Consider the following 44,490-nt stretch of genomic DNA (forward strand, 5'->3'; position numbering starts at 1 on the left):
GGTGCGGGCCGTCTTCGACGGCATCAACGACTACCGGCAGGCGCAGGTGCCGCCCTTGCCGCGACTGCGCTTCGCGCCCGACCTCTTCGCGCTCGCGCAGAGCTGGACCGACCAGATGGCCGCCACCGGCAGCTTCGTGCACCGCCAGGAGCACTGGACGCTCTACCCGCCGGGCCTCACGGGCGGCGGCGAGATCATCGCCGCCCGCACGGGCGACAACGCCGCCGGGCTGGTGCAGCAGTGGATCGACTCCCCGCCGCACCGGTCGATGATGCTGGGGCGGAACCACTCCGTGATGGGCGTCGGCATCGCCTTCGGGCGCTATCTCTACGGCACGACGAACTTCGGCACCACACCCGAGGGCAGCACGACGCCCACCTTCGCCTCGATCGACGACTGGCTCGCGAGCGGCGGCGAGGTCTCGCGCGAAGACGTCGTGGGCGCGCTCCGCGACGTCGGCGCATCCGCCCCCGACACCATCCGCGTCTCCGGCTGGGCGTTCGACTTCACCCGGCGCGACCTGGCCTCGAGCGTGACCGTGACCGTCGACGGCACCCGGTCGGTGACGGTGGATGCGAGCGCTCGCCTCTGGCCGTGGGGTGCGGGGGAGTGGCGCGAGGGCCACGACTTCGAGGTGCCCGTGCCGGGCACGCCCGGCGCCGTGCACCGCGTCTGCGTGCGCGCCGAGGACTCGTTCGGGGCGGGCCAGTCGGAGTCGCTCGGCTGCCGCACGGTCGAGATGCCGATCGAGGCCGCGCGGCTCGCCGGCGCCAACCGCTACGAGACGGCCGTCGAGGTCTCGCGCGCCTACAACGACCCCGCGGCGGTCGACACCGTCTACCTCGCCACCGGCGAGCGCTATCCCGACGCACTCGCGCTCGCGCCGGCAGCCGCCCAGGAGGGCAGCGCGCTGCTGCTGACGCCGCAGTCGGCGCTGCTGGACGTCGTGGCCGATGAGTTGCAGCGGCTGACGCCGGATGCGGTGGTCATCGTGGGTGCACAGGACTCGGTCTCGGCCGAGGTCGAGGCGCAGGTCGCCGCCGCCCTGCCGGGCGCGACGCTCGAGCGGCTGGCCGGAGCGAACCGCTACGAGACGGCGGTCATGATCGCGCGCGAGGTGTTCCCGCACGCGACGACCGCCTACGTCGCATCCGGCCGCCTCTTCCCCGACGCGCTCTCGGCAGCTCCGGTGGCCGCCGCTGCGGATGCGCCGGTGCTGCTGACGCCGGCGGGGAGCCTGCCGGAGAGCGTGCGCGCCTACCTCGAGGAGAGCGGCATCGCGTCGACCGTCGTCGCGGGCGGCGAGCCCAGCGTGTCGGCCGACGTCGAGGCGCAGCTGCGCGAGGTGGTCGGGGTGGCGCCGCAGCGGATCGCCGGCAGCGACCGCTACGAGACCAACCGGCTGCTCGCCGCATCCGCCGGTGTCGCGGGCTCGCCGAACGTGCTGCTCGCGTCGGGGCAGAACTTCCCCGACGCGCTCGCGGGCGCGGCGATCGCCGCGGGCGCGGGCCCGCTGCTGCTGGCCGGACGGCTCTGCGTGCCCGACGGCACGGTCGCGATGATCCGCGAGCAGTACCGGCCGGAGCAGCTCGTGGTGCTCGGCGGCGAGCCGACGCTCTCCGCCGCCTCGGCGGCGCTGACGCGCTGCGGCTGAGGCCCGCGGCGGCCGGCGCCGGGGGCCCTCTGCGAGATTTCTCAGCAGCGGAACGCGATGACCGCTACGCTTGCCGTGGCGCAGGACGATTCTTGTTCTGCGCTTTTCGCGCGGCTCAGGCCGCACAGCATGATTGAAGGAAATATGGCAACCGGCACCGTCAAGTGGTTCGACTCCGGCAAGGGCTTCGGCTTCATCGCTCCGGACGACGGCGGCAAGGATCTGTTCGCTCACTACAGCCAGATCCAGTCCAACGGCTTCAAGACCCTCGAAGAGGCTCAGGCAGTCGAGTTCGAGATCGTTGAGGGCAACAAGGGCCCCCAGGCTGCGAACATCCGCCCCCTGTGAGCCTGGGCGCGTCCATGACGCGCCTCGATTCGCGTCGACGGCCAGTGATCGGGTAGTCTGATCGCTGGCCGTTCGGCCAAGCGCCCGTAGCTCAACGGATAGAGCATCTGACTACGGATCAGAAGGTTGGGGGTTCGAGTCCCTCCGGGCGCGCACTGTGTTGAGACAGTAGTGAAGGCCACCTGCGAGAGCAGGTGGCCTTCGTGGTCTCTCGGCGCCAAGCGCGCGCCGACGACTCAGGCGCTCGGCGGGGCCACGTGATCGGCGAGGATCCGCAGCGCGTCCGCGCCGGCCAGATCGCCGGGCAGCAGCGGGACCTCCACGAGGGGGAGCCCTGCGAGCGCCGAGCGGAGCCGCGCCAGCTGCTGCTCCTCCTGCTCGCGCCGCGCTGCCAGGAGTGCGCCCTCGTCGGCCGGCGAGCGGCGGTTCACGATGATCGCGGCGGGATCGATGCCGAGCGCCGCGAGCTGCTCGACGACGTCGACCGATTCGGCGACGGGCAGCCGCTCCGCGACCGTGACGACGACGAACGACGTCTGCGTCGCATCCGTCACGACGCTGCGCATGTGCGCGAAGCGATCGCGGCGAGCGACGAGCGTGCGTCGCAGCTCGGCATCGGCGGTCGGCTCCTCGTCCTTGACGCCCACGATGCCTTGCGCGGCGGCGGCGAAGCGGTCGGACCGATCGCGACTGGCGAGCAGCGTGGCGGTCCAGCTGCCGAGCTGCTCGGGGAGCGCGAGCAGGCGCAGGGTGTGACCCGACGGCGCCGTGTCGAAGATGACCAGGTCGTGCGTCTCCTGGCTGCTCGAGACGAGCTCCGCGACGCGCTCGAGCACGGCCGACTCGTGGCTCCCGGGCGCTGACCTCGCCTGGTCGAGGTGCTGCTGGGCCGAGGCGTGCAGGCGCTCGGGCAGCAGGCGTCGCATGGTGGCCCCGACCGCGGCGAAGTGCCGGTCGATGGTCGACTGCGGATCGATCTCGAGCGCATCCACCCATCCGTCGTCGGTCGTGAGCACGCGCACCGGCTCGTCCGAGAGCTCGCGATCCCAGATGTGCCCGAGGTTGTGGGCCGGATCGGTGGAGACGAGCAGCACACGACCGCCGTCGCGGGCGCGCGCCACCGCGAGCGCGGCCGAGACCGAGGTCTTGCCGACACCGCCCTTGCCGCCGACGAAGAGGATGCGTCGGGAGCGCGCGATCGCTAGCAGCATGCGATGTGGTCCAACGGGGATCGGGGGATGCCGACGCGCCGGTGCCAGGCGTGGAAGTCGTCCCAGACGGCCGGCAGCAGCTCGGCGGAGTAGTAGGCGGCCGGGTCGGGCACGCCGAGCGCCTCGCCGAGGACGACGATCATGAACAGGTCGTCCTCGTCGCGCTGCTCGCGGAGGAAGGTGCGGCGGTAGGGGCCGACGTAGAACTCGTGCAGGCCGTCGCGCAGCGCGGCCCAGCGCCGAGGGCGATGCTCCCGGCGCTGGGCCCCGCGGCGTGCGGGGATCACGTGCTCAGACGCGCTCTCGCTCGGCGACGAGCTGGGCGTCCTCGTGCTCGTGCTCCGGCGGCTCCTTCATCGCGCGGCGCATCGCGAGCACGGCTTCGATGCCGACCCAGACGCTCGCGACGATGATGACGACGTCGAGCGCGAACAGCAGCCAGTCGGCGTTGCCCGGTGCCGCGAAGCTCGTGAGCTGCTCGATCGCCGCCCAGAACGACAGCACGAAGACGAGCGTGAGCGGGATGAGCGCCGGCCACGGGTTGCGCCGCTTGCGGATGAGCATGACCGCGATGATCGACAGGGTGAGGGATGCGAGGAGCTGGTTCGTCGTGCCGAAGAGCGGCCAGATGCGCAGACCGCCCTCGCCGCCGAGCCCCTGCGAGAAGGTGAGGCCGAGACCCACCACGACGACGACGAGCGTCGCCGGGACCTTCGTGATCCGGACCTTGAACGCATCCCCGATCTCCTGCACGACGAAGCGCAGCAGGCGCATGCCCGTGTCCATCGTGGTCGCGGCGAAGAGCACCGCCATGGTGGCGAGCACGGTCGCGCTCAGCGACGCGGGCAGGCCGAGGCCGTTCTCCATGAGGGCGCCGCCGCCCTGCACGAAGGCCGTGACGCCGCCGGCGCCGAACTCGCTGTAGATCGACTCCCACTCGGCGGCCGACTGGAAGCCGCCGATCACGGCCAGGATCGTGCCCAGCGACAGCATGCCCTCGCCGACGGCGCCGAAGTAGCCGACGAAGCGAGCATCCGTCTCCTTGTCGATCTGCTTCGACGTCGTGCCCGAGGAAACCATGCCGTGGAAGCCCGAGATGGCGCCGCACGCGATGGTGACGAAGAGCAAGGGCACCATGCTCGGGGTGCCCTCCGGCAGGGCGGTGTTGATCATCGGGGCGACGATGTCGGGCGGGTTCGCCGAGAACAGCGCGCCGATCAGCACCGCGCCGAAGAGCAGGATGAGCCCGACGAAGAGCTGCACGCCGTTGATGTAGTCGCGCGGCTGCAGCAGCACCCAGACCGGCAGCAGCGAGGCGATCGCGCCGTAGACGAACAGCGCGAGGATCCAGAAGGTGGCGGGTGTCATGCCGAGGAACGACTCGGGCAGCACGACCGGGACGCTGTCGCCGACGACGATGAGCGCATACAGGGCGACGACGCCGACGATCGTGACGGGGATGAGCGGCCAGCGCATGCGGTAGACAGCGACGCCGACGAGCAGGGCGACGACGATCGCGCCCCACGTGGGGATGACGGCCGTGGGGGTGCTGATGAGCAGGTTCTTGATGACGACCGCGAAGGCGGCGATCACCATGAGCAGCAGCAGGAAGATCACGACGAGGAACAGGTTGGCGCCGCGCTTGCCGATGTAGCGGCCGGAGAGCGCGCCGATCGACTTGCCCTTGTTGCGCAGCGACGCCCACAGCGCGCCGAGGTCGTGCATGCCGGCGAAGAAGACGGTGCCGAGCGTGACCCACAGGAGGGCGGGCAGCCAGCCCCAGATGACGGCGATCGCCGGACCGACGATCGGCGCGGCACCTGCGACCGAGGTGAAGTGGTGGCCCCACAGGATGAACTTGCTCGTCGGCACGTAGTCGACGCCGTCGTTGAGGTCGTGGGCCGGGGTCTTGAACCCGGAGTCGAGCTGGAAGACCCGTCTCGCGAGGTACTTGGAGTAGATGAGGTAGCCGCCGGCGAACATCGCCAGGCCGATCACCATGAGCACAAGGGAACCCATCGGGTCTGTCCTTCCGTCGCGCGCCGTTGCGGGATGACGTCCGGCGCACTGGACGCCGCACGCTCACGACCTTAGTGGAATCCAGGGGTTCGCCCAGGATCTGCGCATCACGTCGAGTCCCGGGCGCAACGCACCGCGGCCGCGGACCGACCCGGAGGTCGGCCCGCGGCCGCGGTGTGGGAGGGCTGCCTAGAGGCTGCCGCCGCCCATGATGATGAAGTCGTCGTCGCCCATGATGATGAAGTCGTCATCGCCGCCGCGAAGCGTCACGAGCAGGTGGGTGGGAAGCTGCTTGAAGTACACAGACGCTCCTTGCTTCTGTTGGTTGACCCCGTCACCTCTAGTTGTAGCCGGTGCGCGGGAGAGTTGCTACTGCTGAATGTAGGGCATTCCGAGGGATTCTCGGAAGATTCGTTCCCTAGCTCTGCAGGGTGGCGGACTCCAGCTGGATCTCGACGCCGGCGAGCGCCTGCGAGACGGGGCAGCTCGACTTCGCCTCCTCGGCGATGCGGGCGAACTCCTCCTGGTCGATGCCGGGCACCACGCCGGTCACCGACAGCACGCTCGTGGTGATGCCCTTGCCGGGCTCGAACGACACCTTCGCGCTCGTCTGCAGCGACTCCGGGGCGTGGCCGGCCTCGTCGAGCGCGTGCGAGAACGCCATGGCGTAGCAGCTCGCGTGGGCCGCCGCGATGAACTCCTCCGGCGTCGTCGCGCCGCCCTCCTCGGCCCGCGCCTTCCAGGTCACGTCGAAGGTCGACCCGGTGCCGAGCGTGGTCGTGCCCGACCCGCTGCTCAGGGCGCCGCTCCAGCTGGTGCTCGCGTTCGAGGTGATGGCCATGGGATGTCCTCCTTGCGTTCGCGTGCCCGCGGTGCGCGGGCCGACGCCCTCAGGCTACGCACCGCATCCGACCGTCCACTGCGCGCGTGCTTGGATGGAGCCATGACTGAGAAGCCCGAGATCGAGGCCCCCGAGGGCCCTGCACCCACTGAGCTCGAGATCACCGACATCACCGTCGGCGACGGCGAGGAGGCGGCGGCCGGCAAGCAGGTCAGCGTCCACTACGTCGGCGTCACCCACTCCGGCGGCGAGGAGTTCGACGCCTCCTACAACCGCGGCGCGCCGCTCGAGTTCCCGCTCGGCGTCGGCATGGTCATCAAGGGCTGGGAGCAGGGCATCGAGGGCATGCGCGTCGGCGGACGCCGCCGCCTCGTCATCCCGCCGCACCTGGCCTACGGCGAGCGCGGCGCCGGCGGCGTCATCGGCCCGAACGAGACGCTGATCTTCGTCTGCGACCTCGTCGCCGTCAAGTAACGACCCCGCACTGACGCAGGAGGAGGCCCCGAGCGGGCCTCCTCCTTCGTCGTCTGCGTGGGCAGCGCCGGCTCAGACCGCCTTGCCCGGGTTCAGGATGCCCGCCGGGTCGAACGCCGCCTTCACCGCGCGCTGCAGCGCCAGCTGCCGCTCGCCCAGCTCGTCGACGAGCCAGCGGCGCTTCAGGATGCCGACGCCGTGCTCGCCCGTGAGCGTGCCGCCCATCGCGATCGCCGCCTCGAAGACCTCGTCGGCGCACGCCCAGATGGCGGGCGACGGCTCGGGGCCGTCGAAGACGAAGGTCGGGTGCAGGTTGCCGTCGCCCGCGTGGGCGGTGGTCGCGAGCCGCACGCCGTGCCGCGCGGCCGCCTCGTCGCACGCGCGGAACATGTCGGCGAGCCGCGACCGGGGCACCGAGACGTCCTCGACGAGCACGGTGCCGAACGACTCGAGCGCCCAGTGCACCTGCCTGCGCACCTGCACCAGCACATCCGCCCGGCCCGGGTCGTCGGTGCGCTCGACGCGCCCGCCGTGGGCGGCGAGGATCTGCGCGACCGTCTCGGAGCTCGCCTCGGCGCCCAGGTCGTCGGTCTGCACGAGCACGAACGCGCCGTGCATGGGCTGCCCGGAGTAGGCGGCGAGCATCGTCACCGCGTCGCGGCCGACGAGCTCCATGATGGCGGGGCGGATGCGCGCGGCCGTGACCGCGGTGCACGCGGCGGCTGCGATGGCCTCGTCCTCGAAGAACGCACCCACCGTCCAGATGCCGCCCTCGACGAGCGGCCGCAGCTTGAGCGTCGCGCCGACGATGATGCCGAGCGTGCCCTCGGAGCCGATGAGCAGCGCCGTCAGGTCGAGGCCGGTGACGCCCTTCACCGTGCGGTGGCCGGTCGTGATGAGGCTGCCGTCGGCGAGCACGACGTCGAGCGCGAGCACCCACTCGCGCGTGACGCCGTACTTGGCGCACAGCAGGCCCCCGGCGTTGGTGGCGATGTTGCCGCCGACGGTCGAGATGGCGCGGCTGGCCGGGTCGGGCGGCCACCACAGGCCGTGGGCGGCGAGCAGGTCGTTGAGCTCGGCGTTGCGGATGCCCGGTTCGACCACGCAGGACTGGTCGACGAGGGAGACGTGCAGCAGGCTGCGCATCCGGTCGACCGAGACGACCAGCTCGCCCGAGCCGGCGATCGCGCCGCCCGCGAGCCCGGTGCCGGCCGCGCGCGGCACGACCGCGACGAGGTGCTCGCTCGCCCAGCGCATCGCGGCCTGCACGTGCTCGACCGACTCCGCCTCGACGATCGCGAGCGGCGCGGCCGCCGAGCGATGACCCGACTTGTCGGCGCGCGCGACGTCGAGCGCTGCCGGGTCGGTGACCAGCACGTGGTCGGGCAGCGCCGCCCGCAGGGCCTCGAGGCTCACTTGCGCACCAGGCCGTCGACGAGCTCCCACGCGCCGGGCGTGCCTGCGAAGCGCACCGAGTGGGCGTTGTCGGGCGTGCGGGTCTCGAGGCCGGTGACGTGGTCGGCGAACGCGCGGATGAACGTGCCGTGCGTGACGACCACGAGCGCCTCGACCGGGTTGGCGGCCGCGACCTCGTCGATCGCGGCGACGGCGCGCCGCTGCAGGTCGTCGAAGTCCTCCTCGCCGGGCCAGTCGGTGCCGAAGCGCTCGACCGCCTGCTCCTTCGTGAGGCCCTCCGCCTGGCCGTACGCGCGCTCGACGAGGCTCGGGTAGCGGCCGCACACCTCGAGCCCGAGCGCGGCGGCGATGATGTCGGCGGTGACGGCCGCGCGCTCGAGCGGCGACGAGACGACGGCATCCCAGTGCTCGCCGGCGAGCAGGCGCGCGGCGGTGTGCGCCTGGGCGATGCCCGTCTCGTTGAGCGGGATGTCGCTCGAGCCCTGCAGGCGCCCGTCGCGGTTGAAGTCGGTCTGGCCGTGGCGGACGAGGGCGATCTGCATGCTCCGAGCCTACGGCGGCGCCGATCCGCCCCATCCACAGCCTCACATTCCCGCCGCCTCGCGCGTTGGCAGGGTATGAGAGGAATGCGGCCATGACCCACACCATCATCGACAGCCCCATCGGCAGCCTCACGCTCGTGCGCGGCGACGAGGGGCTCACCGGCATCTTCATGCCCGACCACCGGCCGGTGCCCGACGAGACGGCCTTCGGCGACCGCGACGACGCGGCCTTCGCCGACGCGGCGCAGCAGCTCGCCGAGTACTGGGCGGGGGAGCGCACCGCCTTCGATCTGCCGCTCGCGCCGGTCGGCACGCCGTTCCAGCAGCGCGTCTGGCAGGCGCTGCGCGAGATCCCGTACGGCGAGACCCGCACGTACGGCTGGATCGCCGAGCGCATCGGGCAGCCCACCGCCGTGCGGGCGGTCGGCCTCGCGAACGGCCGCAACCCGTGCTCGATCGTCGTGCCGTGCCACCGGGTCGTCGGCTCGAGCGGGGCGCTCACCGGCTACGCGGGCGGGGTCGAGCGCAAGCGGTTCCTGCTCGACCTCGAGCGCGGCGACGGGCTCGCGGGCGCCGGGCTAGATTCGGTCGCGTGACCCGTGCGCCGTTCGAGACGATCGTCGCCGCGCACGGCGCACGGGTGTGGCGGGTGTGCCGGGCGCTGCTCGACGAGCCCGACGCCGACGACGCCTGGAGCGACACGTTCCTCGCGGCGCTCGAGGCCTACCCTCGGCTGCGGCACGACACGAGCATCGAGGGCTGGCTCGTGACCATCGCGCACCGCAAGGCGATCGACGTGCTGCGCCGGCGCGCGCGGCTCGTCGTCGGCGACGTGCCCGAGCGGCCCGCGCCGCCCGAGGGCCGCGACCTCGACCTGGCCCGCGCGCTCTCGCGGCTGCCCACCCGGCAGCGCGAGGCGGTCGTGCTGCACCACCTCGGCGGGCTGCCGTTCGCCGAGGTGGCGGCCGTGCTCGAGTCGTCGACGGATGCGGTGCGTCGCGCCTCGTCCGACGGCGTGCGGCGCCTGCGTGCACTGATGGGCGGCGACCATGGCTGACCTGCCCGGCGCGCTCCCCGCGCCCCCGCTCGACGCGCTGCGCGCGCGGCTCGCCGAGCGCGCAGCGGCGGCGGGGCTCCTCGACGTCGCCTACCGCTCCCTCGACACCGCGCTCGGCACGCTGCTCGTCGCCGCGACGCCCGCGGGGCTCGTGTCGGTCACCTTCGACGGCGCCCATCCCGAGCAGACCCTCGACCGGCTCGCGGTCGAGCTCAGCCCGCGCCTGCTCGAGGCCCCCGCCCGGCTCGACGACGCGGCTCGCCGGCTCGAGCGGCTCATCGCCGGCCGCGCGCGGGCCTTCGACGGCCCGCTCGACCTCTCGCTCGCGCGCGGCTTCGGGCGCGAGGTCGTCGAGCGGCTGCGCGAGATCCCCTACGGCGAGACCCGCTCGTACGCCGAGGTCGCCGCGGCCGTCGGCTCGCCGCGAGCGGTGCGCGCGGTCGGCACGGCCTGCCGGCGCAACCCGCTGCCGATCGCCATCCCGTGCCACCGGGTGGTGCGCAGCGACGGCTCGCTCGGCCAGTACGCGGGCGGCACCGAGGCCAAGCGCCTGCTGCTGGGCGTCGAGGCCGCCCGGCGCGGGTAGCGTGAATCCATGCCTGCCACCGAGCTCCTCGCCGTCATCGAGCGCGACGGCTTCGTCGAATCCGAGCACCGCGGGGTCGCCGTGCTCGTCGACCCCGACGGCCGCGTCCTCGAGGCCCACGGTCCCGTCGACCGCCCGTTCCTCGCCCGCAGCGCGCTCAAGCCGCTCTTCGCGTCCGCGCTCCTCGACGCCGGCCTGATCGAGCTCGAGCCCGCGCACGCGGCGCTCGCGAGCGCGAGCCACTGGGCCGACGACGAGCACGTGACGACCGCCCAGGCGATGGCGGCCGCGCACGGCGTCGACGAGGATGCGCTCCGCTGCCCGCCGATGAAGGCACCCGATGGCACGCAGCGGCGCTTCGCCCACATGTGCGTCGGCAAGCACATCGCGATGGCGGCCTCGGCCCGCGCGATGGGTGCGCCCGAGGAGTACTGGGCCGACGACCACCCGATCGAGGCCGTGCTGCGGTCGAGCCTCGCCGAGGCGACGGGCGAGCCGATGAGCGGCTTCGCGCACGACGGGTGCGGCGCGCTCGTCTTCCCGACGACCCCCGTCGGCCTCGCGCGGGCGTTCCGCCGCCTCGCGCCCGACGGCACCGGCGGGCACCGCGCGGTCGGCGACGCGATGCGCGCGCATCCGACCCTCATCGACGGCGCGGGCCGCCCCGACGCGGTCGTGATCGCGGCGACCGGATGCGCGACGAAGTTCGGCGCGGAGGGCACGCAGGCGATCGTCGCCCCCGACGGCACCACGGCGGTCGTGAAGTCGGCCGACGGCGCGCGCCGCCCCGGCGCCCCGGTGGCGCTCGCGCTGCTCGAGCGCGCGGGAGCGATCCCGGCGGGCACCCTCGAGTCGCTCGCGGAGCCGCTCGGCCTGATCCAGAAGAGCGCCGACGAGCCGGTCGGGCGCCTCAGCGTCGTGGTCTGACCGCGGCCGTCGGCCGCGCGCGCGGCGCGCCGCCCAGCAGCACGGCCGCTTCGAGCGAGAGGGCGATGAGCGGGCCGTGCGGGTAGTAGCCGGTGGCGAGCACCCCTGCGACGAGCACCACGAGCGTGACCGCCAGCAGCGCCCTGACCCACCGTCGCCAGCGCCGGGCGCTCACCGCGGCGAGCACGCCGGCCAGGCCGATGACGACCAGCAGCGGCCCCTCCGCGCCCCAGAGCACGTGGAGCGGCGCCGTGGGGGGAGTGCTGAGATAGCTGACGGGGGTGATGATCGCGCCGAGCAGGACGGTGACGGCGAACACCGTGCCGCCCCAGCGGGCGCGCCGCAGATCGGGCAGCAGCGCAGCGCCGATCGCGAGGAACGACACGCCCGTGAGCGCGCCGAAGACGACGTAGGGGTCGTCCACGGCACCCCGCAGCGCCCGCCACGGCTCGAGGCGGCTGAGCGCCGCGACCCAGGGGGCGCCCCAGTCGGCCGCGGTCAGCGGCAGCAGCAGCAGCGCCCACAGCCCACCAGCGAGGGAGAGCGCGATGCGCCCGCGCCGGACGGGGTCGGCGAGCTCGGGCGGCGGCGTCGGCGCGGCCCGCGTCCGGGTGGTCACGCGCCATGCCTAGCAGGGCACGCCGCGCGCGGGAAGAGGTGACCGCGGCGCCGCTCCGTCCCTAGGCGACGAGCGCCGGCGCCTCCGCGTCCATCCTCGCCGCGCACGCCGCGGCGAACGCGCCGAAGCCGCGCTCGACGACGCCGAGCAGCGTCGGTTCGGTCGCGAGGTGGCGGCGCCACCCGGCCACCGCATCCGGGCTCCGCAACTGCGAGAGCGTCGGCGAGGCCACGGAGTCCCACAGGCGCATGACGCGGTCGTCGGCCTCGAGGTGGAACTGCATGCCGACGGCCGAGCCGCAGCGGAACGCCTCGTTCTCGACGGTCGCGCTGCGGGCGAGGAGCGTCGCGCCTGGAGGCAGCGACACCACGTCGCTGTTCCAGCGCATCGCGCCGAGCCGGCCGACGTGGCCGCCCAGCCACGGCTCCGGCTCGAGCACGTCGATGTCGATGATGCCCACCTCGTCGACCGCGCCCTCGCGGTGCTCGCCGCCGAGCGCCCGGCCGAGGATCTGGTGGCCGAGGCACAGGCCGAGCACCGGGATCTCGGCGTCGATCGCTCGGAGCGCCAGGTCGGCCGTCAGCTGCAGCGAGGGGAACGCGTCCACGTCGGCGGCGCTCATCTGCCCGCCGGTGATGACGATGCCCGCGATCGCGTCGAGGGGCGGCAGGAAGGTGGGGAAGACCGCCTCGCGCGTCGGGAGGTGCGACAGCAGCGTGGTCGCGTGGCCGCCCGTCTCGTACTCGATGTGCTTGATGAACAGGACGGAACGCGTCACCTGGGCTCCCTCTCGCTCGGACTAGCCTCAGGATATGACGGTCTTCGCGATGGCCCCCGACGGCGTGCGCATCGCGCTCCACGAGCTCGGCGACCCGGGCGGCGCGCCGGTGCTGCTCATCCACGGGTTCTCGTCGAACGCGCAGCGCAACTGGATCGACACCGGCTGGGGCGACGCGCTCGCCCAGGCGGGGCTCCGCGGGATCGCCATGGACCTCCGCGGTCACGGCGAGAGCGACCGCCCGTCGACCGGGTACGACGTGCCGCGCTTCGTCGACGACGTCGACGCGGTGCTCGAGCAGCTCGCGCTGCCCGAGGCGCCGGGCGCGATCGGCTACTCGATGGGCGCGCGGCTGCTGTGGCGGCACGCGGGCACCCGGCCGCACGCCTTCCGCGCCCTCGTGCTCGGCGGGCTCCCGGCCGGCGACCCCTTCGAGCGCTTCGACGTCGACCTCGCGCACCGCGCCCTCGAGGAGCGGGCGGAGCCGGGCCGCATGGAGTCGTTCATCGTCGAGCTCGCGAGCGTCTTCCCCGAGCACGACCCGGCCACGCTCGTCACGCTCGCGGGCGAGGTCTCGGCGACGCTCTTCGACCCCGCCCAGGCGCCGCCGACGGTGCCGACGCTCTTGATGACCGGCGAGAAGGACGACCGCGCGGACGACACCGCCGAGCTGCTGCCGCTGCTGCGCGACGGCCGGTTCGAGGCGATCCCCGGGCGCAACCACATCAACGCGCCCACCTCGCGCGCCTTCCGGCGCACCGCATCCGCGTTCCTCGCCGAGCACCTGGCCGGCGGGCGCTGAGGCAGGGGAGCCACGCGATGGCCGACCTCGACGCGGTGGCGGCGCGGCTGACGGCGCTCCTCGACCGCTACCGCCCCGAGCTCGTCGACGGCGCCATCCACGGCGTGCCCGCGTGGGTGTGGCCGGGCGCGACCGGCCACGACTACTTCGCGGCGCTGAAGCGCAACAGGGCCGACGTCGGCGTCTACCTGATCATCATGGATCGCTACCCGGACGACCTCGCGCTCGCGTCGCCGCCGCTGCAGGCGCGCCGCACCGGCCGCGCCACGCTCTCGTTCCGAGCGCTCGACGACGAGCTCGAGCGCGAGCTCGCGGGGCTGCTCGACCGGCTCCTGGTGCGCTATCGCGCCGAGCACGGCGGCTGACGGGGCGGACGCGCCAGGGCTGGCGGGCGGGACGCCGCCCGGAGACGATGCAGGGCCGGTCAGGTTCTCCCGACCGGCCCCAGTCCCTTGCACCAAGTGAGGCTTGAGCCTCCGCTTCCGCTGATCGCCACAGCACAACGATCAACGTGCGACGAACGTATAACGGATCGGTAACGAGCGCGCCCAGATATCCCTGAGAAATCCCTGTGCCTCGTCGCACCGGGCCGCGTCAGAAGCGGTCGGGGCTCGGGCCCGAGGCGAGCACCGTCACGTCGGCGTGGCGGTCGAACCGGTAGCCGGCGCCGCGCACGGTGCGGATGATCTCGGCGTAGCCGCCGAGCTTCGCGCGCAGGCGGCGCACGTGCACGTCGATCGTGCGCTCGTTGGGGCGGTCGTCGGCGTCGGCGTCCCACAGCGCGTCGATGATGTCGCAGCGGCCGACGGTCGAGCCCTCGCGCAGCACGATGTGCTGCAGCAGCTCGAACTCGCGGTAGGTGAGCGGCGCGATGTCGTCGCCGATCGCGACGCGCTTGCGCGTCAGGTCGATGACGATGCCCGGGTCGGCCTCCGTCTCGACGGCGGGCTGCTGCACCGCCGGGTCGCCGAGCGCGCGGCGCACGACCTCGACGTCGCGGCCGCCCGCGCCGGCGGGTGCGAGCGCCACGGCGGCGTGCGTCTCCGCGCTCGGCGCGAGGCGCGAGGTGAGGGCGCGCAGCTCGCCGACGAGGCGGGCGAGCTCGATGTGGTCGGCGGCGGCGGCGTCCTCGCCGAGGCCGACGTAGAGCACGAAGCCGCGGGCCTCGGTGCCGTCGGGCACGGCGCGCACGGGCGCGGGTGCGGCCGGCGCCGCGGCGGGCGCGGCGGAGCGGATGCGCGGGGCGGGGGCGGGGACGAAGGCCCGCTCCGGGGCGAGGGCGGCGGTGCCGCTGAAGCGGGGCTGCTGCAGCGACGGGCGGCGGGTGCGGGCGGTGGCGGGGAATGCGGTGATGGTCATGGGAGGGGCCTTCCGGCGTGCGGTCGGCGGCCGCGCCGCCCGACGATGCGGGTACGGCGATGCGGGCCGCCGACTCGAGGAGTCGATCGGTCGTGCGCGAACCGGTGCTGGTTCGGAGGGGACCGCTCTCGTGGGCTGCTCAGGCCCGAGGGTGCGACGGCGTAGGCGTCAGCGACTCTTCATGGAGCGGTCGGACGGTGCGAGCTTCGCTCAAGCACACATTCGACGCATGTCGACCATCGGCATCATCATGCCGTTCGTCCCGTTCGTCGCGAGGACGGACAAGGGGCGGAAGGTGGTCGTCATGCCCGCCAGTATCCCGGGTTCGCTCGCGCGATGTCAAACAGCGCGCGAATGTGACGAAGTGTGACGGCCGGGGCCGCCGGTGCTCCCCGACCGGCGCCGCTCAGCGGCCGCCGGCGCTCAGTGACCGACGGTGCCGTACAGGCGGTCGCCCGCGTCGCCGAGCCCGGGCACGATGAAGCCCTGCTCGTTGAGGCGCTCGTCGAGGGCCCCCAGCACGATCGTCACGTCGTGGCCGTCCATGTCGCGCTCGACGCGCTCGAGGCCCTCCGGCGTGCCGAGCAGGCAGATGGCGGTCACGTCGACGGCGCCGCGGTCGAAGAGGAACTGCATCGCCGCCGACAGCGAGCCGCCGGTCGCGAGCATCGGGTCGAGCACGAAGCACTGGCGGTCCGAGAGGTCGTCGGGCAGCCGCTCGGCGTACGTGTACGGCTCGAGGGTCTCCTCGTTGCGGGCCATGCCGAGGAATCCCACCTCGGCGGTCGGCACGAGCGCCGTCATGCCATCGAGCATCCCGAGCCCGGCGCGCAGGATCGGCACGACGAGCGGCCGCGGCTCGGCGATCTCGACGCCGGTCGTCGTCGTCACCGGCGTCTGGATCTCCTTGGGCGTCACCCGCACGTTGCGCGTGGCCTCGTAGGCGAGCAGCGTCATCAGCTCGCCGACGAGCGAGCGGAAGGTGGGGGAGGGGGTGCGCGCATCCCGCAGCACGGTCAGCTTGTGGGTGACGAGCGGGTGGTCGGCGACGTGGACTCGCATAGGGTTCAGGGTAGTGGGCGCGCAGCGGGGCGCCCGACCCGGGAGGGCGGAGCATGCGGCCATCGGCGCGCGACGAGGCGCTCATGCGGCTCGCGCTCGAGCAGGCGGCCGCGGCCGAGCGCACCGCCGACGTGCCGGTCGGCGCCGTCGTCGTCGACGCATCCGGCACCGTCATCGGCACCGGCCGCAACGAGCGCGAGGCGCGCCACGACCCGACCGCGCACGCCGAGGTCGTGGCGCTGCGCGAGGCCGCGGCGGCGCTCGGCTCGTGGAGGCTCGACGGATGCGCGCTCGTCGTCACGCTCGAGCCGTGCGTCATGTGCGCGGGCGCGATCCTCGCGAGCCGCGTCGCCCGCGTCGTGTTCGGCGCGTGGGACGAGAAGGCCGGCGCCGCCGGCAGCGTCGTCGACGTGCTGCGGGAGCGGCGGCTGCCGCACCGCGTCGAGGTGGTCTCGGACGTGCTCGCCGACGAGGCCGAGGCGCAGCTGCGCGCCTTCTTCGCCGAGCGCCGCTGAGCGCCGCGCAGCCGCCGGTGCGCTCAGCCCCAGAAGACCGCGATCAGCAGGTTGACGAGCGCGAGGCCGCCGGCGATGTGGAAGAACGTCTTCACGCGCGGCTCGGGCAGCGAGACGTCGGCCACCGGCCGGGCGCCGCCGGCCGCGAGGCCCGCCTTCTCCGCGCGGATCGCGCGGCCGCGCAGGAAGCCCAGCAGCGCCGCGACGAACACGACGACGGCGATGAGGCCCTTGATGCCGAGCTTCATGTGGTTCACGTCGCCGTCGCCGGCCATCGCGAGGCCGTAGAGGGCGACCCCCGAGACGAGCTGCAGCGAGGCGCCGATCAGCATCATCGTGAAGTTGAAGCCGGTCTTCGCCCGCATCTGCAGGAAGAAGGTGCCGACCAGCAGCGAAGCGCCGATCAGGTGCAGGGCGACGAGCAGCGAGTGCAGGAACTCCATGCAGACAGCCTACACAACTCGCCGCCGGAGCGGTCAGTTGCCCGACTGGATGACGATGTGGTCGGTCGACGGCGCGATGTCGGGCCGGTCGACGACGAGGTCGGGCTCGATGTAGATCACCCGCGCGTGCGGCACCTCGGTGCGCAGCATCGACTCGAGGTCGTTGATGGTGCTCGCCACGTGCTCGATGTCGGACTGCGGCGGGAACGCCACCTTCGCGGCGATCATGAGCTCGTCGGGGCCCAGGTAGAGCGTCTTCATGTGGATGAGCGACTCGACCCCGGGGGAGGCGTTCAGGATGCGCTGGATCTTGGCGTGGTCCTCGCGCGTCGCGCCCTCGCCGATCAGCAGCGACTTCATCTCGATCGCGAGCACGATCGCGACCGCGATCAGCAGCGCGCCGATCATGAGCGTGCCGATCGCGTCGAAGAGCGGGTTGCCGGTGAGCACCGACAGGCCCACCGCGGCGAACGCGAAGACCAGGCCGAGCAGCGCCGCGAGGTCCTCGAGCAGGATGACGGGCAGCTCCGGGCTCTTCGCCTTGCGGATGAAGCTCCACCAGCTCGCCTTGCCGCGCACCGCGTTGGCCTCCTTGATGGCCACGCGGATCGAGAACGACTCGAGCACGATCGCGATGCCGAGCACCGTCAGCGGCAGCCACGGCACCTCGATCTCGTGCGGCTCGCGGATCTTCGAGATGCCCTCGTAGATCGAGAACAGGCCGCCGACCGAGAAGAGCACCAGCGCCACGATGAACGCCCAGACGTAGCGCTCGCGGCCGTAGCCGAACGGATGCTCCTCGCTCGCCCGCTTCTTGGCCAGCCGGCCGCCCAGCAGCAGCAGCAGCTGGTTGCCGGCGTCGGCGACCGAGTGGATGGCCTCGGCCAGCATCGATGCGGAGCCCGAGAAGAACCAGGCGATGAACTTGGTGATGGCGATGCCGGTGTTCGCGAGGAACGCCGCGACGACCGCCTTCGTACCGTGGGATGCGCTCACGGCGGCGAGTCTACGCGCGGGAGGGTGGCGGCTCGCCCCGACTAGCCTGGGCGGCATGACCGACCTCCTCCCTCCCATCGCCATGCTCGGCGTCGGCTCCATGGGCGGCGCGATCCTCAGCGGCCTCGCCCACCACGGCGCGGAGCGCATCGTCGTCACGAACCGCACGGCCGAGAAGGCCGCGGGCATCCGGCTCGACGGCGTGGAGTCGATCGCGCTCGCCGACGAGCCCGACGGCAACGCGCGAGCGGTCGCGGGCGCCAAGCTCGTCGTGCTCGGCGTGAAGCCCGCGGGCATCGTCGACCTCGCGCGCGAGATCGCGCCGCACCTGGAGCCGGATGCGGTGGTCGTCTCGATCGCGGCCGGTACGACGACGGCGTCCATCGAGGCCGCGCTGCCCGCATCCGTCCCCGTGGTGCGGGCGATGCCGAACACGCCGTCGCACGTCGGGCTCGGCGTGACGGGCGTCGCCGGCGGCGCGCGCGCCTCGGCGGACGACGTGGCGCTCGTGGCGCGCATGTTCGAGGCGGTCGGCGAGGTGATCGTGCTCGACGAGTCGCAGATCGACGCGCTGTCGACCATCTCGGGCTCGGGCCCGGCCTACGTCTTCCTGCTCATCGAGGAGCTCACCGGTGCGGCCGAGCGCATGGGCTTCACCCACGAGCAGGCGGCGACGATGGTGCAGGGCACCTTCCGCGGGGCGAGCGAGCTGCTCGCCGCCGACGGCGCCGAGCCGGCCGAGCTGCGCCGACGCGTCACGAGCCCGAAGGGCACGACCGAGCGCGCCGTCGCCGTGCTGCAGGAGGCCCGCCTCGGCGAGGTCTTCGACCGCGCCACCGCCGCGGCGCTCGCGCGCGCGCAGGAGCTCGCCGCCGGCTGACGCGCGTCAGCGCAGGTGGCCGCCGAGGCGTCGCGCGCGCTGCACGACCCGCAGCAGCTCGGCGGGCGGCAGCTCGAGCTGCGCCGGCAGCGCGACCGGCGCGGGCTCCCGCAGCAGCCGGCCGTTGAGCAGCGCCCCGAGCCGCGCGGGCAGCGGCAGCGCCCGCAGCTGGTCGGCGGCGTGCTCCTCGCGCGGGAGCAGCACCGCGAAGCGCTGGCCGAGCAGCGTCTCGAGGCGCGCGGACCGCACGTGCGCCCACTGCACCCGCGAGCCGCCCCCGAGCATCGCCCCGTCGGCGGTGAGCACGACCGCGCGCGACGCCGTCGCCCACCGCGCCACGAGCACCGGCACCCCGAGCAGGCCGAAGAAGCCGAGCGCGACGGCGCCGAGGAGCGCGGCGGGCACTGCCGCCCAGCTGGGCTCGCTCACCCACCCCGCGATGAGCAGCGCACCGATCGCGGCGAAGACGAGCGCCCCGACGACGGCCGCGGCGATGCCGCCGACGACCGCGCGCACGACCACCTGCCCGGAGCGCTCGAGCTCCTCGATGGCGGCGTCGGCGGTCCGAGCCACGCGCTACACCTGGTCGCCGTCGACGTACTGCCAGCCGCGGTCGCGGCGGAAGCGGCTGAGCTCGCGCATCGAGCCGCGCGCGCCCTCGGCCGTCCAGTGCGACTCGAACGTCACCGTGCCCTCGCGGTCGAACGGGCCTCCGCCCGACGTGCCGAGCACGTCGAGCCGCAGCCAGCGGATGCCCGGGTCGAGCTCGAGGGAGCGCGGGCGCGTCGAGGAGTGCCACGACGCGAGCAGCCAGTCGACGTCGCCGACGGCGAAGGCCGTGAAGCGGGAGCGCATGAGCGCCTCGGCGGTGGCGGCCTCGCGCTCGCCGCTCAGCACGGGCCCGCAGCACTCGCCGAAGGTGAGCCCCGTGCCGCAGGGGCAGCGCCGGGCGTCGTCGGGCACGGCCGCGCGCTCGGCCCGCTCAGGCACTCAGGCCCGCGAACCGCTCGATGTCGTTCTGGTTGCCCGACACGATGATGAGGTCGTGGTTCGAGACGATCGTCTCGGGGGTCGCGTAGGTGAACTCGCCGCCCGGGCTCTTCACGCCCACCACGGTCAGGTGGTACTTCGAGCGGATGCGCGACTCGGCGAGCGTGACGCCGCGGATGTGCTTCGGCGGGTACATCTTCACGATCGCGAACTGGTCGTCGAACTGGATGTAGTCGAGCATCCGCCCCGACACGAGGTGCGCGACGCGCTCGCCGGCCTCGGCCTCGGGGTAGATGACGTGGTTCGCGCCGATGCGGCTGAGGATCTTGCCGTGCGACTGGCTGATCGCCTTCGCCCAGATCTGCGGCACGCCGAGGTCGACGAGGTTGGCGACGATGAGCACGGACGCCTCGATCGAGGAGCCCACCGCGCACACCGCGATCGAGAAGTCGCCCGCGCCGACCTGCTTGAGCGCGTCGATCGAGCGGGCGTCGGCCTGCACCGTGTGCGTGAGCCGCTCCGACCACTTCTGCACGAGGTTGATGTCGTCGTCGATCGCGAGCACCTCGCGGTCGAGGCGCGCGAGCTGCCCTGCGGTGGCGGCGCCGAAGCGGCCGAGCCCGATGACGAGCACCGGGGCGTCGTGCGGGATCCTGTCAACCAACGATCGGCCTCTCCTCGGGGCGAGTGAACAGCTGCGTGGTCTGGCTCGCCGCCAGCGCCGCGGCGAGCGTCACACTACCAATGCGCCCGACGAACATGGTCAGGGCCAGGATGACCTTGGCCGGGTCCTCGAGGCCGGGCTGCGTGAAGCCCGTGGAGAGCCCCACCGTGGCGAACGCGCTGATGACGTCGAACAGCACGAACGACAGCGGCGCACCGGTGATCTCGAGCAGCACGATCGTGACGCCCGCGACGATGGTCGCGCTCCACAGGGTGACCGAGACGGCCAGGCGGAGCACGTCGGAGGGGATGCGCCGGCCGAACGCCTCCATCGACTTGCGGCCGCGCGCCTCGGCGATCGCGGCGAGGAAGAGGATCGCGAGGGTCGTCACCTTGATGCCGCCCGCGGTCGACGCGGAGCCGCCGCCGACGAACATGAGCATGTCGGTCACGAGCAGGCTCGAGTTGTGCAGCAGCCCGAGGTCCTCGAGGGCGAAGCCGCCGGAGCGCGCCATCGTCGACAGGAAGAAGGCGTGCAGCACCTGCTGGCCGAAGTCGGCCGTGCCCCAGGAGTCGGCGTTGCCCCACTCGAGCACGAGGTAGGCCAGGCCGCCCGCGAAGAAGAGCATGAGCGAGACGGAGATCGTGAGCTTGACGTGGAGCGACCACTGGCGGGGCGCGCCCAGGTGGCGCAGCAGCACGAAGTAGACCGGGAAGCCGAGCGAGCCGATGAAGACGCCGACCATCATGACGCCGAGGAACCACGGGTCGGTCGCGTACGGCTCGAGCCCCTCGACGGTGGGCACGAAGCCCGAGTTCGTGAACGACATGAACGACCAGTAGGTCGCCTCGTAGAGGGCGGTGAGGAACGGCTTGCCCTCGAGCAGGATGCGCGGCAGCAGCAGCACGATGAGCGCCGCTTCGAACACAGCCACCGAGAGCGCCACGGTGCGCAGCAGTCCGCCGACCTCGCCGAGCCGGATGGCCTGGCTCTCCTTCACCACGCCCTTGCGCACGCGGGACGGGTTGGAGTCGCTCGCGGCCATGAGCCGCTGGCGCAGGCCGAGCTTGCGGGCCACGGTGAGGCCGAGGATCGAGGCGAGCGTCAGCACGCCGATGCCGCCCACCTGCACGCCCACCATCACGACCGCGTTGCCGAAGGGGCTCCAGTGGGTGGCCATGTCGACGACCGTCAGGCCCGTCACGCACACGACGCTCACGGCCTGGAAGAACGCATCCACGAACGGCGTCGGCTCGCCGGTGGCCGTGGCCCACGGCGTCATGAGCAGCACCGCGAAGAGCAGGTTCATGCTCGCGAAGACCATGATCGCGAACCGCGCCGGGTACGCCCCTGCGAACTGCTCGAGGCCGTCGCGCCATCGACTCGGGAGCGCCGTCATCCCCGGCGTCCGCTGCTCCGCCACCTGCTGCGCCTTCCGCGGGATCGAAGCGCCGCAGGGCGGCGCAGGACGGGGCAAGCGTAGCCCTGTCCGGCGCGAGCCGCGTGCGAGGATGGTTTGTCGCGCCTGGCGCCGCGCTGGCATGCTGTGCGCATGGCCGACATCTTCTCCGTCATCGCGGACAGCACGCGACGCGACATCCTGGGCGTCCTGCTCGAGCGCCGCGCGGCGACGGGCGAGGCGAGCGTGAGCCAGATCGTCGACGCGCTCGGCGTGCCGCAGCCGACGGTGTCGAAGCACCTCCGCACCCTGCGCGACGCGGGCCTCGTCACGGTGCGCGAGGACGGCCAGCACCGCCACTACGCGATCGTGCTCGCGCCGTTCGACGAGATCGACGACTGGCTGATGCCGTTCATCTTCGCCGAGGGCGAGCAGGACGAGGCGTCGCTCGGCGCCGCCGCGTTCGCCGCCTGGGCGGGCGTGCAGGTTCCGGCGCCGCTGCGCGCGGCGGCCGACCAGGCCCGCCTCGCGGCGGAGCAGGCGCGCGTCGCCGCCGAGCAGGCGCTCGCGCGCATGAGCGACCGGGTCGAGCACCCGGCCCCGGTGGGCGCATCGCTCGGACGGCGGGCCGCCGAGGGCATGCACGACCTGCAGGACCGCGTGCAGGAGGCCCGCGACCGCATCCACGAGGTGCAGGACCGCCTGCACGAGATGCAGTCGCGCGCGTCGCAGCGCCTCGACGACGCGAAGGGCAAGCTGCGCAAGCGCGAGGAGGAGGACGAGCGCCGCGCCGCGCTCGGCGAGGACGGCCACGCCGCCCGCGAGCAGGACGACTCCCGCCTCGACTGACCCCGAGGGGCCGACACGCGGCGGCCCGCCGCGTTCGGGTACGATGTCGAGAGCGTTTTCCCTGCGCGGACCTCGAGGTCGTGCAGCGTCAGCGAGCAATCCCGATCGGAAGTGAGGAACCTCTATGGGTTCTGTGGTGAAGAAGCGCCGCAAGCGCATGGCGAAGAAGAAGCACCGCAAGCTGCTTCGCAAGACGCGCCACCAGCGTCGCAACCGCAAGTAAGCCGGTTGCATCCAGAGCCGGGACCTGCATCAGCAGGCTCCCGGCTTCTGCATGTGCGGGCCGCGGCCGGCCGCGCCGGGCGACCTAGGCTGGGCGCATGGTCGAGATCACCTTCATCGCCAAGCCCGGCTGCCACCTCTGCGACGAGGCGAGGCCCGTCGTCGAGCGCGTCGTCGACGGCTTCCCCGGCGCGACGATGCACGAGGTGTCGATCCTCGACGACCCCGCGCTCGAGGCGCGCTGGAGCGAGGACATCCCCGTCGTGCTCATCGACGGGCGCCCCCACTCCTCCTGGCGCGTCGACCCCGTGAAGCTGGCCGACCGCATCCGGGCCCGCCTTACGGCGTGAGGCGCGTCGGCCCGCGGAAGAGGTAGGTGGTCTCGCGGATCGAGCCGAGGCCCAGCAGCAGCATGACCACGCGCGCGAGGCCCATGCCGAAGCCGCCGTGCGGGGGCGTGCCGTAGCGGAAGAAGTCGAGGTACTCCTCGAGCTCCGCGGGGTTCATGCCCTTCTCGACGATCTGCGCCTCGAGCACGTCGACCCGGTGCTCGCGCTGCGCGCCGGTCGAGATCTCGACGCCGTTGTAGATGAGGTCGTACGAGTTCGTCACGTCGCCGCGGCCCTCGGGACGCAGGTGGTAGAACGGCCGCACGCTCGACGGGTACTCGGTGACGAAGACGAAGTCGTGCCCGGTCGTCTCCTTGACGTGCGCCGAGATCTGGCGCTCTGCCTCGGGGTCGAGGTCGCCGTCGGTGCGCTCGATCGTGTGGCCGCGGGCCTCGACGATGGCCTTGACCTCTGCGTGCGGGATGCGCGGGAACGGCAGGGCGGGCACCTGCAGCTGGATGCCGAAGTGCTGCTCGATGTCGGCGCCGTGGCGCTCGACGACGGCCGCGAGGGCCTTCGTGAGCAGCTGCTCGTGCAGCTGCATGACGTCCTCGTGGCTGTCGATCCACGAGATCTCGCTGTCGATCGAGGTGAACTCGGTCGCGTGGCGGCTCGTGTAGGAGGGGTCGGCGCGGAAGGCCGGGCCGATCTCGAAGATCTTGCCGAAGCCGGCCGACTGGGCCATCTGCTTGAACAGCTGCGGCGACTGCGCGAGGTAGGCGGTGGTCTCGAAGTAGGGCACCTCGAAGAGCTCGGCGCGCGACTCGGAGGCCGTCGCCATGAGCTTGGGGGTGTGGAGCTCGATGAAGCCCTCGTCGATCCAGTGCTGCCGCATCGCGTGCTCGATCGTCGTCTGCACGCGGAAGATGAGCTGCGCCTCAGGGCGGCGCAGGTCGAGGAAGCGCCAGTCGAGGCGCTTGTCGATCGACGAGTCGTCGGCGATCGGGCTGTCCTTCGCGACCGACTCGACGGTCAGCGAGCGCACCTTGACCTCGAGCCCGCCGAGCTTGACCCGCTCATCCGCCTTGAGGTCGCCCTCGACGGTGACGAAGGAGCCGTGCATGAGCCCGGAGATGGTGGCGGCGGTGGCCGCGGTCTCGTCGTTCACCGAGTTCACGAGCTGCGCCGAGCCCGACTCGTCGCGCAGGATCACGAACTGCACGCGCTTCTGGTCGCGCACCTTCTCGACCCAGCCCTGCACGTGCACGGGGCCGTCGGGGAGCGATGCGAGGTCCTTGATGAGGGTGCGAGAAGTCACTGGGCGATCCTACCGGCCCGGCACGCGGACCTCCGGCGTCAGCGGCGGGGACGCTCGGTCGCGGCAGGGGCGACGGTGGCGAGCGCGATCCAGCCGCACAGGAGTGCGACGGCGGATGCGGCCAGCACCGCCCATCCCGCGGCTACGGGCACCTGCGACCCGGGTCCGTCCGACGCGACGAGCAGCCAGACGCCGACCGCGGCGAGCACGCCGACCAGCAGGGCGACGGGCGTCGCGTGGGCGCGGTGCGCGAGGTAGCGCGCCCACGCCCACATCAGGCTCGCCGCGAGCGCGACGCCGAGGGCGATCGCGAGCGGGACGAGGAGGGGCACGGATCCATCATCCCCTGCCGCCGGCGGACGCGGCGCGCTCGAGCACGGCGCGCACGAGCGTCGCGCTGTCGTCGGCGACGCCGCGTTCGAGGAGCAGCGCGGCGACGTCCTCGGCGCCATCCTCGTGCGCGTTCACCGAGGCGAAGTCGAGGCAAGCCTTGACCTGCATGTGCCGAGCGCAGGGTCCGCCCCGGTTGATAGGAACCGCGGCTACCATGGAAGCCATGCCTGCCCGTCGACTCCATCTCGTGCGCCACGGCGAGGTGCACAACCCCGATCGCGTGCTCTACGGCCGCATGCCGGGCTTCGTGCTGTCGGCGCGCGGGCACCGGATGGCCGCGCTCGCCGCCGAGCACCTCGCCACCGGGCCGAGCGCCCGCCGGGTCGTGCGGCTCGCCGGCAGCCCGCTCGAGCGAGCGCAGCAGTCGGCGCAGCCGTGGGCGGAGTCGTTCGGCCTCGACGTGCGCACCGAGCGCCGCATCATCGAGCCCACCAACTGCTTCGAGGGCAAGACCTTCGAGGCGAGCGGCGCCCTCCGGCACCCGACGTCGTGGCCGCTGCTGCGCAACCCCTTCCGCCCGTCGTGGGGCGAGCCCTACCGGGCCATCGCGCAGCGCGTGATCGCCGCCATGGAGGACGCCTGGGACGAGCTCGCCGAGTCCGACGACGACGGCGACATCGTCTTCGTGAGCCACCAGTCGCCGATCTGGATGGCCCACCTGCAGCTCGCCGGCAAGCCGCTGTGGCACGACCCGCGCTCCCGCCGCTGCCAGCTGTCGTCGATCACGAGCTTCGCGCGCATCGACGGCAGGTTCACGGAGATCGACTATGCCGAGCCGGCCGCCTCGGTCGGCGCTGTGGATGCGGGAGCGGTGTGATGGGCGGCAAGGGCATGTGGACCAAGCGTCGGATGGGCGCCGCCTCGGCGGCGCTCGCGGTGGCATCGCTCGTGCTCTCGGGCTGCGCTTCGGCCGACGGCGTTGCGGGCCAGGTCGGCAGCGCCGGCTACATCGCCGGCGACGGCGTGGTCACGGAGATCCCCGTCGAGGAGCGCACGGCTCCCGCGCCGTTCGCCGGTGAGCTCATCGAGGGCGGCGAGTTCGACTCCGCATCGCTCGACGGCGTGGCGCTCGTCAACTTCTGGTACGCCGCCTGCCCGCCCTGCCGCACCGAGGCGCCGGTGCTGGCCGCGCTGCACGCCGAGTTCGGAGACCGCGTCGACTTCATCGGCGTCAACACTCGCGACGGAGCAGCCCAGGCCGCTTCGTTCGAGGAGGAGTTCGGCATCGACTACCCGTCGCTGCTGGACGACACGACCGGGGAGGCGCAGCTGGCCTTCAGCGGCCTCGTCGCACCGAACGCGGTCCCCTCGACCATCGTCCTCGACGCCGAGGGCCGGGTGGCAGCCCGCATCTCGGGCGCCGTGACCGACACGAGCATCCTCTCGACGCTGCTGCAGGAGGAGCTCGAGCGGTGATGCTCGCTCAGACGATCGCGATCGATCCCGCCGGTGCCGTGCTGAGCGGGCAGCTGCTCGTCTCGATCCCCATCGCGCTGCTCGCTGGGCTCGTGTCGTTCGCCAGCCCGTGCATCCTGCCGCTCGTGCCGGGCTATCTCGGCCTCGTCGGCTCGCTCGCCGGTGACCGGGAGCAGGGTCGCCGCCGGCTCGTCACCGGTGTGGCGCTCTTCGTCGCCGGGTTCACGGCCGTGTTCGTGCTGGGCACCGCGCTCGTCGGGGCGGCCAGCTCATTCCTGGTGCGGTACGGCAACGTGTTCGTGCAGATCTCCGGAGTGGTCCTGATCGCCATGGGCCTCGTCTTCATCGGACAGCTCTCGTTCCTCCAGCGGGTCTGGCGGCCGCGCCAGATCAAGTCGGGCGGCATGTGGAGCGCGCCGGTAGTCGGCGTCATCTTCGCGGTGGGCTGGACCCCCTGCTCCGGTCCCACGCTCGCCGCGATCAGCGCGCTCACCGTGACGACCGGCTCCGCGTCGCAGGGCGCCATCCTCGGTCTCGCGTACGCGCTCGGGCTCGGCGTCCCGTTCCTGCTCATCGCGCTCGGGCTCGGCTGGGCCGGGTCGGTGACGCAGTGGATGCGCCGCCACGTCCGCGCCATCAATGCCGCCGGTGGCGGGATGCTCATCCTCATCGGCATCCTGATGGTGACAGGCATCTGGAGCCTCATCATGAACGTCATGCAGGGTTGGGTAGCGTCGTTTGTCACAGTCATTTGAGTCCGATCCCCTGCGCCCAGGGGATCACATGGAGACGGCGCAACCGGACGACGGGTCCGGGGGCGGACCGCGCCTGGGCGTGCGCGGCTGGGCGCGGTTCCTGTGGCGGCAGCTGACGTCGATGCGCACGGCCATCGTGCTGCTGCTGCTGCTCGCCGTCGCGGCGATCCCCGGCAGCCTCATCCCGCAACGCTCGGCCGACCCGAACGGCGTCATCGCGGTGCGCGAGGAGAACCCGGAGCTCGTGTGGCTCTACGACGCCCTCTCGTTGCACGACGTGTACTCGAGCCCGTGGTTCTCGGCCATCTACATCCTGCTGTTCACATCCCTGGTGGGATGCGTCATCCCCCGGCTCGCGCACCACTGGAGGGCGATGCGCGCGCGCCCGCCGCGCACCCCGGCCCGGCTGTCCCGGCTCGTCGGGTTCCAGACCGTCGCCGGCGACGCATGCGATCTCGACCGCGTCGACCGCGTGCTGCGGCGGCGCGGCTACCGCACGACCCGGTACGGCGAGTCGATCTCCGCCGAGCGAGGGTATCTGCGCGAGACCGGCAACCTGCTGTTCCACATCTCGATGCTCGGGCTGCTGCTCGTCATCGGGCTCGGCTCGGGCTTCGGCTACGACGGCCAGCGACTGCTCGTCGAGGGGCGCGGATTCGCCAACACCCTCTCGAGCTACGACTCCTTCAACCGCGGCCAGTGGTTCGACGACGCCGCGCTCAAGCCGTTCGCGGTCGCGCTCGACGACCTCGAGGTCGTCTACGAGACCGAGAACCCCAACGCCGTCGGCGCGCCCCTCGACTTCACCGCGCGGGTGACCGTGACGGAGGACGGAGCGCAGCGGCAGGCGCAGATCAAGGTCAACCATCCGCTGCGGGTCGCCGACGCCGACCTCTACCTCATCTCGAACGGCTACGCCCCCCGCATCTCCGTGCGGGATGCCAGCGGGCAGGTCGTCTACGACGAGTACACGCCGTTCCTCGCGCAGGACAACCTGTACACGAGCCTGGGCGTGATGAAGCTGCCCGACGGCCTGGAGCAGCAGGTGGGACTGCGCGGCTTCTTCTACCCGACCGGTGTGCAGCTGGAGACGGGGGCGTACGCGTCGGCCTACCCTGATCTCGCATTCCCCGTGCTGTCGCTGCAGGCGTTCACGGGCGACCTGGGGCTCGATGCCGGCATCCCGCGGTCCGTGTACGCGCTCGACACGGACGCGATGACGCAGATCGCGGGCGGCGACAGCGGTGTGGACGCGCTCACGCTGACGCCGGGGCAGTCGGCCGAGATCCCCGGCGGCCTCGGCACGATCACGTTCGAGGACGTGCGCCGGTACGGGGTCATCGAGGTGCACGTCGACCACACGCAGACTGCAGTGTTCTGGATCATCGTCGTGCTCGTGCTCTCCCTGCTCGCGTCGCTGCTCATCCCTCGTCGTCGCATGTGGGTGAAGGCGACGCCGGGCGGCCTCGAGATCGCGGGACTCGCGCGAGGCGAGGATCCGACGCTGGAGCGCGCGGTCGGCGATCTGGCTGAGCGGATCAGGCACGAGGCGGACGGCCGCGGCCAGGAGCCGATGGCTGACGCACCTGCGCGCGAGAGTACGATCGACGCATGACCGTGGCTGAGCTCGACTCCTTCTCGTTGCTGCTCGTCTACTCGGCGATGGCGGTGTACACGCTCGCGTTCGTCGCGTTCGCGGCCGACATCGCGCGCCGCTCGGCCGCCAGGCCGGTGCCGGTGGAGGCGCGCGAGCTGGTCGGCGCGGGTGGTCCGGCCGAGCGTCCGCGCCACGAGACGGCGGCCCCGGCTGCGGTGCGGCACCGCGCCGCTCGCGTCGGCTACGCGCTGACCGTGATCGGTTGGGTGCTGCAACTGGGCGCAACCGTGCTCCGCGGCGTCGCGGCCGGCCGGGTTCCGTGGGCGAACATGTACGAGTTCGCGCTGACCGGCATCGCCGTGATCGTCGGCGTCTTCGTGATGTCGCGGCTGTGGCGCGACCTCACCTTCCTCGGCGTGTTCATCACCGGGATCGCGACGCTGTTCCTCGGCGTCGCGACCGTCAACGTCTATGTGCCGGTCGTGCCGCTGGCCCCGGCGCTGCAGACCCCGTGGCTCGTCATCCACGTCTTCGTCGCGACGCTCGCCGCCGGGTTCTTCGCGCTCGGCTCCGGCCTGAGCCTGCTGCAGCTGCTCAAGGAGCGGCGCGACGGCGGCTTCCTGCGATCGCTGCCGACGGCCGCGCAGATGGAGGATCTCGCCTACCGCGTCGGCGTGATCGGCTTCATCTTCTGGACGTTCACCCTGATCGCCGGCGCGATCTGGGCCGAGAGCGCATGGGGCCGCTACTGGGGCTGGGACACGAAGGAGGTGTGGACCTTCGTGATCTGGGTGATCTACGCCGGCTACATCCACGCCCGCGCGACGCGGGGCTGGCGCGGTTCCCGCTCCGCCTGGCTGCAGCTGATCGGCTTCGGCGCCATCATTTTCAACTACACGGTCGTCAACCTCTATTTCACGGGCCTCCACGCGTACAGCGGCCTCACGACCGCGACCTGACCGGCCCCGGCCGCCCTGCGTGCACCTGGTCGAGGATCGGCCGGCACTCAGAGGTGCGGGAGGCAGGCGGCCAGGCGGGCCCGCCAGGCATCGATGCGCTCCGGGCTGGCGGCATTGGCGGTGAGGAGCGCCTCAAGGGGGACGACGCGGGTGACCGGGATGCTCCCGCCGACCGGCACGAGCGGCGCAGCCACATCCGCGGCGAGCAGCGCGCCGGTGCCGAGCCCGCAGTCGAACGGCAGCTCCGGCAGCGCACCCGCGAGCGCGGCGCCCATCGACAGCCCGACGCTCGAGTCGAGCGCGCTCGAGACCACCGCAGGCAGCCCGGCCTCGGCGACGATCGCGAGCGCGGCCCGCACGCCGCCGAGCGGCTGCGCCTTCACGACCAGCACATCCGCCGCCCCGGCGCGCGCGACGAGCAGCGGGTCCTCGGCCTTCCGCACCGACTCGTCGGCCGCGATCGGGATCGCCAGCCGGTGCAGCCGCGTGCGCAGCTCGGCGAGCTCGGGCACCGTGGCGCACGGCTGCTCGACGTACTCGAGGTCGAAGCGCTCGAGCGCGCGCACCGCGGTCTCGGCCTCGTCGACGCCCCACCCGCCGTTCGCGTCCACACGGATCCGCGCATCCGGCAGCAGCGCGCGCACCTCGGCCACCCGCGCGACGTCGTCGGCGAGCACCTGCCCGGCCTCCGCCACCTTCACCTTCACGGTGCGGCAGCCGTCGTAGCGGGCGAGCACCGCGGCGACCGCGTCGGGGGCGACGGCGGGCAGCGTGGCGTTGACCGGCACGCGGTCGCGCACGGCCGCCGGGCGCTCGAGGTCGGCGTCCTCGAGCGCCGCGCGCAGCCACCGCGCGGCCTCCTCGGACCCGTACTCGAGGAAGGGGCTCCACTCGCCCCAACCCGCAGCGCCCGAGAAGAGCGCGACCTCGCGCACGTCGACGCCGCGGAAGCGCGTCACGAGCGGCAGCGAGACGACGTGCATGCGGTCGGCGAGCCGCTCGTAGGCGAGGTCCACGCGCCCATGCTCGCACGCCTGCCAGACTGTGCGGGTGAGCGAGCTGCCCTGGGTGACCGAGACGCGCGCGACCGGCGCGCGCCGCCGCAATCCGGTGTGGGGCATCCTCGCGCTCGTGGCGGCGCTCGTGTGCGGCGCGATGTTCCTCGTCTCGGTCGGCATCGCGTTCGTCGAGCTCGACGGCCTCGTCATCTGGCTGCTGCCGGTGTGGGGCATCGTCACGCTGCTCTCGATCGCCTTCGCCATCACCGCCGCGGCGAAGCGCGGCACGGCCAACATCACGATGGCGGCGATCACCGGCGGGCTGCTCGTGATCTCGAACCCCGTGATCTTCCTGGTGATCGGCTTCGCACTGGGCCTGCTGCAGTAGCGGGGCGCGGATGCGGTGGCATCCTTGGGGCCATGGCGTCGGCGCCGCAGTTCCACATGCCCGACGAGGCGGAGCCGCCTCGCGAGGGCGGCGTGCGGCGCTCGCACATCGCGGTCGCGCTCGTGGCCCTGCTGGTCGGCGTCGGCGCGACGCTGGGCGTGCAGGCGCTCGCCGCGCAGAGCGGGCCGCGCTCGGAGCAGGCGGTGCGCGACGCGGTGCTCGGGTACCTCGGCGCGATCGCGGCTGGCGACGACGAGACCGCCGACGCCGCGCTGCTCGGCTCGGCGCAGCGCGCGTCGGCGCAGCCGAGCTCGATCGCGGCGGACGGCCGGCTGCGCAGCCCGCGCATCACCGAGGTCGTGCTGGGCGACGGCACGGCGCGCGTCGACGTCTCGTACGCGGTCGCCGACCGCACGATCCTGAGCCGCATCGAGGCGGTCTTCGCCGACGGCGCCTGGCGCATGCAGCGCACGCTCGGCGAGCCGGTGTCGATCTCGTCGGCGCTGTCGGTGCCGGTGCAGGTCGACGCGATCGGTGTCGTGCCCGCGACCCGCAGCCTGCTGCTCCTGCCCGGCAGGCACACGATCGCCCCGATCGAGACGGCGCTCGTGACGATGTCCGGCAGCACCGTCGACGTCGACGGCGACCCGCGCACGCAGTCGGCGATCGACCTCGAGCCCACGCTCACCGCGGCCGCGCTCTCGCAGCTCGCCGCGACCGGCAGCGGCTTCGCGGCGGCGTGCAGCGCCGACCGCTCGTGCAATCTGCCCGCCGGCTTCGACGCCTCGACCCTGCCCGACCCGATCGTCGTGCCCTGGTCGGGGCAGGCGGGCGAGGTCGCCGTGCGCGTGCCGATCGCCTCCGGCGACGTCGGCACGGCGCTCGAGGTCGTGGGCCGCATGAGCCCCGACCTGTCGACGTTCGAGGGGATGCGCTGCGCGCTCGCGGGCGAGGAGCCCCGGCCGTGCGGGCCGTGACGGCGCCGGCGCGCGCCCTCGCCCCGCGCTCGGCGGCTCGCCCGCGCGGCTGACGGCGCGCGTCCGCCGCGCCGCGTAGCATCGCCGCATGCTCGAGGACCTGCTGCACGAGACCGACGCGCCCGAGCGCGAGCCCGCGCCGCGCGACCGCGACCGCCGCAGCGCCCGCCGCGGCGCGCTGTCGCTCTGGCTCCTGGCGATCGCCGTCGTGCTCTACGGCGTCTCGCTCGCGCAGCAGATGAGCTACCTCTTCGCGCCGCGCCCGGGCGAGCTGCCGCTCGTCGTGGCGGTGCTCGTCGCCGCCGTGGTGCTCGGCCTCAGCGGCGTGGTGGTCGGATGCATCGCCGCCACGAAGCCGGACGGCCGCCGCACCGGCGTGTTCGGCGCCGCGCTGGGCCTCGGCCTGCTCGTGCTCTTCGCCGCGGCGAGCTGGTTCGGCTGGGGCTTCCTCTCGGCGCTCTCCGCCCCGGTCTGATCCGGGCATCCGGATAACGATCCGGGCACGGCGCTCCCGCGCCGGGCGCGACCGCGCCAGGATGAGGGCGTGCCGACGGAGATGCCCGACTTCGCGATGCCGCCGGAGGCGGATGCTCCGGCGCGCGACGCGGCGGCCGATGCGGCCCACGCGGCCGGCGAGCCGTCCGCCGCGCCGCACGCCGCGCATCCGGAGCGCTCGCCCGAGCCGGCGTCGCCGAGCGACGAGGACGAGGAGCCCTGGGGCCGGCCGGATCCGCAGCCGGTCCGGCGCCCGTGGCGGCTCCTGCTCGCCGCGACGCTCGTCGGCGTGCTGCTCGGGGCCGGGCTCGTCTCGGCGGTGCAGGGGATGGAGCGCGCGGCGGGCGACGGCGACCGGGCGCGGCTGGCCGAGGCGGCGATGGCCTACCTCACGGCGATCGCCGACGGCCGCGCCGAGGAGGCGACGCGGCTCGTGCCGCCTCCCGGCCTCGCGGGGGCGGCCGATCTGCTCACCGACCCCGTCCTCGCAGCAGCGGGCCGGATCACCGAGCCGCAGGCGGGCTTCGCGCAGATCGAGGGCGACGAGGCGCGCATCGAGGTCGGCTTCGTGCTCGGCCGCACCGACGTCTCGCGCACGCTCGAGGCGGTGCGGGAGGCGGGCGGCTGGCGGGTGACGACCTCGCTCGCGGAGCGCGTGCAGAACTACGCCTACGGCCCCGGCACGTCGAGCGTGTCGCTCGCGGGCGTGCCGGCGGCGTCGGGCGAGCTGCTGCTCTACCCGGCGCTCTACATGACCGACGCCCACGACGACGGCTTCGTGAGCACGCAGTCGGTCACGTTCAGCGTCGACGGCGACGCGCGCACGGCGGTCGAGATCTCGCCGATGGTGCAGGTCGCGCCCGGCGTCGCCGAGCGGCTCGAGCCGGTCGCGATGGCGTTCGGGCTCGCGTGCCAGCTGCGCGAGGGCTGCGGCATCCCGCCCGGCGAGCTCGTGCCGACCCATCAGGTGCAGCCGTACCTCGAGGGGGCGGATGCGACGCAGGCGTCGGTCTACCTCGCGCGCTCGACCGACGCAGGCGGCGAGCTCGAGTGGCACGAGGTGCGCATGCGCGGCGACTTCGCGGACGGAGCGGATGCGGGGGACTGGGAGTGCGGCATGCCGAGCCTCGGGACGGGGCAGGTCGAGGCCTGGGAGGCGTGCGTCCCGTAGGGCGGGAGCGGGTGCCTGAACGCGTCGATTCCTCACCAAGAGGACCCTGGTCAGAGGCGTCCCGCGGCGGGATGATTCGGCCATGTCGACAGACATGCCGCAGTTCGTGATGCCACCGCCGGTCGCGACCGAGCGGACCGTCGCCGACGGCGGGTTCCCCGGGCCCAGCGAGCTCGAAGGGCCGGCGGCCGCGCTCACGATGGCACCGGTGGTCGGGGCGCGCCCGCGAGCCTGGCTCGCGCGGGTGCTCGTCGCGGTGGGCGTCGCGGGCCTGCTGCTGGGGGCCGTGATCCAGGCCGGCGTCCACGGGGCCGCCGGCTCGGCCGCCGCAGCGCGCACGGCCGCGCTGCAGGCGACGGCGATGGAGTACCTCACCGCGATCGCGGAGGGCCGCGCCTCGGACGCCTCGGCGCTCGTGCCACCGACGCTGCGCGGCCAGCTCGCGCCCGACGAGGTGCTCGCGGCTGCGCGGCCGATCCGCGACTACTCCGCAGCGGTCGGGCACCTGGCCGGCGCGACCGGCACGGTGGTCGTCGAGTACACCGTCGGCGGGCTCGAGCTGCAGCGGCTGCTGCGCGCCGAGGAGGCCGACGGCACCTGGCGCATCACGACGTCGCTCACCGAGATCCCCCAGGTGTACCAGAAGCACCAGCTGGCGCAGGTCTCCGTCGGATCCGTCGAGCTCGAGGCGAATCGGCGGATGCTGCTCTACCCGGGCGCCTACATGCAGGACGGCGTCGACACCGGGCTCTTCCGGTCGGTCGGCAACGCCTTCGTCGTCGACGGCGACCCGGCCTCCGTGACGGAGATCTGGAGCGGGCTCGAGCTCGACATGATGGTCGCGGTCGTCGCCGCCGACCTGGCGCTCGGCATCGTGCACGACTGCCAGGCCGAGGCGAGCTGCGGCGTCGACGCCGAGGCGAGGGTGCAGCAGCTCGAGGAGCCGCACCTGCGCTCGGTGAACCCGCTGACGGGCGGCGTCGACATCGGCGCGCCGATCGCGATCGGCGACCGCTGGACGGAGGTGCGCATCCGCGCCCTGCCCGATCGCCTCACGGGCGCCGCCCAGTGGCTCTGCCCCGAGCCCGAGCGGCTCGACCTGCCGATCGTGCCCTGCGAGGAGTGAGCTGGGGCGCGGTGCGCGCCCCGCCGATCGGCACCGCGCCCCGCCCCCGGCCAGGCTCCGGTGGCTAGGGTGGAGCGGTGACCATCTCGCCCCTGTTCGACGCCGCCGAATGGGCCGACGCGGAGCCCGGGTTCGACGACATCACGGTGCACCGCTCGCGCGACGGGCGCATCGCGCGCATCGCCTTCGACCGGCCCGAGGTGCGCAACGCGTTCCGGCCGCGCACCGTCGACGAGCTCTACCGCGCCCTCGACGCCGCGCGGCAGGACAGCCGCATCGGCGTGGTGCTGCTGACCGGCAACGGGCCGAGCCCGAAGGACGGCGGCTGGGCCTTCTGCTCCGGCGGCGACCAGCGCATCCGCGGCCGCGACGGCTACAAGTACGCCGAGGGCGAGACCGCGGGCACCATCGACCCCGCGCGCTCCGGCCGCCTCCACATCCTCGAGGTGCAGCGGCTCATCCGCTTCATGCCGAAGGTCGTCATCGCGGTCGTGCCCGGCTGGGCGGCCGGCGGCGGCCACTCGCTGCACGTGGTCTGCGACCTGACGATCGCGAGCGCCGAGCACGGCCGCTTCAAGCAGACGGATGCCGACGTCGGGTCGTTCGACGCGGGCTACGGCTCCGCCTACATGGCGCGCCAGGCGGGGCAGAAGTTCGCGCGCGAGGTCTTCTTCCTCGCCCGGGAGTACTCGGCGCAGCGGGCGCTCGAGGCGGGCGCGATCAACGCGGCCGTGCCGCACGAGGAGCTCGAGGCGACGGCGCTCGACTGGGCCCGCGAGATCCTGACGAAGAGCCCCACGGCCATCCGGATGCTGAAGTTCGCCTTCAACGCCGTCGACGACGGGCTCGTGGGCCAGCAGATCTTCGCCGGCGAGGCGACCCGCCTCGCGTACGGCACCGACGAGGCGGTCGAGGGGCGCGACGCGTTCCTCGAGAAGCGGGAGCCCGACTGGTCACCCTTCCCCTGGCAGTACTGAGCAGCGAAGGCACGGACGACCGAGGAGGTGCGAGCATGGCGATCGTCGTCGAGACGAGCGGCTCCAGCGGCGTGCCCAAGCGCGTCATCATCTCCGACGAGGCCATCGCGGCCTCGACCGACGCGGCCAACGAGCGGCTCGGCGGCCCCGGCCAGTGGGTGCTCGCGCTGCCCGAGCAGTACATCGCCGGCCGCAACGTGATCTGGCGGAACGCCGCCTCCGGCGCGCCGCTCGTGCGCACCGAGGGGTCGTTCACCGCCGAGGCCTTCGTCGAGGCGGTGCAGAGCCTCGAGCACGAGCGCAAGTTCACGTCGCTCGTGCCGACGCAGCTCGCGCGGCTCGTCGACGCGGCGATGCTCGACCGCTCCTTCATCGGGCCCATCGCGCGCCTCGACCGCATCCTGCTCGGCGGCCAGCGCGCGCCGTTCGGCCTCATCGAGCGGGCGGCGCGGCTCGGCTGGCGCATCACGCGCACGTACGGCGCGACCGAGACGGTCGGCGGCTGCGTGTGGGATGGCCGTCCGTTGCGCGACGTGAAGATCCGCCTCACCGACCAGATCGAGATCGCCGGGCCGCAGCTCGCCGACGGCTACGAGGACGCGGCGCTCACCGAGAAGCGGTTCGTCACCGACAGCTCGGGCACCCGCTGGTACAAGACGGGCGATGCCGGCAGCCTCGTCGGCGGCACGCTGCAGGTGTCGGGGCGCATCGACGACGTGATCAACTCGGGCGGCATCAAGATCTCGCTCGCGGCGGTCGAGCACGTGGTGCAGACGTTCGCGCCCGACGCGGTGGTCGTCGCCGCGCCGCACCCCGAGTGGGGCGAGGTGCCCGCGGTCGTCACGACGCTCAAGCCCTCGCTCGCCGAGATCCGCGCCGCCGTGGGGAACGCGCTCGGCAAGCCCGCCCGGCCCAACCACCTGGTGACGGTGTCGGTGATGCCGACCACCGCATCCGGCAAGCCCGACCGCAAGCGCCTGGCTCGGCTCGTCGCGAGCCGCACCCAGGAGCGCCGCCGCCGCGGCATCTTCGGCTGACGCCGCCGCGCGCCGTCCGCCAACCGGCTCCGTGCGGGGCCGACCGCACTATCCGGCCGCCGCAGCACGGAGCCGGTCGAGCGACGGGCCGGCCGCGGCCGCCCGGCTACGATCGAGGCGATGGCCTCTCCCCGCTCCGGCAACCCCGCTCGCCGCGCCCAGCACGAGGGCACCGCGCCCTCGCCAGCCACCTGGCGCGACTGGATCGCCGCCGCCCGGCCCCGCACGCTCGGCATGGCCATCGCGCCGGTCGCGCTCGGCAGCGCGGCCGCGTTCAACGCCGAGGGCTTCCACCTCGGCATCGCGCTCGCGTGCCTCGCGCTCGCGCTCTGCATGCAGATCGGCGTGAACTTCGCCAACGACTACTCCGATGGAGTGCGGGGCACGGATGCGGTGCGCGTCGGGCCGGGACGCCTCGTCGGCGCGGGCAAGGCCAGCCCGGTCGCCGTGCGGAACGTCGCGATCGGCTTCCTCGCCGCCGGTGCCATCGCCGGACTCGTCGTCGTGCTCGTGAGCGGCCGCTGGCTGCTGCTCGCCGTCGGCGTCGTCTGCATCCTCGCCGCGTGGGGCTACACGGGCGGCAAGCGCCCGTACGGCTACTACGCGCTCGGCGAGCTCATGGCGTTCCTCTTCTTCGGCCCGGTCGCCGTCGCCGGCACGACCTACGCGATCATCGGCCGCGTCACCGAGGACTCCCTCGCGCTCGGCGCGGCGATCGGCGCCATCTCGGCCGCGCTCATGCTGTGCAACAACCTGCGCGACATCGAGACCGACCGCGCGGCCGGCAAGCGCAGCCTCGCCACCCTCATCGGCCGCCGGGCGTCGAAGGCGCTCTACGTGGCGCTCATGCTCGTGCCGTTCGTCATCCTGTGGATCTTCTCCTACGCGCTCGCCTACGGCTTCGCGGTCTTCGCGGTGCTGCTGCTCGCGGGGCCGGCGATGGTGATCGTGGTCATGGCGCGCTCGCCGCGCGACCTCATCACGGCGCTGGGCCTCACCGGCATGACGGCGCTGCTCTACGGCGTCGGCCTCGCGATAGCGATCTGGGCCGGCCCGGCGGGCTTCATCACCGCCTGACGCGACTGCCGCGCTGTCTCGCCGCAGCCGTGACCGGATCGTGACCCCCCCGGCCCGTTCAGCCGTACGGTGGGGGCATGCGCCCCGATGGCTCCGCTCGTGCAGCAGCTGCGGGCCTGAGCCTGCTCGTCGGGGCCGTCGCGCTCTCGGTGGCGCTCGCCGGGTGCGCTGCGTCGACCGCCGGCTCCCAGACGACTGCAGCGGCTCCGGCGCCGTCGACCTCGCCCGGGCAGGCGTTGCCCGAGCCCGACCTGCAGCTGTGCCTCGACCGGAGCGCGCTCGGCTCGGAGCTCGCGATGCTGCCTGCGTCTGCAGCCGACGCCGATCGGATCAGGGCGGCGCTCATCGATGCGCGCCGGCCGCTGGTCGCGGCGCACCCCGGGTCGATCGCGACCGTCGAGGTGGTCGGCGGCGCAGAACCGCGCCTCACGGTGGTCCCAGCGACTGGCGCGTCGATCGAGGCGGAGCAGGTCCGCGCGGCGCTGGCGACGATCGACGGCTTCGACGAGCTCGCCACGGCGATGGAGCACGTCGAGATCCAGGAGGCCGAGGGGCTGCCGTTCAGTGACGTCTGCGCTGCCTACACCGCCCTCGACCGCCTCGCGGAGGAGGCGGAGCAGCCGCTCATCGTGCAGCTCACGCTCGACCTCGCTGCGGGCCGCGTCGATGCGGCGGCGGCCGACATCGACGACCCCCGCCTGACGGCGCTCGCCTTCCCGGAGGGATCGGTCGAGCTCGTCGAGTGGGAGGGCACGCTGCCGACCTTCACCGGATGAGCGCGGCGCGCGATGATGGACCCGTGCCGTCGAGGATGCCGGAGTTCGAGATGCCGCCGGAGCTGCCGGCCGGCGAGGTCGACGACGCGCCCGACCGCGTCGACGCGCCCGACCGAGCCGACGCGTCCGACGCATCCGACGCATCCGCCGCCGAGCCGCAGCCGGCGCCCGATGCCGACCGCTCGGGGAGCGGCGCTGCCCGCCGGCGGCTCATCGCCGGCGTCATCCTCGCCGCGCTGCTCGTCGCGGGCGGCTCGACCGCCGCGATCGTGCAGGCCGTGCAGCGGCAGGCCGAGGATGCCGACACCGCGGCGCTCACCGAGCTGGCGCTCGACTACCTCGGGGCGATCGCCGACGGCCGCGCCGACGACGCGACCGCGCTCGTGCCGGTCGAGGGCGACGCCCCGCTGCTCACCGACGCGGCGCTCGCCGCCGCCGACCGCACCAGGCGGTTCGACGTCGCGGCCGTCGAGCTCGACGGCGACGCCGCAGCCGTGCTCGTCGAGCTCTCCGGCGGCCCGGGCCGCATCGAGCGGCGGCTCGCCGCGGTGCGCGACGAGGGGGAGTGGCGCCTGACGACGACCCTCGCGGAGCGCGTCGTGCTCGAACAGGAGCGCGGCGTCGGCGTGCTGCCGCGCCTGCTGGGCGTCGAGATCGGCGGCGTCGGCGGCACGCTGCTCTACCCGGGCCTCTACCGCACCGAGCCGATCGACGAGGGCCTCGTCAGCGTCGCGCCGTCGACGATCCGGGTCGACGGCGACCCTGCGACGCCCGCGGAGTCCGGGCTTCCCATCTGGCAACCGTCCGAGGGTCTCATCGACGAGGCCCGGCGCCTCGCCCTCGCGCACGGCGTCGCGTGTCAGGCGGCCGCCAGCTGCCCGGCTCCCGCCGGGGCGCTGCTCGGCCTCGGCGACGCGACGCAGCTGCAGGCCGCCGACGACGGCGCGATCGAGCTCGACGTGCCGCTGCGCGCGCTCGCCGAGGGCTCCGCCGCGCCGGCCGACCTCTGGGTGGGGGTGCGCGCCACCGCCCGCGACGGCGGCGGGGTCGACTTCGCGTGCACGGTGCGCCAGACGCGCGTCGGAGCCACCGCGACGCCGGAGGCCGAGGTGCCGCCCGAGTGGCAGCCCTGCGGCTGAGCGTCGCGCGCCGGGGTCAGCGGGGGGCGGATGCCTCGGGGTCGTCGCGCGGGTCGCGCGCGTCGGCGACCGGCTCGTCCGCCGTCGCCCGGGCGGCTTCCCCATCGGGTGCGGACTCCGCCGGCCGATCGAGCGCCTCGTCCTCGACGTCCGCGTCGTCGGGGCCCGCGCCATCGCGCCTGCGGCCCTCGCGCATCCGCTGCAGGTCGGCCGCGGCCTCGTCGCGCAGTTTCGGGAAGAACACGATCGAGGCGGCGAAGGCGAAGGCGAGCGAGACGATGAGCGAGAGCCACCACAGCACCTGCGCGACCATCAGCACCGCGAACGGCACGAGGAAGAGCGCAGCGCGCACGAGCAGGTAGCGCATCGAGGGGGCCATGCACCAAGTCTATGAGCGCCCCAAAGGCAGGGGACGTACGCTGGGGTCATGAGGTGGCTCATCATCGGCGGGATCCTGGCCCTCGTGGTCACGGTCTACGCGCTCGTCGACCTGACGGTCACCGACGATCGCCGCGTCCGCCGCCTCAACCGCGTGCTGTGGGTCGTGCTCATCGTCGTGGTGCCCGTCTTCGGACCGATCGCGTGGCTCGCGTGGGGCAAGGGCCCGCGCGCCGACGCCCGCCCGATGGCGCCCGACGACGACCCCTCGTTCTCCCGCTCGCCCGACGTGACCGACGAGGAGGCCGACCGCCGCATCGCCGAGATCGAGGCGCAGCTCGCCGCCCTCGAGTCCGAGGACTTCGGGCCTCCGCCGGCCCCCGAGCGCGCGCCGGACCCCGAGCCGCGGCCGAAGCCGCACCCGCCGGTCGTCGGCCCTGAGGACGAGGCCGACGGCGACGCCGACGGCACCGGGCGCCGCGCGCCCGACGACGGCGACGCCGCACGTGCCTGAGGCGGCCCTGCCGGCCGCCGCCTACGCCGACCGGCTGGTCGCCGCGCTCGCCGCCGCCGGGGTCGCCGACATCGTCGTCTGCCCGGGCTCCCGCTCGCAGGCGATCGCACTCGCCGCCGCGCGCATGGCACGCGAGGGCGAGCTCGCGCTGCACGTGCGCGTCGACGAGCGCACGGGCGCGTTCCTGGCCCTCGGTCTCGCGCGCGAGACCGGCGGGCCCGCCGCGATCGTCGTCACGAGCGGCACCGCCGTCGCCAACCTGCACCCCGCGATGCTCGAGGCGCACCACAGCGACGTGCCGCTCATCGCGATCACCGCCGACCGCCCCGCCGAGCTGCAGGGCATCCGCGCCAACCAGACGGCGCACCAGCCGGGCATCTTCGGCGACGCGGCGCGCGTGCTGCTCGACATCTCGGCGGATGCGCTCGTCGACCCCGAGGGCGACGCGGTCGCCGCCGTGCGGGCCGCGCTCGGCTGGCGCGACGACGCGCACACCGAGCCCGGCCCCGTGCAGCTGAACATCGCCTTCCGCGAGCCGCTCTCGGGCGGCGAGCCGGCGCGGCCGCTGCCCGTCGAGCGGGTCGAGCGCCCGCCCATGCCGACCGCCGTGCTGCGGCCGGCCGAGCGCACCGTGGTGATCGCTGGCGCCGACGCCGGGCCCGCGGCCGTCGACCTCGCTGAGGCGATCGCCGCGCCGCTCATCGCCGAGCCCACCTCGGGCGCGCGCTTCGGGCCGCTGCTCGTGCAGCACGGGCGCGACGTCATCCCGCAGCTCGCCGACGAGGTGCGCCGCGTCGTGGTCGTCGGCCACCCGACGCTGTCGCGGGCCGTGACCGGGCTCATCCGCCGCCCCGACGTCGAGGTCGTCGCGATCGGCCGCGCCGGGCAGGACAACGTGCGCGGCACCGGCGCGAGCACCGTGCTGAGCGGCCGCATCGAGGTCGAGGAGGCCGAGCCGGGCGCCGACGCCGAGTGGATCGACCGCTGGGTGCGCGCCGGCCGCGCGCTCGCCGCCGAGCGCGACGCCGAGGCCGCCCCCGACTCGGCGCTCTCGCGCGCCGACTACGCGAAGGCGGAGCTCGCCGAGGGCCGCCGCCCCATCTCGCGCCGCGACCTCGTCACGCAGGTGTGGGAGCGCACGTGGCCGCACGACCGGCTCGTGGTCGCCGCCTCGCGGCTCATCCGCGAGCTCGACGCGCACGCCGGCCCCAAGGCGGTCACCGCCCGCGCCAACCGCGGCCTCGCCGGCATCGACGGCACCGTGAGCACCGCATCCGGCATCGCCATCGCGCACGAGCGCGCCGGCGGCGCCGGACTCACGCGCTTGCTCATCGGCGACCTCGCGCTGCTGCACGACGCCGGCGGGCTGCTCGTGCCGCCGGGGGAGGCGCGGCCACGGCTGCAGATCGTCGTCGGCAACGACCGGGGCGGCTCGCTCTTCGACCTGCTCGAGGTCGCCGGGAGCGCCCACCTCGACGACTTCGCGCGCGTGCAGCGCACCCCGCACGACGTCGACCTCGAGCACCTCGCCGCCGCCTACGCCTGGCCCTTCGAGCGCGTCACCGATCGCGCCGGCCTCCGCCGAGCCCTCTCGCAGTCCCGACCGGGCATCATCGAGGCAGTGCTGGAAGGGGACACGGATGGGCAGCAGCAGCTCTGACCTGCGGATCGACGCAGACTCGACGATCGTCGTCACCGGCGGCGCGAGCGGCATCGGGCGGCTCGTCGCACTCGGCGCCGCCCGCCGCGGCGCGCACGTCGTCATCTGGGATCGCGACGGCGCCGCCGCACGCGTCGTGGCCGCCGAGGCCGACGAGGCGGGCGGGCGCGGCAGCGCGGTCGTCGTCGACCTCGCCGACGCCGACGCGATCGAGCTCGCCGCGGCCGAGACGCTCATGCTCGGCCCCGTCGACGTGCTCGTCAACAACGCCGGCGTGGTCTCTGGCCGTCCCCTCGCCGAGCTGACGCCGGCGCAGATCGACCGCACGATGCGCGTGAACGCGATCGCGCCCATCCTCGTCACCCGGGCGCTGCTGCCGGCCATGCGCGACCGCGGCCGCGGCCGCATCGTCACCGTGGCGAGCGCCGCGGGCTTCATCGGCGTCGCCGGCCAGACCGACTACGCCGCCTCGAAGTTCGCCGCCGTCGGCTTCATGGAGTCGCTGCGGGCCGAGCTCCGCAAGGAGCGCTCGCCCATCACGACCCTCACCGTCGCGCCGTTCTACATCGACACGGGCATGTTCGACGGCGTCACGACCAAGGTGCCGGCGCTGCTGCCGATCCTGTCGCAGGCGCGCGTCGCCACGCAGATCCTCGCCGCCATCGAGTCGCGCCGTCCGCTGCTCGCGCTGCCGCCGCTCGTGCGGCTCGTGCCCGTCATCAAGGCGCTGCCCACCGCCCTCGCCGACCTGGTGGCGGATGCGCTGGGCGTCAACGAGGGCATGGACGGCTTCACGGGGCGCGCGGCCCCGTCGCCGTCGGCCGCGGAGCGCACGGAGCACCGCTGATGCGCTGGCCCTGGCAGCGCAGGCGCGAGCTGCCGCCGGTGCCGCAGGTGACCGAGGCGGTCGAGCGCCGGTGGATGCTGCCGCGCACCCTCATCGTGCTGCTGTCCGTCATCGCCGTGTTCGCGGTGCTCATCCTGCTCAGCCAGGTCGCATCGTTCCTCGCCCCCGTCTTCCTCGGCTTCAACCTCGTGATCGCCGTGATGCCGCTGCAGCAGTGGCTGCTGCGCGTCGGCGCGCCCCGGATGGTCGCGGCCCTCGCGTCGCTGCTGACGGTCTACGCGTTCCTGCTCGCGCTCCTGTGGTCGATCTACTGGTCGGTGCAGTCGCTCGTGACCGAGCTCCCCGGCTACTCGGCCCGCTTCAACGCGATGTACCGCGACGTGCTCGCCTGGCTCGAGACGCTCGGCGTCTCGCAGGACGAGGCGCTCGAGCAGCTGCAGAGCGCCTTCAGCCCGAGCGCGATCGCCGGCGCCGTCGGCGCGCTCGCCTCCGACGCGGGCAGTGCGCTCGCCTTCGTCGCGACGCTCTTCGTCGTGGTCTTCTTCCTCGCCTGGGACTCCGTGCAGCTGCCCGAGCGCATGCAGCGCATCGCGGTGACGAACCCGGGCATGGTGCGCGGCATCGACCGCTTCGCCGCCGGGGTGCAGCGCTACTGGGTCGTGACGACGCTGTTCGGCCTCATCGTCTCGGCGCTCGACCTCATCGCGCTCATGCTGCTGGGGGTGCCGCTCGCGCTCGTCTGGGCCGTGTTCGCCTTCGTCACCAACTACATCCCCAACGTCGGCTTCGTGCTCGGCGTGATCCCGCCCACGCTCATGGCGCTGCTCGCCAACGGCCCCATCAACGCCCTCGCGACCGCGATCCTCTTCAGCGTCATCAACTTCGTGATGCAGTCGCTCGTGCAGCCGAAGGTGGCGGGGGATGCGGTGGGCGTCACGCCCGCGACCTCGTTCCTGTCGCTGCTCGTGTGGGCGTTCGCGCTCGGCCCCATCGGCGCGCTGCTGGCGCTGCCGTCGACGCTCGCGGTGAAGACGCTGCTGATCGACCCCGATCCGCGGCTCGCGTGGGCGAGCAAGCTCATGTCGAGCAAGCTCGACGCACCGCCGGGCGGCAGGCTCGGCCGCGCCGTCGCGCCCGGCGTCCGGCCGCGCGCGGAGGGCTCACCGCAGGCTCGCTGACAGCGGGGGCTAGTTGTAGTTCCCCGTGACGTTGTGAACGCGTTGGGCGGGGGTGAGGCCTCCGATGCCGGTGTGGGGTCGGTGGTGATTGTAGGTGTGGAGCCAGGCCGCGTAGGTGGCTGCGCGGTCGGCGTCTGAGGCGTAGGTGACGGCGTAGGCCCTTTCAGCGGCGAGGGTGCGGTTGAAGCGCTCGACCTTCCCGTTCGTCTGGGGCCGGTAGGGGCGCGTGAATCGGTGCTGCGCGCCCTCGAGCGCGTCGCGGAAGGCGTGCGAGCGGTAGCAGGCGCCGTTGTCGGTCATCACCGCGGCGACGTCGATGCCGGCGTCGCCGA

General features: G+C 73.4%; 55 protein-coding genes and 1 tRNA gene (1 of these 56 cut by a window edge). 34 read left to right on the forward strand and 22 right to left on the reverse strand.

Features of this window, described 5'->3' with window-relative positions; translation table 11 throughout:
- From FQ330_RS03360 to FQ330_RS03370, 3 genes are all read left to right on the forward strand, one after another.
- Positions 1-1,654 carry the 3' portion of a cell wall-binding repeat-containing protein gene (locus FQ330_RS03360; RefSeq protein ID WP_146355226.1) on the forward strand. 146 nt of this gene lie to the left of the window's left edge, so only the last 1,654 of its 1,800 coding nucleotides appear in the window; its start codon lies beyond the left edge, outside the window; the stop codon is at positions 1,652-1,654.
- Positions 1,655-1,798: 144 nt separating this feature from the next.
- The gene (locus tag FQ330_RS03365; RefSeq protein WP_092666090.1) at positions 1,799-2,002 is read left to right on the forward strand and encodes a cold-shock protein; all 204 of its coding nucleotides are present in this window, start codon (positions 1,799-1,801) and stop codon (positions 2,000-2,002) included.
- An 80-nt stretch (positions 2,003-2,082) separates the two neighbouring features.
- Positions 2,083-2,155 (forward strand) — tRNA-Arg (locus FQ330_RS03370).
- Positions 2,156-2,238: 83 nt separating this feature from the next.
- On the opposite strand, the gene FQ330_RS03375 is transcribed toward FQ330_RS03370, so the two are convergent.
- The 4 genes from FQ330_RS03375 to FQ330_RS03390 all read right to left on the reverse strand — a co-directional run bounded on the left by FQ330_RS03375 (position 2,239) and on the right by FQ330_RS03390 (position 6,073).
- The gene (locus FQ330_RS03375) at positions 2,239-3,213 is read right to left on the reverse strand and encodes an ArsA family ATPase (protein ID WP_146355228.1); all 975 of its coding nucleotides are present in this window, start codon (positions 3,211-3,213) and stop codon (positions 2,239-2,241) included.
- Positions 3,204-3,500, reverse strand: a complete 297-nt coding sequence (locus tag FQ330_RS03380; RefSeq protein ID WP_225792665.1) for a cory-CC-star protein — start codon at positions 3,498-3,500, stop codon at positions 3,204-3,206. Before FQ330_RS03380 ends, FQ330_RS03375 begins: the two co-directional genes overlap by 10 nt.
- Positions 3,501-3,504: 4 nt before the next feature.
- Positions 3,505-5,232 carry a carbon starvation CstA family protein gene (locus tag FQ330_RS03385; RefSeq protein ID WP_146355230.1) on the reverse strand — a complete coding sequence of 576 codons (1,728 nt, stop codon included), beginning with the start codon at positions 5,230-5,232 and terminating at the stop codon, positions 3,505-3,507.
- 418 nt (positions 5,233-5,650) lie between these two features.
- Positions 5,651-6,073 (reverse strand): OsmC family peroxiredoxin, encoded by a 423-nt coding sequence (locus FQ330_RS03390; protein ID WP_146355233.1) that lies wholly within the window; start codon positions 6,071-6,073, stop codon positions 5,651-5,653.
- A gap of 102 nt (positions 6,074-6,175) precedes the next feature.
- On the opposite strand from FQ330_RS03390, the gene FQ330_RS03395 reads away from it, so the two are divergent.
- Entirely contained in the window at positions 6,176-6,547 is a 372-nt protein-coding gene (locus FQ330_RS03395) for an FKBP-type peptidyl-prolyl cis-trans isomerase (protein WP_146355235.1), read from the forward strand.
- 72 nt (positions 6,548-6,619) lie between these two features.
- On the opposite strand, the gene FQ330_RS03400 is transcribed toward FQ330_RS03395, so the two are convergent.
- Both FQ330_RS03400 and FQ330_RS03405 read right to left on the reverse strand, forming a co-directional pair.
- Complete coding sequence (locus FQ330_RS03400) at positions 6,620-7,963, reverse strand: FAD-binding oxidoreductase (RefSeq protein WP_146355237.1); 1,344 nt, start codon at positions 7,961-7,963, stop codon at positions 6,620-6,622.
- The gene (locus tag FQ330_RS03405) at positions 7,960-8,505 is read right to left on the reverse strand and encodes a histidine phosphatase family protein (RefSeq protein ID WP_128189181.1); all 546 of its coding nucleotides are present in this window, start codon (positions 8,503-8,505) and stop codon (positions 7,960-7,962) included. The genes FQ330_RS03400 and FQ330_RS03405 overlap by 4 nt, the downstream gene beginning before the upstream one ends.
- Before the next feature lie 92 nt (positions 8,506-8,597).
- On the opposite strand from FQ330_RS03405, the gene FQ330_RS03410 reads away from it, so the two are divergent.
- Genes FQ330_RS03410 through FQ330_RS03425 form a run of 4 tightly spaced genes read left to right on the forward strand, consistent with a single transcriptional unit; the run spans position 8,598 to position 11,075 of the window.
- Positions 8,598-9,101 (forward strand): methylated-DNA--[protein]-cysteine S-methyltransferase, encoded by a 504-nt coding sequence (locus tag FQ330_RS03410; RefSeq protein ID WP_146355239.1) that lies wholly within the window; start codon positions 8,598-8,600, stop codon positions 9,099-9,101.
- Positions 9,098-9,562: an RNA polymerase sigma factor gene (locus FQ330_RS03415; RefSeq protein WP_128189183.1), complete on the forward strand. Its 465-nt coding sequence runs from the start codon at positions 9,098-9,100 to the stop codon at positions 9,560-9,562. The genes FQ330_RS03410 and FQ330_RS03415 overlap by 4 nt, the downstream gene beginning before the upstream one ends.
- Positions 9,555-10,148 carry a methylated-DNA--[protein]-cysteine S-methyltransferase gene (locus tag FQ330_RS03420; RefSeq protein ID WP_146355241.1) on the forward strand — a complete coding sequence of 198 codons (594 nt, stop codon included), beginning with the start codon at positions 9,555-9,557 and terminating at the stop codon, positions 10,146-10,148. The genes FQ330_RS03415 and FQ330_RS03420 overlap by 8 nt, the downstream gene beginning before the upstream one ends.
- A gap of 9 nt (positions 10,149-10,157) precedes the next feature.
- Positions 10,158-11,075 (forward strand): asparaginase, encoded by a 918-nt coding sequence (locus FQ330_RS03425; RefSeq protein ID WP_146355243.1) that lies wholly within the window; start codon positions 10,158-10,160, stop codon positions 11,073-11,075.
- Here the strand turns inward: FQ330_RS03425 and FQ330_RS03430 are convergent.
- Together FQ330_RS03430 and FQ330_RS03435 are read right to left on the reverse strand one after the other, a co-directional pair.
- The gene (locus FQ330_RS03430) at positions 11,059-11,694 is read right to left on the reverse strand and encodes a hypothetical protein (RefSeq protein ID WP_146355245.1); all 636 of its coding nucleotides are present in this window, start codon (positions 11,692-11,694) and stop codon (positions 11,059-11,061) included. The two genes, FQ330_RS03425 and FQ330_RS03430, sit on opposite strands and share 17 nt — an antisense overlap.
- A 61-nt stretch (positions 11,695-11,755) precedes the next feature.
- Positions 11,756-12,472, reverse strand: a complete 717-nt coding sequence (locus FQ330_RS03435) for a type 1 glutamine amidotransferase (protein WP_146355247.1) — start codon at positions 12,470-12,472, stop codon at positions 11,756-11,758.
- Positions 12,473-12,506: 34 nt separating this feature from the next.
- Here FQ330_RS03435 and FQ330_RS03440 point away from each other — a divergent pair, with 34 nt between their 5' ends.
- Both FQ330_RS03440 and FQ330_RS03445 read left to right on the forward strand, forming a co-directional pair.
- Positions 12,507-13,274 (forward strand): alpha/beta fold hydrolase, encoded by a 768-nt coding sequence (locus tag FQ330_RS03440; RefSeq protein ID WP_146355249.1) that lies wholly within the window; start codon positions 12,507-12,509, stop codon positions 13,272-13,274.
- A gap of 17 nt (positions 13,275-13,291) precedes the next feature.
- Positions 13,292-13,639, forward strand: coding sequence for a hypothetical protein (locus FQ330_RS03445; RefSeq protein ID WP_146355251.1), 348 nt, complete (start codon positions 13,292-13,294; stop codon positions 13,637-13,639).
- A 229-nt stretch (positions 13,640-13,868) separates the two neighbouring features.
- Here FQ330_RS03445 and FQ330_RS03450 read toward each other — a convergent pair whose 3' ends face one another.
- Both FQ330_RS03450 and upp read right to left on the reverse strand, forming a co-directional pair.
- Positions 13,869-14,633 carry a winged helix-turn-helix domain-containing protein gene (locus tag FQ330_RS03450; RefSeq protein ID WP_146355253.1) on the reverse strand — a complete coding sequence of 255 codons (765 nt, stop codon included), beginning with the start codon at positions 14,631-14,633 and terminating at the stop codon, positions 13,869-13,871.
- A 423-nt stretch (positions 14,634-15,056) separates the two neighbouring features.
- On the reverse strand, positions 15,057-15,695 hold the full coding sequence (gene upp, locus FQ330_RS03455) for a uracil phosphoribosyltransferase (RefSeq protein ID WP_146355255.1): 639 nt from the start codon (positions 15,693-15,695) through the stop codon (positions 15,057-15,059).
- A gap of 53 nt (positions 15,696-15,748) precedes the next feature.
- Here upp and tadA point away from each other — a divergent pair, with 53 nt between their 5' ends.
- A complete protein-coding gene (gene tadA, locus FQ330_RS03460; RefSeq protein WP_225792666.1) occupies positions 15,749-16,210 on the forward strand; it encodes a tRNA adenosine(34) deaminase TadA in 462 nt (153 codons plus the stop codon).
- A 23-nt stretch (positions 16,211-16,233) separates the two neighbouring features.
- Here the strand turns inward: tadA and FQ330_RS03465 are convergent, their stop codons facing one another.
- Together FQ330_RS03465 and FQ330_RS03470 are read right to left on the reverse strand one after the other, a co-directional pair.
- A complete protein-coding gene (locus tag FQ330_RS03465) occupies positions 16,234-16,653 on the reverse strand; it encodes a hypothetical protein (protein WP_128189192.1) in 420 nt (139 codons plus the stop codon).
- A 33-nt stretch (positions 16,654-16,686) separates the two neighbouring features.
- Positions 16,687-17,649 (reverse strand): cation diffusion facilitator family transporter, encoded by a 963-nt coding sequence (locus FQ330_RS03470; protein WP_146355257.1) that lies wholly within the window; start codon positions 17,647-17,649, stop codon positions 16,687-16,689.
- A 55-nt stretch (positions 17,650-17,704) separates the two neighbouring features.
- Between FQ330_RS03470 and proC the strand changes: the two genes are divergently transcribed.
- A complete protein-coding gene (gene proC, locus FQ330_RS03475) occupies positions 17,705-18,529 on the forward strand; it encodes a pyrroline-5-carboxylate reductase (protein ID WP_146355259.1) in 825 nt (274 codons plus the stop codon).
- A gap of 6 nt (positions 18,530-18,535) precedes the next feature.
- On the opposite strand, the gene FQ330_RS03480 is transcribed toward proC, so the two are convergent.
- The 4 genes from FQ330_RS03480 to FQ330_RS03495 are packed head-to-tail and all read right to left on the reverse strand — an operon-like array spanning position 18,536 to position 21,582.
- A complete protein-coding gene (locus FQ330_RS03480; RefSeq protein WP_146355261.1) occupies positions 18,536-19,102 on the reverse strand; it encodes a hypothetical protein in 567 nt (188 codons plus the stop codon).
- Between the two features lie 3 nt (positions 19,103-19,105).
- On the reverse strand, positions 19,106-19,519 hold the full coding sequence (locus FQ330_RS03485) for a YchJ family protein (RefSeq protein WP_225792667.1): 414 nt from the start codon (positions 19,517-19,519) through the stop codon (positions 19,106-19,108).
- Positions 19,512-20,183, reverse strand: coding sequence for a potassium channel family protein (locus FQ330_RS03490; protein WP_128189196.1), 672 nt, complete (start codon positions 20,181-20,183; stop codon positions 19,512-19,514). The genes FQ330_RS03485 and FQ330_RS03490 overlap by 8 nt, the downstream gene beginning before the upstream one ends.
- The gene (locus tag FQ330_RS03495) at positions 20,176-21,582 is read right to left on the reverse strand and encodes a TrkH family potassium uptake protein (protein WP_146355364.1); all 1,407 of its coding nucleotides are present in this window, start codon (positions 21,580-21,582) and stop codon (positions 20,176-20,178) included. The genes FQ330_RS03490 and FQ330_RS03495 overlap by 8 nt, the downstream gene beginning before the upstream one ends.
- Positions 21,583-21,735: 153 nt before the next feature.
- Between FQ330_RS03495 and FQ330_RS13685 the strand changes: the two genes are divergently transcribed.
- From FQ330_RS13685 to FQ330_RS03510, 3 genes are all read left to right on the forward strand, one after another.
- Positions 21,736-22,431 carry an ArsR/SmtB family transcription factor gene (locus FQ330_RS13685; protein WP_128189199.1) on the forward strand — a complete coding sequence of 232 codons (696 nt, stop codon included), beginning with the start codon at positions 21,736-21,738 and terminating at the stop codon, positions 22,429-22,431.
- 124 nt (positions 22,432-22,555) lie between these two features.
- A complete protein-coding gene (locus tag FQ330_RS03505) occupies positions 22,556-22,654 on the forward strand; it encodes a 30S ribosomal protein bS22 (RefSeq protein ID WP_021011861.1) in 99 nt (32 codons plus the stop codon).
- A 97-nt stretch (positions 22,655-22,751) separates the two neighbouring features.
- Positions 22,752-23,003 (forward strand): glutaredoxin family protein, encoded by a 252-nt coding sequence (locus tag FQ330_RS03510; RefSeq protein WP_146355263.1) that lies wholly within the window; start codon positions 22,752-22,754, stop codon positions 23,001-23,003.
- Here the strand turns inward: FQ330_RS03510 and aspS are convergent.
- From aspS to FQ330_RS13210, 3 genes are read right to left on the reverse strand one after another with little or no spacing between them, the layout of a single operon-like run.
- Positions 22,993-24,300 (reverse strand): aspartate--tRNA(Asn) ligase, encoded by a 1,308-nt coding sequence (gene aspS / locus FQ330_RS03515; RefSeq protein ID WP_146355265.1) that lies wholly within the window; start codon positions 24,298-24,300, stop codon positions 22,993-22,995. The genes FQ330_RS03510 and aspS overlap by 11 nt on opposite strands.
- Before the next feature lie 38 nt (positions 24,301-24,338).
- Entirely contained in the window at positions 24,339-24,632 is a 294-nt protein-coding gene (locus FQ330_RS03520; RefSeq protein WP_128189202.1) for a hypothetical protein, read from the reverse strand.
- Positions 24,633-24,639: 7 nt separating this feature from the next.
- On the reverse strand, positions 24,640-24,801 hold the full coding sequence (locus FQ330_RS13210) for a hypothetical protein (RefSeq protein ID WP_192575829.1): 162 nt from the start codon (positions 24,799-24,801) through the stop codon (positions 24,640-24,642).
- Between the two features lie 55 nt (positions 24,802-24,856).
- Between FQ330_RS13210 and FQ330_RS03525 the strand changes: the two genes are divergently transcribed.
- The 5 genes from FQ330_RS03525 to ccsB are packed head-to-tail and all read left to right on the forward strand — an operon-like array spanning position 24,857 to position 29,420.
- A complete protein-coding gene (locus tag FQ330_RS03525; RefSeq protein WP_146355267.1) occupies positions 24,857-25,510 on the forward strand; it encodes a histidine phosphatase family protein in 654 nt (217 codons plus the stop codon).
- Positions 25,510-26,109 carry a TlpA family protein disulfide reductase gene (locus FQ330_RS03530; RefSeq protein WP_146355269.1) on the forward strand — a complete coding sequence of 200 codons (600 nt, stop codon included), beginning with the start codon at positions 25,510-25,512 and terminating at the stop codon, positions 26,107-26,109. The genes FQ330_RS03525 and FQ330_RS03530 overlap by 1 nt, the downstream gene beginning before the upstream one ends.
- A complete protein-coding gene (locus FQ330_RS03535; protein ID WP_128189205.1) occupies positions 26,109-26,864 on the forward strand; it encodes a cytochrome c biogenesis CcdA family protein in 756 nt (251 codons plus the stop codon). Before FQ330_RS03530 ends, FQ330_RS03535 begins: the two co-directional genes overlap by 1 nt.
- A 28-nt stretch (positions 26,865-26,892) precedes the next feature.
- Positions 26,893-28,479, forward strand: coding sequence for a cytochrome c biogenesis protein ResB (gene resB / locus FQ330_RS03540; RefSeq protein WP_146355271.1), 1,587 nt, complete (start codon positions 26,893-26,895; stop codon positions 28,477-28,479).
- Entirely contained in the window at positions 28,476-29,420 is a 945-nt protein-coding gene (gene ccsB, locus FQ330_RS03545) for a c-type cytochrome biogenesis protein CcsB (protein WP_146355273.1), read from the forward strand. The genes resB and ccsB overlap by 4 nt, the downstream gene beginning before the upstream one ends.
- 47 nt (positions 29,421-29,467) lie before the next feature.
- On the opposite strand, the gene FQ330_RS03550 is transcribed toward ccsB, so the two are convergent.
- Positions 29,468-30,436: an o-succinylbenzoate synthase gene (locus tag FQ330_RS03550; protein ID WP_225792668.1), complete on the reverse strand. Its 969-nt coding sequence runs from the start codon at positions 30,434-30,436 to the stop codon at positions 29,468-29,470.
- A 34-nt stretch (positions 30,437-30,470) separates the two neighbouring features.
- On the opposite strand from FQ330_RS03550, the gene FQ330_RS03555 reads away from it, so the two are divergent.
- The 10 genes from FQ330_RS03555 (at position 30,471) to FQ330_RS03600 (ending at position 39,581) form a co-directional block, all read left to right on the forward strand.
- Positions 30,471-30,806, forward strand: coding sequence for a hypothetical protein (locus FQ330_RS03555; protein ID WP_128189209.1), 336 nt, complete (start codon positions 30,471-30,473; stop codon positions 30,804-30,806).
- Between the two features lie 32 nt (positions 30,807-30,838).
- Positions 30,839-31,783: an Rv0361 family membrane protein gene (locus FQ330_RS03560; RefSeq protein ID WP_146355276.1), complete on the forward strand. Its 945-nt coding sequence runs from the start codon at positions 30,839-30,841 to the stop codon at positions 31,781-31,783.
- An 88-nt stretch (positions 31,784-31,871) separates the two neighbouring features.
- Positions 31,872-32,258, forward strand: a complete 387-nt coding sequence (locus FQ330_RS03565; protein WP_128189211.1) for a hypothetical protein — start codon at positions 31,872-31,874, stop codon at positions 32,256-32,258.
- A gap of 69 nt (positions 32,259-32,327) precedes the next feature.
- Positions 32,328-33,449, forward strand: a complete 1,122-nt coding sequence (locus FQ330_RS03570; RefSeq protein ID WP_146355277.1) for a hypothetical protein — start codon at positions 32,328-32,330, stop codon at positions 33,447-33,449.
- 82 nt (positions 33,450-33,531) lie between these two features.
- Positions 33,532-34,575: a hypothetical protein gene (locus FQ330_RS03575; RefSeq protein WP_146355278.1), complete on the forward strand. Its 1,044-nt coding sequence runs from the start codon at positions 33,532-33,534 to the stop codon at positions 34,573-34,575.
- Positions 34,576-34,652: 77 nt separating this feature from the next.
- The gene (locus tag FQ330_RS03580; RefSeq protein ID WP_146355279.1) at positions 34,653-35,552 is read left to right on the forward strand and encodes a 1,4-dihydroxy-2-naphthoyl-CoA synthase; all 900 of its coding nucleotides are present in this window, start codon (positions 34,653-34,655) and stop codon (positions 35,550-35,552) included.
- Positions 35,553-35,587: 35 nt separating this feature from the next.
- Positions 35,588-36,589: an AMP-binding protein gene (locus FQ330_RS03585; protein WP_128189215.1), complete on the forward strand. Its 1,002-nt coding sequence runs from the start codon at positions 35,588-35,590 to the stop codon at positions 36,587-36,589.
- A 120-nt stretch (positions 36,590-36,709) separates the two neighbouring features.
- Entirely contained in the window at positions 36,710-37,666 is a 957-nt protein-coding gene (locus FQ330_RS03590; protein ID WP_146355280.1) for a 1,4-dihydroxy-2-naphthoate polyprenyltransferase, read from the forward strand.
- A gap of 77 nt (positions 37,667-37,743) precedes the next feature.
- Entirely contained in the window at positions 37,744-38,442 is a 699-nt protein-coding gene (locus FQ330_RS13215; protein ID WP_164877030.1) for a hypothetical protein, read from the forward strand.
- Positions 38,443-38,465: 23 nt separating this feature from the next.
- Entirely contained in the window at positions 38,466-39,581 is a 1,116-nt protein-coding gene (locus FQ330_RS03600) for a hypothetical protein (protein WP_146355281.1), read from the forward strand.
- Positions 39,582-39,597: 16 nt separating this feature from the next.
- Here FQ330_RS03600 and FQ330_RS03605 read toward each other — a convergent pair whose 3' ends face one another.
- Positions 39,598-39,960 carry a DUF4229 domain-containing protein gene (locus FQ330_RS03605; protein WP_146355282.1) on the reverse strand — a complete coding sequence of 121 codons (363 nt, stop codon included), beginning with the start codon at positions 39,958-39,960 and terminating at the stop codon, positions 39,598-39,600.
- Between the two features lie 48 nt (positions 39,961-40,008).
- On the opposite strand from FQ330_RS03605, the gene FQ330_RS03610 reads away from it, so the two are divergent.
- From FQ330_RS03610 to FQ330_RS03625, 4 genes are read left to right on the forward strand one after another with little or no spacing between them, the layout of a single operon-like run.
- The gene (locus FQ330_RS03610) at positions 40,009-40,473 is read left to right on the forward strand and encodes a PLDc N-terminal domain-containing protein (RefSeq protein WP_128188407.1); all 465 of its coding nucleotides are present in this window, start codon (positions 40,009-40,011) and stop codon (positions 40,471-40,473) included.
- Positions 40,466-42,133, forward strand: coding sequence for a 2-succinyl-5-enolpyruvyl-6-hydroxy-3-cyclohexene-1-carboxylic-acid synthase (gene menD / locus FQ330_RS03615; protein ID WP_146355283.1), 1,668 nt, complete (start codon positions 40,466-40,468; stop codon positions 42,131-42,133). The genes FQ330_RS03610 and menD overlap by 8 nt, the downstream gene beginning before the upstream one ends.
- Positions 42,114-42,980, forward strand: coding sequence for an SDR family oxidoreductase (locus FQ330_RS03620; protein WP_146355284.1), 867 nt, complete (start codon positions 42,114-42,116; stop codon positions 42,978-42,980). The genes menD and FQ330_RS03620 overlap by 20 nt, the downstream gene beginning before the upstream one ends.
- Positions 42,980-44,158 carry an AI-2E family transporter gene (locus FQ330_RS03625; RefSeq protein ID WP_128188405.1) on the forward strand — a complete coding sequence of 393 codons (1,179 nt, stop codon included), beginning with the start codon at positions 42,980-42,982 and terminating at the stop codon, positions 44,156-44,158. Before FQ330_RS03620 ends, FQ330_RS03625 begins: the two co-directional genes overlap by 1 nt.
- Before the next feature lie 9 nt (positions 44,159-44,167).
- Here FQ330_RS03625 and FQ330_RS03630 read toward each other — a convergent pair.
- A partial coding sequence (locus FQ330_RS03630) for an integrase core domain-containing protein (RefSeq protein WP_146355285.1) occupies positions 44,168-44,490 on the reverse strand: 323 nt, incomplete at its 5' end.

It is taken from the genome of Agrococcus sediminis (assembly GCF_007923295.1).
Classification (GTDB): Bacteria; Actinomycetota; Actinomycetes; order Actinomycetales; family Microbacteriaceae; genus Agrococcus; species Agrococcus sediminis.

Bases quoted from the DNA above. Each gene is read 5' to 3' on its own strand.
- FQ330_RS03365 (WP_092666090.1), top strand. From the start codon at position 1,799: ATGGCAACCGGCACCGTCAAGTGGTTCGACTCCGGCAAGGGCTTCGGC.
- FQ330_RS03375 (WP_146355228.1), bottom strand. From the start codon at position 3,213: ATGCTGCTAGCGATCGCGCGCTCCCGACGCATCCTCTTCGTCGGCGGC.
- FQ330_RS03385 (WP_146355230.1), bottom strand. From the start codon at position 5,232: ATGGGTTCCCTTGTGCTCATGGTGATCGGCCTGGCGATGTTCGCCGGC.
- FQ330_RS03390 (WP_146355233.1), bottom strand. From the start codon at position 6,073: ATGGCCATCACCTCGAACGCGAGCACCAGCTGGAGCGGCGCCCTGAGC.
- FQ330_RS03395 (WP_146355235.1), top strand. From the start codon at position 6,176: ATGACTGAGAAGCCCGAGATCGAGGCCCCCGAGGGCCCTGCACCCACT.
- FQ330_RS03405 (WP_128189181.1), bottom strand. From the start codon at position 8,505: ATGCAGATCGCCCTCGTCCGCCACGGCCAGACCGACTTCAACCGCGAC.
- FQ330_RS03410 (WP_146355239.1), top strand. From the start codon at position 8,598: ATGACCCACACCATCATCGACAGCCCCATCGGCAGCCTCACGCTCGTG.
- FQ330_RS03420 (WP_146355241.1), top strand. From the start codon at position 9,555: ATGGCTGACCTGCCCGGCGCGCTCCCCGCGCCCCCGCTCGACGCGCTG.
- FQ330_RS03425 (WP_146355243.1), top strand. From the start codon at position 10,158: ATGCCTGCCACCGAGCTCCTCGCCGTCATCGAGCGCGACGGCTTCGTC.
- FQ330_RS03440 (WP_146355249.1), top strand. From the start codon at position 12,507: ATGACGGTCTTCGCGATGGCCCCCGACGGCGTGCGCATCGCGCTCCAC.
- FQ330_RS03445 (WP_146355251.1), top strand. From the start codon at position 13,292: ATGGCCGACCTCGACGCGGTGGCGGCGCGGCTGACGGCGCTCCTCGAC.
- FQ330_RS03450 (WP_146355253.1), bottom strand. From the start codon at position 14,633: ATGACCATCACCGCATTCCCCGCCACCGCCCGCACCCGCCGCCCGTCG.
- upp (WP_146355255.1), bottom strand. From the start codon at position 15,695: ATGCGAGTCCACGTCGCCGACCACCCGCTCGTCACCCACAAGCTGACC.
- tadA (WP_225792666.1), top strand. From the start codon at position 15,749: ATGCGGCCATCGGCGCGCGACGAGGCGCTCATGCGGCTCGCGCTCGAG.
- FQ330_RS03465 (WP_128189192.1), bottom strand. From the start codon at position 16,653: ATGGAGTTCCTGCACTCGCTGCTCGTCGCCCTGCACCTGATCGGCGCT.
- proC (WP_146355259.1), top strand. From the start codon at position 17,705: ATGACCGACCTCCTCCCTCCCATCGCCATGCTCGGCGTCGGCTCCATG.
- FQ330_RS03495 (WP_146355364.1), bottom strand. From the start codon at position 21,582: ATGACGGCGCTCCCGAGTCGATGGCGCGACGGCCTCGAGCAGTTCGCA.
- FQ330_RS13685 (WP_128189199.1), top strand. From the start codon at position 21,736: ATGGCCGACATCTTCTCCGTCATCGCGGACAGCACGCGACGCGACATC.
- FQ330_RS03505 (WP_021011861.1), top strand. From the start codon at position 22,556: ATGGGTTCTGTGGTGAAGAAGCGCCGCAAGCGCATGGCGAAGAAGAAG.
- FQ330_RS03510 (WP_146355263.1), top strand. From the start codon at position 22,752: ATGGTCGAGATCACCTTCATCGCCAAGCCCGGCTGCCACCTCTGCGAC.
- FQ330_RS13210 (WP_192575829.1), bottom strand. From the start codon at position 24,801: ATGCAGGTCAAGGCTTGCCTCGACTTCGCCTCGGTGAACGCGCACGAG.
- FQ330_RS03525 (WP_146355267.1), top strand. From the start codon at position 24,857: ATGCCTGCCCGTCGACTCCATCTCGTGCGCCACGGCGAGGTGCACAAC.
- FQ330_RS03530 (WP_146355269.1), top strand. From the start codon at position 25,510: ATGGGCGGCAAGGGCATGTGGACCAAGCGTCGGATGGGCGCCGCCTCG.
- FQ330_RS03535 (WP_128189205.1), top strand. From the start codon at position 26,109: ATGCTCGCTCAGACGATCGCGATCGATCCCGCCGGTGCCGTGCTGAGC.
- resB (WP_146355271.1), top strand. From the start codon at position 26,893: ATGGAGACGGCGCAACCGGACGACGGGTCCGGGGGCGGACCGCGCCTG.
- ccsB (WP_146355273.1), top strand. From the start codon at position 28,476: ATGACCGTGGCTGAGCTCGACTCCTTCTCGTTGCTGCTCGTCTACTCG.
- FQ330_RS03560 (WP_146355276.1), top strand. From the start codon at position 30,839: ATGGCGTCGGCGCCGCAGTTCCACATGCCCGACGAGGCGGAGCCGCCT.
- FQ330_RS03565 (WP_128189211.1), top strand. From the start codon at position 31,872: ATGCTCGAGGACCTGCTGCACGAGACCGACGCGCCCGAGCGCGAGCCC.
- FQ330_RS03575 (WP_146355278.1), top strand. From the start codon at position 33,532: ATGTCGACAGACATGCCGCAGTTCGTGATGCCACCGCCGGTCGCGACC.
- FQ330_RS03585 (WP_128189215.1), top strand. From the start codon at position 35,588: ATGGCGATCGTCGTCGAGACGAGCGGCTCCAGCGGCGTGCCCAAGCGC.
- FQ330_RS03590 (WP_146355280.1), top strand. From the start codon at position 36,710: ATGGCCTCTCCCCGCTCCGGCAACCCCGCTCGCCGCGCCCAGCACGAG.
- FQ330_RS13215 (WP_164877030.1), top strand. From the start codon at position 37,744: ATGCGCCCCGATGGCTCCGCTCGTGCAGCAGCTGCGGGCCTGAGCCTG.
- FQ330_RS03605 (WP_146355282.1), bottom strand. From the start codon at position 39,960: ATGGCCCCCTCGATGCGCTACCTGCTCGTGCGCGCTGCGCTCTTCCTC.
- FQ330_RS03610 (WP_128188407.1), top strand. From the start codon at position 40,009: ATGAGGTGGCTCATCATCGGCGGGATCCTGGCCCTCGTGGTCACGGTC.
- FQ330_RS03620 (WP_146355284.1), top strand. From the start codon at position 42,114: ATGGGCAGCAGCAGCTCTGACCTGCGGATCGACGCAGACTCGACGATC.
- FQ330_RS03625 (WP_128188405.1), top strand. From the start codon at position 42,980: ATGCGCTGGCCCTGGCAGCGCAGGCGCGAGCTGCCGCCGGTGCCGCAG.